The organism is Psychrosphaera algicola, from assembly GCF_028401425.1.
GTDB classification, from domain to species: Bacteria; Pseudomonadota; Gammaproteobacteria; order Enterobacterales; family Alteromonadaceae; genus Psychrosphaera; species Psychrosphaera algicola.
Window position 1 is genome coordinate 2,998,918 of sequence record NZ_JAQOMS010000002.1, and the last position, 57,671, is coordinate 3,056,588.

A 57,671-nucleotide genomic window follows, 5' to 3' on the forward strand; every position below is an offset into this window, starting at 1 on the left:
AGACACGGTCCAGACTCCTACGGGAGGCAGCAGTGGGGAATATTGCACAATGGGCGCAAGCCTGATGCAGCCATGCCGCGTGTGTGAAGAAGGCCTTCGGGTTGTAAAGCACTTTCAGCGAGGAGGAAGGTTTAGTAGTTAATACCTGCTAGATTTGACGTTACTCGCAGAAGAAGCACCGGCTAACTCCGTGCCAGCAGCCGCGGTAATACGGAGGGTGCGAGCGTTAATCGGAATTACTGGGCGTAAAGCGTACGCAGGCGGCCATTTAAGTCAGATGTGAAAGCCCCGGGCTCAACCTGAGAACTGCATTTGAAACTGGATGGCTAGAGTGTGAGAGAGGGTGGTAGAATTTCAGGTGTAGCGGTGAAATGCGTAGAGATCTGAAGGAATACCAATGGCGAAGGCAACCACCTTGGATCAACACTGACGCTCATGTACGAAAGCGTGGGTAGCAAACAGGATTAGATACCCTGGTAGTCCACGCCGTAAACGATGTCTACTAGCAGTTCGTCTCTTAAGAGATGTCTTGCGCAGCTAACGCATTAAGTAGACCGCCTGGGAGTACGGCCGCAAGGTTAAAACTCAAATGAATTGACGGGGGCCCGCACAAGCGGTGGAGCATGTGGTTTAATTCGATGCAACGCGAAGAACCTTACCATCCCTTGACATCCAGAGAATTTTCTAGAGATAGATTAGTGCCTTCGGGAACTCTGAGACAGGTGCTGCATGGCTGTCGTCAGCTCGTGTTGTGAAATGTTGGGTTAAGTCCCGCAACGAGCGCAACCCCTATCCTTAGTTGCTAGCAGGTAATGCTGAGAACTCTAAGGAGACTGCCGGTGACAAACCGGAGGAAGGTGGGGACGACGTCAAGTCATCATGGCCCTTACGGGATGGGCTACACACGTGCTACAATGGCAAGTACAGAGGGTTGCGAACTCGCGAGAGTAAGCGGATCCCATAAAGCTTGTCGTAGTCCGGATTGGAGTCTGCAACTCGACTCCATGAAGTCGGAATCGCTAGTAATCGTGGATCAGAATGCCACGGTGAATACGTTCCCGGGCCTTGTACACACCGCCCGTCACACCATGGGAGTGGGCTGCAAAAGAAGTGGGTAGTTTAACCTTCGGGAGGACGCTCACCACTTTGTGGTTCATGACTGGGGTGAAGTCGTAACAAGGTAGCCCTAGGGGAACCTGGGGCTGGATCACCTCCTTAACGAAAAGTCGCACATGCGAAGTGTCCACACAGATAATTAATTACATATTGTGAGCAAGAAGTAAGCTACAAGTCATCTACAAGTGAGAGCTTGTAGTGTGTAACCTTAGGGTTGCGCAGTGGATTTTGTGCTTAGGCAACGCCGCGAAGAAACGAGTCGAAGGGCGCTATCGTCTGATAGTAACCGAGCGAGTTTCGAGCAAGGCAGCATAAGGGCAAAAGACCAAGCAAGAGGCCTGTAGCTCAGCTGGTTAGAGCGCACCCCTGATAAGGGTGAGGTCGGCAGTTCAAGTCTGCCTGAGCCTACCAATACGCTCCTACTCTGCGTTAAACGCTTCGTCGTTTAGCAGGCTAAACGTCCTCAGCGTTTGCCTTGATTAGAAACGTCTTGGTATTTAACTTGGGGCTATAGCTCAGCTGGGAGAGCGCTTGATTTGCATTCAAGAGGTCCGCGGTTCGATCCCGCGTAGCTCCACCACTTCTTCTGCTAGGAAGCACGCTAAAGAATGAATATTGTTTCAGTATTTATTGTTTAGCGTTTTTTATAAACGCATTGCTCTTTAACAATTTGGAAAGCTGATAAATAAGGTAAACATTATTGTTTATTTAATTTGTTATTCAACAATTAAAAAAATAATTTTGATTATCACTGTAAGAAGAAAACTCAAGCGTTATTTATGTCGATTGTACTTTTAGCGAGTGCAATCAAAATGGCATAACCTACGACTGACAGTATGAGAATACTTAAGGTTGTATGGTTAAGTGAATAAGCGTATACGGTGGATGCCTTGGCAATTGGAGGCGATGAAAGACGTGTTAATCTGCGATAAGTCTGGTTAAGGTGATAAAAACCGTTATAGACCAGAATTTCTGAATGGGGAAACCCACCCTTTTAGGGTATCGCATAGTGAATACATAGCTATGCGAGGCAAACCTGGAGAACTGAAACATCTAAGTACCCAGAGGAAAAGAAATCAACCGAGATTTCCTGAGTAGCGGCGAGCGAAAGGGAAACAGCCGAATCAGTATAGTTTAGTGGAAGCATCTGGAAAGTTGCACAGTAAAGGGTGATAGTCCCGTACACGACAAGCTATATTGGACATATTAAGTAGGTCGGGGCACGAGAAACCTTGACTGAAGATAGGGGGACCATCCTCTAAGGCTAAATACTCCCAATTGACCGATAGTGAACCAGTACCGTGAGGGAAAGGCGAAAAGAACCCCTGTGAGGGGAGTGAAATAGAACCTGAAACCGTATACGTACAAGCAGTAGGAGCAGACTTGTTCTGTGACTGCGTACCTTTGTATAATGGGTCAACGACTTATATTTTGTAGCAAGGTTAACCGAATAGGGGAGCCGTAGTGAAAGCGAGGGTTAACTGCCCGTCTAGTTGCAAGGTATAGACCCGAAACCCGGTGATCTAGCCATGAGCAGGTTGAAGGTTGAGTAACATCAACTGGAGGACCGAACCCACTAACGTTGAAAAGTTAGGGGATGACTTGTGGCTAGGAGTGAAAGGCTAATCAAACCGGGAGATAGCTGGTTCTCCCCGAAATCTATTTAGGTAGAGCCTCGGACGAATACTTACGGGGGTAGAGCACTGTTTGGGCTAGGGGGCCATCCCGGCTTACCAACCCCATGCAAACTCCGAATACCGTAAAGTACTATCCGGGAGACACACGGCGGGTGCTAACGTTCGTCGTGGAGAGGGAAACAACCCAGACCGCCAGCTAAGGTCCCAAAGTTATTGCTAAGTGGGAAACGATGTGGGAAGGCTTAGACAGCTAGGAGGTTGGCTTAGAAGCAGCCACCCTTTAAAGAAAGCGTAATAGCTCACTAGTCGAGTCGGCCTGCGCGGAAGATGTAACGGGGCTAAGCAATACACCGAAGCTGCGGTAGCGTAATTTATTACGCTAGGTAGGGGAGCGTTCTGTAAGTGGCTGAAGGTGACTCGAGAGGGTTGCTGGACATATCAGAAGTGCGAATGTTGACATGAGTAACGATAATGGGAGTGAAAAACTCCCACGCCGAAAGACCAAGGGTTCCTATCCCATGCTAATCAGGGTAGGGTAAGTCGGCCCCTAAGGCGAGGCAGAAATGCGTAGTCGATGGGAAACAGATTAATATTTCTGTACTTTTAATCATTGCGATGGGGGGACGGAGAAGGCTAGGTGAGCACGGCGTTGGTTGTCCGTGTGAAAGTATGTAGGTTGGCTGCTTAGGTAAATCCGGGCGGCTAGAACTGAGATACGAGACGATACTCTACGGAGTAGAAGTCATTGATGCCATACTTCAGGAAAAGCCTCTAAGCTTCAGATGATTGAAAACCGTACCCTAAACCGACACAGGTGGTCAGGTAGAGAATACTAAGGCGCTTGAGAGAACTCGGGTGAAGGAACTAGGCAAAATGGTACCGTAACTTCGGGAGAAGGTACGCCGGTTTTGGTGATAGGACATGCTCCTTAAGCTGAAGCCGGTCGCAGTGACCATAGTGGCTGCAACTGTTTATTAAAAACACAGCACTCTGCTAAATCGAAAGATGACGTATAGGGTGTGACACCTGCCCGGTGCCGGAAGGTTAATTGATTGGGTTATCGCAAGAGAAGCTCATGATCGAAGCCCCGGTAAACGGCGGCCGTAACTATAACGGTCCTAAGGTAGCGAAATTCCTTGTCGGGTAAGTTCCGACCTGCACGAATGGTGTAATGATGGCCACGCTGTCTCCACCCGAGACTCAGTGAAATTGAAATCGCAGTGAAGATGCTGTGTACCCGCGGCTAGACGGAAAGACCCCGTGAACCTTTACTACAGCTTGACACTGAACATTGAGCCTACATGTGTAGGATAGGTGGGAGGCTATGAAACTTGGACGCCAGTTCAGGTGGAGCCAACCTTGAAATACCACCCTTGTATGTTTGATGTTCTAACGTTGGTCCCTTATCGGGATTGCGGACAGTGTCTGGTGGGTAGTTTGACTGGGGCGGTCTCCTCCCAAAGAGTAACGGAGGAGCACGAAGGTTTGCTAAGTACGGTCGGACATCGTACGGTTAGTGTAATGGTAGAAGCAAGCTTAACTGCGAGACAGACACGTCGAGCAGGTACGAAAGTAGGTCATAGTGATCCGGTGGCTCTGTATGGAAGGGCCATCGCTCAACGGATAAAAGGTACTCCGGGGATAACAGGCTGATACCGCCCAAGAGTTCATATCGACGGCGGTGTTTGGCACCTCGATGTCGGCTCATCACATCCTGGGGCTGAAGTCGGTCCCAAGGGTATGGCTGTTCGCCATTTAAAGTGGTACGCGAGCTGGGTTTAGAACGTCGTGAGACAGTTCGGTCCCTATCTGCCGTGGGCGTTGGATGATTGAGAGGAGCTGCTCCTAGTACGAGAGGACCGGAGTGGACGAACCGCTGGTGTTCGGGTTGTCATGCCAATGGCATTGCCCGGTAGCTACGTTCGGAATCGATAACCGCTGAAAGCATCTAAGCGGGAAGCGAGCCTCGAGATGAGTCATCCCTGACAGTTTAACTGTCCTAAAGGGTCGTTGAAGACTACAACGTTGATAGGTAAGGTGTGGAAGTGCTGTGAGGCATTAAGCTAACTTATACTAATTGCCCGTGAGGCTTAACCATACAACGCTTAAGTGTTCTTAAGACATTGATGGTCAAAATTATTGAATGTGTGAATACAAATCTTATTTATAACGTATTGCCTTAAGGCGGTACGAGCTTTCTGAATGTTAAATCAATTATGTAAACGATGTTCGTAGAACATTGATTACAAAACAGCTTTTGCCTATGGTGGCAATAGCGCTGTGGAACCACCTGACTCCATTTCGAACTCAGAAGTGAAACGCAGCTGCGGCGATGGTAGTGTGGCATTTGTCATGCGAGAGTAGCTCACCGCCAGGCTCCCAATAAACGAACCCGTTAATCGAAAGATTGACGGGTTTTTTACGTCTGGGATTTAAAGATTTGAGCTGTCTGCAAGGTGAAACATGCTATTCCTCTGCACTCGGTTGGAGGTTCCAAATATCGCTGTGGCTCTTTTGGAATGACGTTTTTTATTCCGAACTTATGAGCTGCCTGCAAGGTGAAACATGCTATTCCTCTGCACTTGGTTGGAGGTTCCAAATATCGCTGTGGCTCTTTTGGAATGACTTTTTCAGCAAAATTACAGTGTTGTTTTGAAAAAGCTGTTTCTTTTGTCTTTTAAATGGTGGTGATTTATGGGGTTTTTATGCATAAATATATGCACGAGATTTGCTATGCCGTCATTAAATTTTTTCAATGGTATTCGAGTAGACTGTGTTTAACATGATTTGTATAGGTAAGGACTAGAATCAGTAGGTGGTTTTTCGTAGTTAATGTTTACTAGGCTTTTGTTTACAAAGCTAATATTTACAAAGCTTTGTAAACAAAAGCTATGCTTATAAAAAGCTGAGGTTTAAGTATTGGTGTTTTACGTTAAACGTTAGTTAAGAAATTTAGGCACTTTTTAGCACAAGTAGAAGACACCGCCTTTGTTAATTAGGGTTTGTTAGTCAGAATTATTAAGCTGTTCAAACGAATAAAGTATTTTGACTTTTTATGCAAAATTGAATAAACGGACTAAGATTAGTGCGGTAGTAAAAGTGCGATTAGTTTGCCGTGATTATTAAAACAATAAATTCGACATTATTCCAAAGATTTACAATAGTACTAAAAATACTCTTATTGCTTATTATATTAGATAGTTGCGTCTTACCAGAAAGTTGGTAAATTGAGCATCTTGAATTACAGATAGAAGTATTTTTGCCGACTTCTAACGTGTAAGAGTTTAAATTTCATTTATGGCGAACTAGGTTATTTGGCTCTAAAATGAGAGAGACCGAAAATTTTGGAAGATGTAAGGGATAGATGTTTCATTTTTTAAAGCTGAGTTGGATTATTGCAGTTTTGCTATTTGCCAGTTGCGGCGCGACGGCTGATACGTATTCAAAAGATAAACTAATTTCGGAACTCGATAATTTAAAAATCAGCAAGATCGCTGTACTTGGTGTCGCCCTTGATAAATCAAAAGATCTGTTGGCTTCAGCCCAACTACATGCTGATAAACAATCGATAGTAAAAGCCGTATTAATACAAGCTGAGATTCTTAAAAACTAGAAAGGTATCAAGAGGCGCAAGAATTACTTGATACCTACAGTAACAGAATTGAATCGCTAGATGATCCAACCTTTAACCTTAGAGCAGACTTGCTCCGCCTTGCTTTATTAGACAATGCAGCAGAGTTTGACAAGTCTAAGCAGTTAACTCAAAAAATTATCTCTAAAATTCAGAGAGCTTCACAAAATGAGCTTGTAGCTAGGTCTTACCTTGAAGTTGGTTATAGTTATTATCTAGATACTGGAATGGACAAGGCGATAGAATTTTATAATAAAGCCTATGAGATATATTTTAGACTTAATGAAGAATCGGGCTTGGCTGACGTTTTTAATTCCTTATCATTGGTTTATGGAGAGCAAGGCGATAAAAATTTAGCGGTTAATTATTTGAAAAAAGCCCTCGCTATATACAGCAAGCTTGGTTACCGCCATGCAGCATCGTTAGCGCATTATAATTTAGGGTTTACCTACGTAGACATGGGGCTTCTAGAGGAAGCAAAGTCGCAGTTTAGTGCTTCAATTGAAATTAGCCTAGACATCGATGACAAGTTAAATTTGGCGTATTCGAAATCGGCACTAGCACGGATTTTTATTAAGCAATCACAATTTGTTAATGCGGCAAATCTTTACAAAGAATCCATAGCTATTTTCAAATATTTTGACGATGAAGTCACTTCATTCCGTATGAAGGTTGGCCTGCTAGAGTCGTATATCGGAAGCAAAGATAAAATTGCTGCCGGTAAGTTATTTAATAAGCTTCAAATAGATTACGCCAAATATGGGCAACCGGGTTACCCAAGTAAGTTCCTGTTAATCTCTGCGCGATATCACGAACTAATGATGGACTATAAACGCGCCTTTGAAACACAATTGGATTATAGCCAGCGACTACTAAAAAACTTTGACCGGGTTCAAGAACAGGACGTAGAGAAGCTAATGGTTGAGTTTGATAGTAAAATTAAGGAATCTGAAAACTTATTACTACTCAAAGACAATGAAGTAAAAAAACTTAGGTTAGAGCAACAAAATAGTCGGCTTTTCTTTTTAATCTTAGTGTCAGTTATGGCGATTTTAATAATGGTTGTTATTGGCTTCTTGTTATATCGACAAACTCTACACCGGACTCGGTTTCAGAAAATGGCATTGCGTGATCATTTAACTAACGCTCCAAATCGACGTGCGGTTCTACAATATGCAAAAGAACGTTTCTCTGAAGCACGACAAACAAATATGAACTTTACCATTGCTTTAGTAGACTTAGATCACTTCAAAACCTTTAACGACCAATATGGCCACGACGTTGGCGACGAAGTTTTAAAATCTTTCTCTAATGCCTGTGCATCTGCGCTAAGAAAGCAAGACCGATATGGACGTTATGGTGGAGAAGAGTGGTTATTAGTGTTGGGTGATACGGATAAAAACGAAGTAACCCAGATATTTAACAGACTAAAAGCTAACTTAGAGAAAATAAGCATCAACGGTGTTGAAAAGCCTCTTACGGTTTTGTTTAGTATGGGTGTCGCTCAATATGATCCTGACACCGATAAAAACGTCCAAGACATGATCCGTCGCGCTGATAGTAACCTTTATGAAGCAAAAGGCTTGGGAAGAGACCGAGTAATTCAATAACTGTCTTTTTGCTAAGGCTCCTTTTTGCTTTAGGGCCAAATGTCTGCCTTTAATACTCATATAAGAAGTTAACTACACTATGTTTAAACTAAATCATCGATTCGAAGAAGACTCTATTTTTGTCACTAAACTCGAACTTTGCCAAGTTCGATTGCAAAACGATGCTCGCTTTCCCTGGTTTATTTTAATCCCCGAGGTTGAGGGGGTTGAAGAAGTTGATGCGTTGAGCGTTTCTCAACAGCACGTACTAATTGATGAAAGTTCTAAAGTGTCAGCTGCACTTAGGTCCGTAGTTTCTGCTGATAAAATAAATGTCGCTAATCTTGGGAACATTGTTCGTCAACTACATTGGCATGTGGTAGCGAGAACAGAAAATGACGTTGCTTATAGTAAGGCCCTATATGGGGTGTTGGTACAGCAGAAAAATATGAAGACAAAAAAAGAGTCGAATTAATCGACTCTTTTCTAACTGTATTAAACAAGTAAATGTTAAACGTTTTCGTTTAAAAACTCGACTAATTGCGTTTTGCTTAGTGCGCCAACTTTAGTCGCTGCAACTTCACCATTTTTAAACAACAATAGTGTTGGAATACCACGAACGCCAAATTTAGGTGGCGTGTTAGGGTTTTGGTCAATGTTCAATTTTGCAATTGTAACGCTGTCCATTTCTTCAGCTACTTCGTTCAAAATCGGAGCAATCATCTTACAAGGCCCGCACCATTCTGCCCAAAAATCTACTAATACAGGTTTGTCGCCGTTTACGACAGAGTCAAAGCTGTCATCGGTTACTGCAACTATTTTATCGCTCATTTTAAACTCCGAAATTATATAAAATTTATACGTCTATTTTGAATAATATGTTTCTTATTGCAAGTGTTAAGGTTATGCTTATCAGCTATGACTAAGACACATTTAACTGAAACAAAATTTACCGACTTTGATGTACATGAAAATGTACTAAAAGCCCTTTCTAAACTTGGCTTCGAGAATTGTACGCCTATCCAGGCTATGTGTATGCCGCTTATCGAAAAAGGTTCCGATATAGCAGGGCAAGCACAAACTGGTACGGGTAAAACGATAGCGTTTTTAACCGCTACATTTAACCGTCTTCTCAAGTCTGACACTAAACCTTAGCCAGCCGAAAGCTATTATTTTGGCACCTACTCGCGAATTAGCAATACAAATTCATAAAGACGCTGTGGTATTCGCTGAGACAACTGGGTTATCTCTTGGACTTGTTTATGGGGGCGAAGGTTATGAATCTCAACGCCAACTTTTACAATCAGGAGTTGATGTAGTAATTGGCACGACTGGACGTGTAATTGATTACTTAAAACAAGACGTATATTCGCTTGAAAATATTCAAGCCGTGGTACTAGATGAAGCAGACAGAATGTTTGATTTAGGCTTTATTAAAGACATCCGTTATTTATTTAACAAGATGCCACCTAGTGACCAACGTCTAAACCTAATATTTTCTGCGACAATGAGCTTTAAAGTAAAAGAACTCGCTTTTGAACACATGAATGAACCAACTCATGTTCAAACTGAGCCTGAACAAATGACAGGCCACCGCATAGTAGAAGAGTTATTTTATCCTCAATCTGACCAGAAATTTTTATTGCTACTTTCACTAATCGAAGACGATTGGCCAGATAAAGCAATTATTTTTGCCAATACTAAACACGTTTGTGAAAAAATATATAACTGGATGAAAGCGGATAAACACCGTGTAGGTCTACTAACGGGTGACGTGAATCAGCGTAAACGCTTAAGTATTTTAGATGCGTTTGCAAAAGGTGATTTAGATTTCCTCGTTGCGACTGACGTAGCCGCTCGTGGACTTCATATCCCTGCTGTAACACATGTTTATAACTTTGATTTACCAGATGACCGTGAAGATTACGTGCATCGTATTGGTCGTACCGGCCGAGCGGGTGCTAGCGGGCATGCAATTAGTTTTGCATGTGAATCATATGTTTATAATCTACCAGCTATTGAAGAATATACTGGCCATGCGATACCTGTTTCGCATTATGACGAATCTGCGTTGTTGGACGATGTCCAAAAACCTCGTTATCAGAAACGACGTCATCATCAAAGACGCCGGAGTTAATTGGTAAGGTCAGATGTAAATGGAAAAAAACAGTAGTTATGCCGTAATTGACTTAGGGTCAAATAGCTTTCATATGATGATAGCTCAGGTGGTTGCTGGTAGTGTTCAGATTATTGGCCGGGTGAAACGTAAAGTTCGCCTAGCCTCTGGTCTTGACGAAAATCTCATTTTGTCTGACGAAGCAATGCTAAGAGGTTGGGAATGTCTCGACCTTTTTGCTGAGCGACTTCAAGATATCCCCATTAATAATATCCGCATTGCCGGAACTGCTACACTTAGACTCGCTACAAATGTTTCTGTTTTTTAGATAAAGCCGAACAAATTTTAGGTTTGCCAATAGAAATTATATCTGGTGAACGCGAAGCGCAAATTATTTACAAAGGTGTTGCTTACACATCAAGTCGAAAAATACGCCGTTTGGTTATTGATATTGGTGGTGCTAGCACTGAGTTAATCGCAGGCGATGGAGATACTCCTGTAATATGTAAAAGTTTGAATGTCGGGTGTGTCACCTATTTAGAGCGTTACTTCCCGGGTGGTTACCTTTCAGAAACGAATTACACTAATGCTATTGCAGCGGCTGAGTTAGAAATTTCGACGATTCGCGACCTCTATAAAGATTTTAACTGGAACGAAGAAGTTGGCGCGTCGGGTACGGTGCAAGCCATTCAAGAAATTCTAATCCATCAGGGGCACGACGAAATCATTACGCTGGAAAGGCTTGTCGCTATCATGCAGCAGTCTATCACCTACGGTATTATTGATAATCTGACTATCCCCGGTTTAGTTAAAGACCGTCGCATGGTATTTCCAAGTGGTGTATCGATATTGATCGCAATCTTTAGACAACTTAACTTGACCGGAATGACACTGGCCGGTGGGGCGTTGCGCGAAGGTCAATTGTATTCGATGTTACCTGAACTGACAAAAATGAATGTTCGCAATAGGACAATCGAAAGTGTCATGACACGTTATCATGTCGATAAAGAGCATGCTAAACGAGTTGCAGAGTTGTCGATAAATTTGGCTAAACAAACCGAACCCAGTTGGGATCTGCAACAATTCGAAGCGCTAGACATATTGCGAGCAGCAGCTATGGTCCATGAAGTGGGATTACAAGTCGCCTATAAAGGTCAGCAACTGCACTCAAGTTACATACTGGCAAACACCAATTTACTAGGTTTTACCGAAGCGCAGAAAAAATTACTCACTTCTTTGGTGTTAAACCATAGGGAAGACATAGATAAAGACTCGCTTTATAAGCAAAGTTCAACGTCAGTGTTACTTGCATGTCGTTTAGCTCGTATATTGAGGTTAGCGGTTATTTTGGCGCTCAGACGAGCAGACGAAGTTTTACCTGCAGTTGAAATTGTTGTAACCAATGAAGATATCGCGCTCAAATTGCCTAAAAACTGGTTGGATAACAATCCACTTAGTAAAGCAGAACTGAACCAAGAAGCGGGTTCACAAGCTGAACTAGGATGGAAATTATTTCTGGATTAAAGACATATACATAAATGAGTACAAAAAACCGAAATCAAATTTCTGACTTCGGTTTTTTAGGTTTTTAATTTGTTGTTAATAAACAGGATAAGCCCTAAATCGCACGTCCTTTTTGTTTAAGTGCATTAATTGAAGGCTAATCAATCAAGAATTAGGCTTATTGCCGAACTTATTCGTTTAACCAAATCGCGGCTCTTTTGGCAAAGTAGGTTAATATCCCGTCTGCACCAGCGCGTTTAAATGCTAGTAAGGATTCCATCACAGTTTCTCGTTCAGACAACCAGCCATTTTGAATTGCCGCCATGTGCATGGCATATTCACCACTGACTTGATAAGCATAAGTTGGTACTTGGTACGTGTCTTTTACGGCTTTTACGATATCAAGATAAGGCATGCCCGGTTTAACCATAACCATATCAGCACCTTCTTCAAGGTCTTGGGCGACTTCACGCAAAGCTTCATTACAATTAGCAGGGTCCATTTGATAGGTCTTTTTATCTGCACCTTTGAGATTACCAGCAGAACCTACGGCGTCTCTAAAGGGCCCGTAATAATTAGATGCGTATTTTGCCGAATACGCCAAAATAGAGGTGTTGTGATATCCGGCAATTTCTAATGCGTCTCTTATTTCCCTATTCGACCATCCATCATATCGCTTGGTGCAACTACATCCGCTCCAGCTTCAGCATGCGACAGTGCTTGTTTGACTAAAATTTCAGTAGTAATGTCGTTAAGGACATAACCGTTGTCGTCGATGATGCCGTCTTGGCCATGGATTGTGAATGGATCTAATGCAACGTCGGTAATAACGCCTAGTTCAGGGCAGGCTGATTTGACAGCGCGAACCGCTTTTTGAGCCAAACCCTCTGGATTATATGCCTCTTCAGCCATAACTGATTTTATAGATTGCGGTGTTACCGGAAAAATCGCAATGGCCGGTATGCCCAACGAAACTAATTCTTTTGCTTCATTAACGAGATGATCAATGGTCATGCGTTCTATGCTAAGGCATCGAATCGATAGTTTCTTTTTGTCTGTCCCATCCAATATAAACATCGGATATATTAAGTCATTTGTAGTTAATACGTGTTCACGCATAAGTCGACGTGAAAAATCATTTTTACGCATTCTGCGCATTCGCGTAAATGGAAATGCACCTAAATCATTGTGTGGCATTAATATTTTCCTCTGAATTAAATATGATAACTCGATTTCGCCCCGTTTCTTTGGCCTGATATAAGGCGTCATCGGCTTGACCAATAATATCCTTTGGGCTCATCGAATGAGTTGCATCGGTAAAACCTACGCCAAAACTTGCATTACAACTTACGGGGCCTTTTTCACTATTAATCGCAAGTTGAGAAATCTTTATTCTGATTTTTTCTGCAAGGGCAAATGCTCCCAGCTTTTCAGTATTTGGCAAAATGAGTGCAAACTCTTCGCCACCGTAGCGGAATACTTCGTCGGTTGAGCGCTGCAAGGTTTCTGCGGCGGTGAGCGCAACGCTTCTAATAACTTCATCGCCGATCAAATGCCCGTAGGTGTCGTTAACTTTTTTAAAGTGGTCTATGTCAAACATAACTAAAGATAGCGGCAGTTGTTCACGTCTGGAACGGCGTAGTTCCGCTAAAATGCGTTTATCAAAATGCCTGCGATTATGGATACCGGATAAAGCATCTAATGTATTTAGTTTTTCTAATTCGTGATTTTTCTCTTTCAGTTCACGTAGGGTAACTTGCATCTCAAAATTTTGATCGGCTAGTGTTTTATTTAGTTGATCAACCGTTTCTTCATCCGGACCAGAGCCGTTTGAGGTTGTTTGCTGCCAGTAGTTTTCAACTACATAATAAATGATGGCAAACATCCAAAGAGTTTGCGGCGTTAAATTCGATTGCAGGTTTGCAGCGAGAAAAATAACCGTATAAAGCACAGAAACAATGAGTAAAGAAAGTGGAATGTAATGTGTTTTTGGTGTTTCAAAATGGATGTTGGCATTTTCAAAAGCAAATAAAAGATAGCTTAATAGAGACGTTAAAAAGACAAAGGTTAGTATCAACAGAAATACGCTTGGCGGCGCAATAAAAGTAGTAAGCGGAGTTAATATGGTAAAACTACAGGAAAGCTTGAGAAGCAAAGTTATGCGGGGGAAATGTCCTGACCTAAAGATAAGTAGCAATACAAAGTAATTAAGTTAAATGCGAATAACGCCAAGGATGCATAAATAGTAATGACTTGAGAAATGGTATCAGACCCTAAACTCAGGGAATTATCGAGGTTCAAACTTAAAGTCATCAGCATTAGAGAAAGTAAAAAGCCGCTTTGTAAGCCATTTACTATTGATTTTTTTGGATGGCGATGATGCCGTTAAATAACATGGAGCCGATGATAAGCCCCATCCAAATATACGCTAAAGGAGATAACTGATAAATTTCAAATATCGGGTTATTGAACATAAATTAAATTTGGTTCATTAAATTAGCTGAATTCCCTATGGATCCAAGTTGAGTCTACAGCGCAAAATATAAATATAACGCTAAACCGAATAACTTCCATCCCAATATTTTTGTTATCTTTTAACCTAACGCAAATTTTAACGATACGTCGACGCCACCAAGCATTTTATTTAATACTATTTTAGGCGTTTTATCTTGTATTGATTATTTGAATTTGCTTTTTTAAGGGTGAATGAGCCCAATATTGCACGTTCTATAACAATGACTTCGTTTGCCTTTAGTTTAAGCCTGTCCGTTGTGGTCTGTTTCCAAATTTGACCATTATCTAAATAAATCTTTAAATGGCCATATGCCGTTTTTTTGACTTTAGTTACGGTAGCGGTAATTTGTTCTGCAGATTGTTCGTCCAAATATTGCTTGTGTTCGAGGCCAAATTTACTGTTAGCTGACTTTTTAGGCGCTTGTTTTACTGCCTCGTCGCTGTGAGCTACTTTGCCTTTGCTAGAAAAAACACGATCTGCCAATTTGTCGTAACAATTGAGTCGTTTGATATCTGCTTTGATGCTGTTGCATGCGGCATAGTCTTTATTAGAAATACCCGCAGCATTAGCAGAAAATACTGAAGTTACTGCTATTAATGTGAGTAGGAAAATAGAAAACTGCGTTTTACTTGTTGTCATCTTGTTCTCGCTTTTTATTTACAATCGTCGCCATAATTAGCCCAAGCTCGAATAACATCCACATTGGAATTGCCAGTAATGTTTGGCTAATAACATCCGGAGGAGTGAGCAACATTCCAAGTATAAAGGCACCTACGACAACATAAGGTCGTTTTGTTTTTAGTGTTTCTACATCGGTGATCCCAGCCCAACAAAGGACAAAAACAACGATTGGAACTTCAAATGCGAAACCAAATGCGATAAATATTTTAAGAATAAAATCCAAGTAACTGCTTATATCGGTCGCTATCGTAATACCTTCTGGGGCTACGCTGGTAAAGAAAGCAAAGGCGAGCGGAAAGACAATAAAATAGGCAAATGCAATACCACTGTAAAAAAGAAAAACAGAGGAAAATAAGATAGGCGCAGCGAGTTTTTTCGTGACTATATAAACCCGGCGCAATAAATCCCCACATTTGATGCAGCAAATACGGGAACGCCGCAACGATGGATAACATGAAAGCAAGTTTAAATGGCGTTAAAAATGGTGCAGCAACATCGGTTGCAATCATACTTGCACCCTCAGGCAAAACATCAATTAAAGGCGCCGCAATTTGGGTATATATCTCGTTTGCAAACACAGCCAACACGGCAAAACACAAAGAACGGCAACAACGCTACGAATTAACCGTTGTCGAATTTCTATTAAGTGCTCAATGATTGGGGGTTTTTCAGTCTTTTCTGTTGTCATCAGACTTATCTTTTTGGTGCTCAACATTAAGCGGTTGGTTTACGCTTTCTGCCGCTTTGGTAAGCTCATCTACAGATTTCTGTAGTTCGGGGAAAGGCTATCCAATCCTTGCTGTTCAGCCTTTTTGAGGTTTTCATGGAGCTCGTGCACTCGTAATTGCTCGTTTACTTCCGCACTAAAGCTCTGTGTCATTTGTGACAACTGCCGTTTGAACTGCACTACTTTACGCATAGCAGCTGGCAAGCGATCAGGCCCTAACACAATTGTGCCAACAACCGCGATGAGAATCAGCTCCCAGAATCCCACTAGTCTTTTTCACTTTTTCTTTGTTGGTTTCAACAAACTCAGCATCTTTCTTTTCGTCAGTTTTATCTTCAACTACGGGTTCGTCAGAAACAGAATTTTTAAATCCTTTAACGGCAGAGCCAAGATCGCTTCCTAATGATTTCAATCTCTTAGTGCCAAATAATAAAATTACAATTACCAAAACGATCAGTAATTGCCAAATGCTAATTCCACCAAACATGTAACGCCCCTTTTAAACAATTACTGCTATTATAAAGTCATAAGTGCTCAAATTCATACCCTTATATCACATTAAAACGATGCAATCGGTCGAGGAACAGGATGCCTACAAAATGTACGGGAAATTAATCACTAATATTTTAATATTTGTGAGTTTGATATTCGAAGTTATGGCTACGGAATTGCCTTCAAGTCCACAACAAGATATCTGCAAAGGCAGTGATGATACGGTCTCGTCGGTAAAAACTGAATCGAAAGAAAATACTAACGCTCCCAGTCCTCAATGCGTCAATCAATCACTACCTCCGCCGGTCGAAAATAAAACAGATAAAGATATAACCGAATTAGAAAAAGAGCTCGAAGAAAAACGACTAAAAGTATTGTTTGTCGATGTTAATACGGTGATGGAAACTGTCGGCGATACTATGGATTGGACGGCAAACTGGGTTGATGGTTATTTTGCAAATGGTAAGCCCGGAAGCGACAAAGCAAAAGCCTGGGGCCATGTTGTTATGGGTTGGGAACCACGCGATGGTGAGTGGGGAAATTTTCCCGTTAAATTTAAAGTAAGAGCCAAACTTCCTAATCTAAAGGATCGTGTCGAATTAATTTTAACTGACGATGAGCAAGATGATTTTAAAAATTTACCCTACGAATCTGTTCGTCCCGATGCGTACAAATCGAGTGAGCGTTCTTTAGGTGCCGCGATTCGTTTTCTACATTCAGTATCGGAGGATATCAGTACATCTTCTAGATTAGGGTGGGGTGACAACCAACTTTACGCCCGTTCGCAAATGTCCTATCGTAAGAAGTTTTTTAAGGACAAAGTGTCGTTAACGCTTCAACCCTCTTTAGAATATTATGTGAGTGACGGTTGGGGTAGTCGCTTTCTAATCGACACTGGATTAGAAGTCAGTCCCATTAATGAACTTCGTTTAAACTATTCTATTCGTGACTTACAAACCTATGAAAGCCCAGAATGGCGTTCGGGTTTGTATTCAATTACGGCAGTGAGTGACAAGTCTGTCGTGATCGTTGGCTTATCTTCGGTTGGTGTTGTAAAGCCGAAATACGCTCCGGAGTTTTACAAATTTAGTGTTCGTTACCGCAGAAAAGCTATCCGGAGTTGGATATTTTTTGAAGTCGAACCGTTCCTAGAGTTTAGTCGTGAACCGGATGTTGATAGTTTAGTCTCTAAGCATGGTTATACCGAATTCCAACGAGACATCGGCATAACCCTTAGATTTGAAGTGCATTATGGATTTTTGTAATGAATGATCTGCAATGACTAGCGGTTTTTAATGAAAACCCGATAAGCAAAGTAGATAACTGCAAGGCCCAAAAATCCACTTAACCCAAACCACAGTTGATTGTCGAATTTGGCAAACAACGCTGTGAGTAACAAAGATAAACTCGATAGTGAAAATAACGTGAGGTCTTTCACAAATTGTTTGTGTCCATTTTGCGCTATCTGATATTCGCTAATGAGTTGTTGCTGTAATGTGGGTAACTGCTTAATGCTAGTTAAACTTGCGTGTACTAAATCTGGTAAACCTGGGGCCTTTTCAATCCAATAAGGCGCATTTGATTTAATTTGTTTCCACGCTGATTTAAAGCCAATTTGCTGATTAACCCAGTCTTCTAAAAATGGTTTTGCGGTTTGCCACAAATCAAGTTGCGGATAAAGTTGTCTTCCTAGCCCTTCAACATACAACAGTGTTTTTTGCAGCAAAACGAGTTGTGGTTGTACTTCCATTTCAAACTGTCTTGCGGTGTCGAATAAACCGATTAACACTTGAGCAAAAGATATTTGGTCCAGAGGTTTATTAAAGATAGGTTCGCAAACCGTGCGTATTGCCATCTCAAATTGTTCGACATTCACATGCGCTGGAACCCAGCCAGATTCAACATGCAATTGAGCAACTTTTAGATAATCACGGTTAAAAAATGCGACAAAATTTTCAGCAAGATAGCGTTTGTCACCAGAATTTAAGGTGCCCATGATCCCAAAGTCGATTCCGATGTATTGTGGATTTTCAGGAGTTGTCTCAGCAACAAAAATATTACTAGGGTGCATATCGGCATGGAAAAAACTGTCCCGAAACACCTGAGTAAAAAATACGCTCACGCCTTTTTCTGCAAGTCGTTTTAAATCTGTATTTTGGCTTTTTAGTCGCTCAACATCAGAGACCGGGATGCCATAAATACGCTCCATAACCAGCATGTTTTTACGGCAATGTTCACTGTAAATTTCTGGAATATAGAGGTCATCAGATTGTTCAAAATTTCGTTTTAACTGCTGACCATTTGCGGCTTCTTGCGCGAGGTTTAATTCACTATGTATGGTTTTTTCGTATTCTTCTATGACTTCTAAAGGGCGTAAACGAACGCCGTCTTTTAAATAACGTTTAACAAGACCCGCAGCGAGTTTCATCAAGCTAATATCGGCTTCAATTTGCTGCGTAATACCGGGTCTAATGACCTTTATTACAATATCTTTTGGCTGTTGGTCAACGAGTAGTGTTGCGGCATGAACCTGAGCAATAGACGCTGTTGCTAACGGTGTGGTTTCAAAGGTTTCAAAGCGTTGGTGGATATCGTCGATGCCAAGTGCCTGACAAATGATGTGTTTTGCTTGTTCGCCGTCAAAGGGAGCGATTTGATCCTGCAGTTTTGATAACTCAACACTAAATTCGTCAGACAATAAATCTTTGCGAGTGGATAACATTTGCCCAAGCTTAATCCAAACTGGGCCAAGAGATTCAAGGGCCAGTCTAATATTGTATGCGTTGGCTGATTTTTGTTTGGTTTTTGGATACCAGAAAAACACCAAAAGAATTAGCTTGATATACCAAGGACGGAGATGCTTTGGAATGCCGCTAAACAAGCGATAGTACAAAGCGGTATGGAATATAAATGCCAAGCGGCTTAAGTTCGAGAGTTTCAAACTGACTTCCTAAATTGAGTGAACATTGAGAATAAACGCTCAGTTTGAGCATGCAAGTTGTCGACGTCTTCAATAAATTGGTTTATTTCAATGTTATCTGGCGTGACTTTGAGTTCGTCGGTCAAGGCGGAAGCAACTGTGTAATCAATATCGGCAAGCTTGCGGGCAAGTAATTGGTTTAATTTGATGATGACACTTGCAACACGGTGTGCAAGGGCATCACCTAAATATGTCGACAACCACTCTTGCCAATCTATGTTGCTTTCAATTAATAAATTTGAATAGGCCTGTGCAATTCCAAGGTCACCCTCAAGTTCGAGTTCATCCGATTTGATGAGTTTGGTCAGCACCGAGGCATCGGATAACGATTTTAATTTATCGAATTTTGTACGGACGGTGCAGTCGCTACCTTCAGCATTGGTCATTAACTTAATTTGGTTATTAATGACCAACAAACTCAGTGACAGTTTTAAATCGGTTAACGTAACAGTGAATTTTTTGTTTTCTAACTTAGCCAGTTTTTGCTTTGCATTGTAGTCGTAACCGAGTGCTTCGTTCAGCGCCGGTTCAATAATCATAAAGGCAGCATTTAACAGCATAGTTAGAATTTAAATCCTTTGTGTAACGCGACAATACCGCCGGTTAGGTTTGAATAATTGACTTGGTCAAAGCCCGCGCTCTGCATCATCGTTTTAAGTGTTTCTTGATCCGGGTGCATTCGAATCGACTCAGATAGGTACAAATAGCTTTCTTTGTCATTGGCAATTAATTGGCCAACGTTAGGTAAAATGTTAAACGAATAAAAGTCATATACCTTGCTTAACCACTCTTGGTTTGGCTTAGAGAACTCAAGTACTAATAATCGTCCACTAAGGCTTTAATACGCGATAAATCGATTTAAGCGCTGCGTCTTTGTCAGTTACGTTACGTAAACCAAATGCAATAGTAACAATGTCGAATGTATTGTCGGCGAATGGTAATGCCTCTGCATTTGCTTGAATGTATTCTACGTTGCCAACAACGCCTAAGTTTTCGAGCTTTTCACGACCTACTTTAATCATTGAGTCGTTTATGTCGGCTAAAACGACTTGGCCGTTTTCACCAACGATTTCGCTAAATTTACGTGTTAAGTCACCAGTACCACCGGCTAGATCGAGTACCTTGTTTGCGGGCGCACTGCACTAGCATCAATTGTAAAGCGCTTCCAAACCCGATGAATTCCCATCGACATTAAATCGTTCATAATGTCGTATTTCGCCGCGACAGAATGAAAAACATTTGCGACTAGGTTTTGCTTGTCATTTTTGTCTACAGTTTGGTAACCAAAATGGGTTTTTTCTTCGGATTTAAATTCTGAGGTCATTGATTTTTGCGTACTGTTTTAATTGAATGAAGCTAGTTTACTGAATTGTGTAGGCGAAACCAAAGAAAAAATCAGAATATCGAATTGTAGAATACTTAACCAAATCTAATTTCTTTGCTAGACTGACAAAATAATAACAATAAAAAAAGCACCTTATGCGCATACTTATTTTTATCGTGTCATTGATTTACACCATGAACCTTGCCGATGCCAGTCAGCAAGCGCTTTTGCGTGTTCAGTGGCAACAATTAGAATTGCAAAAACACACTTTAGATAAAAATCAAAAACTCAGTCGAGTTCAGGCGCTGACTGCTCAAATTCAATCCAATAACTTAAATGCTACTCATGTTTCGCAACTCTATAACGATGTTTTTGAAACGGGAACGGCGAATGACGCTGAATTAGCATTTATGAAATGGTCGATGTTATCTCAACTAGGCTTTGACTCATCTGCTTTTCGGTTGGTCTATTTAAATCAAAATAATCATAATCAAGTAGCCTTATTATTTAACAGTAGTGATGGCGCTCGTATTTTGCTTCGTGACCAAGTATTAGATAAAGCTGAATTTAATGAACATTTAAATTTACAACACTTGTCGGTGGTATCTGTAATCGACCCTGCGTCGGTGCATTTTAGTCGTGCTGGAACTCGAATTTAATAGTGAATTGTCGCTGAATTGTTATTTGTGATCTTTTGAGGTGTTGAATTGAAACTTTCCCGTCAGCTGTTTGTAATCCACAGTTTAATTATTACCCTCTTAGTCGCCGGATACGCGTGGCTTTCTTTGTTAAACGTAAGGCAACTTACGGTGCAAGAGTTAGTGAATCAATCGAATACTGCTGCCCAATATTTATCTGACCCCCTCCATTTGGCGTTAATGTCTGCAAACCAAGAACTCTATCAAGCCAAAATAGACAGTTTTTATGATGCGGGAATTATTCACGTATTAGTTTGTTTGCAGCGGATGCCACTAAATCCGTTTTATATCAACGTACTGATCTCAGCGCTACCGCGGGGTGCCGCTTTGGTTCCAAACGATATTGCCACTAGAAGTTATAATGGGAAGCCAAGAACTGTATCGCGGTATTGATAAAATTGGCGAGTTGGAAGTTGAAATACATCCATATGCGTTTTATCAGTTTATTTGGCGACAGTTTACCGACATGTTATCTATTACTATTTTTGTCGGACTTATCGCATGGGCTTTAGGGCTCGCTCTTTTTAATATTGTATTGCGCCCCATTAGCGCGGTTCAACGCTAAGGCGGCAGCTGTTGCTAATAAACATTATCCACAAATAGAAACTCGGTCAGGTATTGCTGAGTTTGAGCAGTTGATTCAAGCCCACAATGATATGACCAAACAAATTAAAATTTTGTTTGATACGCAACAGGAACGGATGGATGAACTCAAACATAGCGTTTATCACGATACCGTGTCGGGATTACCTAACCGCGAATACTTTAACGCCGCCATAACCGATGTGATTAACACAGAAAATGACAAGGTTCATTGCGGCTTGGTGGTCGTGCATTTAACTAATTTGGGTAAGTTGAAACTCGAACAGGGTTTTCCTACCTATAAAACGGTACTTGAATTTGTAAAAAACAGCGTCGAACGAACCCATGGTTTAGGTAAAAACATTCAATTATTTCAATTGAACGAACAAGAAATGGGCGTTTTGTTATTGCATTTTGGGGCGCAGGAAATTGTTGATTTTACCAAAGACATTGCAAAGCAGATGGTCGATTGCACGCCTTTAAAAATATACGGCGGTGCCGTTTTAGGTGCAGTTGAGCTCTTAGAAACGGATACCAACAAATCACTGTTAAAACGAGTTGATACTGCGCTTAAACATGCGATTACCCAAGGTAAACGGTTTTATGTTGATAGCTCCGTTGTTAATGAGGCGGGCTCAACGGTTTATGGTTCTAAAGGTGAGTTATTAGCAGCGATGGAAACAGCACGAGTTGAGTTCTTTCTTCAACCTGTAGTTTCCACCAGTCAAAATACCTTGTTGTTTACCGAGCTATATACGAAGTTGACGGTCAACGATCAGGCTGTTTCACTTGGTACTGTTATTACAATGGCTGAAAAATTTGATGTAACTGCAGTGCTTGACCAACGGATCTTAGAAGAACTTCATAAACATTTTTATTTGGCGCTGTCGCGGGCAAAATTTCTATCAATGTATCGGCATTTTCACTTAAGTCCGAAGAGTTTATGAAATGGTTAGTGGAAATGTTAGAAAGCTCACCGGGGTTGGCTAATAATTTGATCATGGAATTTGATGAAATAGATTTGTCTCACTGCCAAACTGCGCGCGAAGCCAGTTTTAGAATCGCCAATATGGGGGTGCAAATTGCAATCGACCACTTTGGTCGTGGCTCAAGTAGTTTGGCGAGATTTTCTGATATGAAAGTTCATTGGCTAAAACTCGATAGCCGGTATATTAACCATGAAGACTCGTCGGCAAACAAAGACTACTTAAGCATGATTTGTGATCTCGTTGATAAACTAGGTGTTAATGCGGTTATCCCTAATATAGAAACTCATACACAGCTAGACTTAGCAAAAGAAGTAGGTGCATACGGCGTTCAAGGATTCCTAATAGCAAAACCCCTGTCAATTTATGAGCAAATCTAATTTGCAAGGTTTAGTAACCTGTATCCCATTTTGAGAAGGGAGACAATAATTTAGTGCAGCAGTACTCGTAGGGCTATAGAACCGCTATGCCGTTTACTAGCTGTCGGTAAATACTCGATTTCGTCCGGTTGCCTTAGCCATTCTCATTGCCGATGTGGCTTTTTGTAACGTACCTTCAATTCCGATTTTAGAATTATATGATGTTACACCGAGGAAACGGTAACTTTGGGTAATCGTTGACGGTTTTTAGCATTAACAAATTGTAATTTTTCTACGCCTTGGCGCACTTTTTCGGCAATCTCACCCGCAGTATGTACATCAGCCTCAGGGATCATGATCAAAAATTCTTCACCACCGGTGCGAACCGGCAAGCCGCTATCCGCTACGTAACTTTTAACTTTCTGAGCAACTTTAGATAAAATTACGTTTCCTATCGTGACACCGTAGTTATCATTAAATTGTTTAAAGTGATCGAGGTTTATGGCAATGGCCGCGATGTTTTGAACATCGTTACTGACCCACATGTCGACAGTTTGGTTTAAAACCGAGCGATTAAATAGTCCAGTAAGTTGGTCGATTTGTTTACTTTCTTCATACTCATCTATTTGTTGTTGAAGTTCCGCTGTTTTCGCCTGTGCTTGGCGTAACGCTTTCAACAATACGGTCTGAGAATTTTTCATCGAGGAAGAAATCTTAATGAGTCGGTCGATGACCTGTTTCGACAACGTTGTGTCTTCACGGTCTAACATCGACATGCCTTCATCTAATATAGAGATATAGTTCGACGTGTCTTTATGTGCTTTTGTTGCATGTTTTTGCGTGGTGGATACGACATTGTGAACATCATCAACAATGGCTTCTTGCTTGGCGTCTTGTTGTAAAATGAAGTCTTTGTACAATGACTCCATCAAAAATGAATCTATGGTTTTGCCGGCCTTTAAATCACGGTCTAATGTTTTTGAAATGTCCTTATTTGTTTCAGCCATATACTCATATACAACACCATAATTTATGGGATTGGCTGGCAAACGATGTTGTTTCAAAAAACCTAACGTTTTTTGTAACATGCCGTCAGCTTGCTCTATGGTATCAAGGTATTTCATGCCGCACAGACCTCAGGGCGATTTTCAACGCAAATAAAACTTGGACACATTGTACTGCTGCGCTACGGATAAGCAACAAGAACAAAATGTGATTATCGTGTTGTAAATTCACAACAGGGTTAATGAACATTCCCTTATATTCATGTTATAAACTAAGATTCTTTTATTTTAAGGTCAAGAAAATACTGTAATATTTACTGATGGACAGCAAAAGTGAACGATTACAGTAAGTAAATTTAGGTCATACGAATGGAAATGAAAAAAGCAAAAAGCCAGCAGCAAAAACTTGATCGAACAAATAGCATCATTGATGCCGCCGAGCAGTTATTTAAAACTAATAAAGGTGAACTGCCTTCTGCCAGTCAAATCGCTACCGCTGCAGGCATTGCCAAAGGTACGGTCTATATCTATTTTACGAGTAAAGAAGCTATCTTTTAACGCTTCTTGAGCGCCACATTCAAAAGTGGTTACAGGATATTGCTCGTAAAATGCAACAATTTGAAGAAAACAACTTAGATGATATTTGTCAATTTATGTTGGAGTACTGGCAGCAAGAACCGACCCTAGGTCAGTTGTATCGAATTAGTGACGCTATGTTAGAGCCAAAGGTTGATGACAAATTTCATTTTGGATTTCAAACTCGTAAGGTAAATGAATTTAAACGCTTAGTCCCTACTTTTAAAGAACTCAATCCGGATGTCACGGCAAAAGAATGGAATGCCTTGTTGCAACGTAGCTTGGCATTAATTGCTACCGCTTGGGTTTTATCAAAACCTCATAGTGATCTTGGGGCTGATAAACATGACTTCACAAAACTCGCGACGAGTCTACTAACACCGTTTTGGGAAGCGACATTAAGTAAAGTAGTGACTCTGGAAAAACCAAAATCCGGATGGCGTAAACTATTAGGGAATTAAGTGAAATGAAATTACTTCTGTTGGTTTTACCAATTTGTCTGCTGGCTGGTTGTGCCGCCACTCCGGATGCATCTAAAAACTTTAATCGTGTGTCGGACACTATTTGGGAATACCGCCAAGCTCAGTCACCTTTTTCTGCGGATCCCAATAGTGATGATCCGCGGGCTGGGCAATTGCCAGATCTTTCTGCAGAAAAGCTTCACGAAGAGTACGAACAAACATTAAAACAGTTACAACTATTAGCGGATATTGATGTTGCTTCCCTATCGGAACAAGAACAAATAAACCACGTTGTACTGACCCATAGATTACAAAACATTGCTGATGAATATCGATTTAAAAGCCATCAAATGCCATTAACCGCAGAAGGCGGTTTTCATACCTCATTGGCTTTTTTACCAAGTGGTGTGAACGTTAAATCTAAACAAAGTTTACTCAACTATATTGCTCGATTAAAAGCCTTTCCAAAATACTTTGACCAGCAAATAAAGTGGATGAACGAAGGGCTAAAAAAGGGGAATAGTCAACCCAAAGCAGTGTTAGCTGGATACGATGGCACCATAAAAGCCTTTATTACAAAAGTGCCAACAGAAAGTGTCTATTACCGTCCGTTTACTCAGATAGGCGATTTATATTCAGAGCCTGAAATAGCAGAGCTACAAAATGCCGCTCAACTTGCGATTAGCGATTTTGTTGTACCTTCTTATAAGCGTTACCTAAACTTCTTCAATCAACAGTATTTTCCGCAAGCTCGTGACACCATCGGGGTTAAGTACACACCAAATGGTAGCGAGTTTTATCAAAACCGAGCGCTGCATTACACAACGACAAATATGTCTGTGGAAGAAATTCATCAGAAAGGATTGCAGGAGGTGGCTCGAATAAGAGCAGAAATGCAGTCGATTATTGAGCAGGTAAATTTTTCTGGTTCATTTAGTGAGTTTTTAGCGTTTCTGCGAACCGACCCGCAGTTTTATGCCAAGACACCAGAAGAGCTATTGATGCGAGCGGCTTATCTATCTAAAAAATGGATGCCAAACTGCCTCAGTTATTTAAGCATTTACCAAGAACACCTTATGGGGTTGCGCCGGTGCCAGATCATATTGCGCCAAAGTACACAACTGGGCGATATGTGGGCGCGTCTAAAGATACAGACGCCGGCTATTATTGGGTTAATACCTATGCACTTGAACGTCGACCTTTGTACGAATTAGAAGCACTAACGTTACACGAAGCAGTTCCGGGTCATCATTTGCAAATTTCGTTGTCCCGTGAAATGACTGATACGCCAGCTTATCGCTCAAATTATTATATGTCGGCCTTTGGTGAAGGGTGGGGCCTGTATGCCGAAAAACTGGGACTAGAAGCAGGGTTTTATGAAGACCCATACTCTAATTTTGGACGTTTAACCTATGAAATGTGGCGCGCTTGTCGATTAGTCGTCGATACCGGTATGCACATGAAGGATTGGACAAGGCAACAATCTATCGATTATATGAAAGCTAATACCGCGCTTTCAGAGCATAATATTGAAACTGAAATAGATCGTTATATTTCATGGCCTGCTCAGGCGTTGTCTTATAAAATAGGTGAACTTACGATATCGCGATTACGACAAGAAGCTGAGCGACAACTTGGCGATAAATTTGATATCCGTGAATTCCATTATACTGTGCTTAAGAATGGTTCTGTGCCGCTGTTGGTACTAGAAAAACAAATTCAAAAGTACATTTCAAATACTAAACAAAAGGAGAGTCTCTAGTTGGTCGTTAATCAATTAATACGATTCCTGAAAATACAATTTAGTCAGGTTACTTGGAATACTATCTTCCTGCTATTTATTGCCCACGCGGCGATAAGTTGGTTAGCGCTGGTGGGTGCTGGAGAGACGGCACTAACTCGTTGGGATGCGTTTGTCTATTACTACGTCGTGACAACAAGTACGGTTGGTTTTGGCGATATGAGTCCAACTACAGAGGCGGGTAAATGGATAGTCGCGCTGGTGCAAATCCCATTAGGATTGGCAATTTTTGGGGCACTATTAGGTAAATTAGGACAATCAGTAACAAAAGTATTAAGGCAAGTTATGACAGGCGAAAAAGATTTTAGTCACTTAGATACGCACATTTTAATTTTTGGCTGGCATGAAACTCGTACCGCAAAAATTATCGAACACATACTTGGCGACAAACGCCGCATGCAACGCACAATATTATTGTGTGTTTTTGAAGATATGGAGCATCCATTTTTAGATAATCCAATGGTTGAATTCGCTCGTCTTTCTTCGTTTACTGATGACGATGAATTGAAGCGGGTCAACGTGGCGGAAGCCGATCGGATAATAGTGGATTGCATTACCGACGACATGACATTTACGTGCGCTTTAAAACTCAGTCCTTTAGTGGCGGATGATTGCCATATAAGTGCTTACTTTGACGACGAGACGAAAGTTGAAATGTTAAATAAGTATACTGATAATGTTGAATGCAATAGCTCTAAAACGGCTGAGATACTTGTACGTTCAATGCAAGACCCAGGTAGCAGCCGATTACATGACGAATTGATGTCTACACTTCAAGGTAATACTCAGTTTTCTACGCAAGTACCAGAAGATATTGGTAACGTTCAGTTTGGTCAATTATTTTACTATTTTAAACAACATCATAATGCGATTTTACTTGCTGTCGCCAAAGATCGTATCGGTTTGGACATGACACTAAACCCGGCTAGTGACTCGCTAATCACAACAGGTGATGTGCTGCATTATGTTGCGCTTGACCGTATTTTACACGAAGAAATTGACTGGACGCTTGTCCGTAAAGGAAAGGACGTATAATGAGTGAAGTACTCGACCAGCTATTAACGCACCTTAGTTTAGAAAAAATAGAAGAAGGTCTTTACCGTGGACAAAGCCAAAACTTAGGTTTTGGTCATGTATTTGGTGGACAAGTTATTGGTCAGGCGTTAAGTGCGGCCAAAGAGACTGTGGATGAACGTTTTGTGCATTCCTTTCATAGCTACTTCCTGCGTCCAGGGGATGACCGTAAACCGATCATTTATGACGTTGAAAATATTCGTGACGGTGGTTCCTTTAGCACACGTCGGATTAAAGCAATTCAATTTGGTAAGCCGATCTTTTATATGACAGCGTCATTTCAAAGTGAAGAACTTGGTTATGAGCATCAGGCTGCTAAACCTGACGTGCTAAGGTCCGGACGGTTTACTTTCTGAATACGAGTTTTATCAGGAAAACATTGATAAAATTCCACCGCATTTACATGATATCGTTAGTTGTGAAAAGCCGATTGAAATTAGGCATGTACAGGTTAACAACCCATTTAATCCGAAGGTGATGAATTCACGTCGCCAAGTTTGGATTAAAGCCAACGGCATTTTACCTAGTGACCCGCGGGTTCATCGCTATTTACTCTCTTATGCATCGGACTTTAATTTTTTACCTACGGCTTTGTTTCCGCATGGAAAAAGCTTTTTACAACGAGACATGCAAGTTGCCACAATAGACCACTCTATGTGGTTCCATCGTCCGTTTCGGATGGATGAATGGATTTTATATGACATGGAAAGTACCAGTGCGAGTGGCGGCCGAGGGTTTGTTAAAGGGCAATTTTTTGACCAAGCAGGTAATTTAATTGCGTCGGCAACTCAAGAAGGTGTTATTCGCGACCGACAAAAGTTTCCTCGAAAATAAATTTGTCGCAAACACAAAATTATCTAAAAGTTAGATAACAGATAAGTAAAAGGTCGACGTGTAAAGAGTCGACCTTTTTTATTGCGTTATTTTTTGTCTAGCCTAATGACTTTAACGATTGCAAAACTTCAGTACTTAACAAGCTGTTAATGTAGTTTGCGGTTTGTTCGCCTTCAGTTGATAGGTGCATTAAGCCCGCTTCATCTATTTTCACCAGCTTTTGCTCTCGAATACATGTTACTAATCCTGAGATGACTTTTTATCAAAATACTCAGGTGCTTTTAGGTCGTGTAATTTGAGTAAACGTTTTGCTAGCTTCAAACAATCTCGTTCCAATTCGCCACGTTGTACGCCGTCAAGTTGCGCTACGCGATTAAACGTGAGTGCATATCGTTGTAGGGTATCTTTCATTATACGGGCCAATAGGTTCAGCTGAGAGTAACCATCACTTTGACGGTCAACCAAAAATTCGCCATCACTATTTAGTTGAATAACGTCATGGGACTCGAAGTATTCAATAGTATTATCGATATATAATTCCAAGTCGGTGATCGTCATGAAAAACTCGTCACGTAGAAGAGGAATAAGCAAAGATACAATTTCGACTACGTCTCGTTTTGTTGAGTTTCGGCGGGTTAATATGATCCCTGCGATTACAGACGGTACCGCAAAAAGGTGAACGACATTATTGCGGTAGTAGCTCATTAATATTGCATTGGTATCGTCAAGACGAATAATCGTGCCGTATTCGTCGTTCTCAGATTCCACTTTCTCTAAACGGATGGCTTCATCAATGACTTCGCTACTGGTTAAACTAGGTAGTTTCACCTTGTCTGAATATGGAACCGCTTGCTGTAATTGTAAATAGAACTCAATTAATTCATCCATTTCGTCACGCGGCAAAGCGTGATTTTCTGACGTTAACAACGCCATCGCACAAAGGTTTACGGTATTGATAACAGCGGCGTCATTGATGTTTTCCATTACTAAATTTGCCGTGTGGTTTACAACAGGTGTTAACCATTTTGGTTTGACAACGTCGTCAACTGTTATGAGTGACCGCCAGTCAGGTTCTGTTTGGTTTAGGATCTCGTTTAAATTAATTGGCTTACCGAAGTTGACATCACCGTGGCCATAATTTTTAAGGTTACGAAGAGCCTTAAAGATCGCAAATACCGATTCTTTTTCTTTATTTTTACCCTGCAATTCTTTTAGGTAAGTATTTACTTCCATTACATGTTCATAGCCAATGTAAACAGGGACAAGCGTAATAGGTCGGTCTATACCACGTAACATGGCTTGTATTGTCATCGCCAACATACCTGTTTTGGGGGTAACAAACGACCCGTACGAGAACGCCCACCTTCAGTGTAATATTTGACTGGGTAACCTTTAATAAACAGCTGGCTAAGGTACTCACGAAATACGGCCGAATATAACTTGTTGCCCTTAAAGCTGCGTCTTAAAAAGAATGCGCCGGCTTTTCTAAATATAGGCCCTGCAGGCCAAAAGTTGAGGTTAATACCCGCCGCAATGTGAGGCGGAACAAGCCCTTGATGATAGATTACATAGGTTAACAATAAGTAATCCATATGACTGCGGTGGCAAGGAACATAAACAATCTCGTGGCCTTTTTGCGCCAACTCACGTAACTCGTCAGAATTATGGACACGTATGCCGTTATAAATCTTGTTCCAAACCCAAGTTAATATTCGTGAGAAGAATCGGACGTAAGTCTCGTTATAATCACCTGCGATTTCGTGTAGCAGTTTGTTTGCGTTCTTTTTCGCTTCAACCAAAGAGATGTCTTTGGTTTTCATTTCATCTTGCAGCGCTCTTTTCAACGCAGGACTTGCCAGCATACTGTTAAAAAATGCCTGACGAGCCATGATTTTAGGTCCTGTCGCAACTAAACGCTGACGTTCGAAATGAATACGCGCAACACGCATTAGTTTATGAGCTGCATCCACAGAAGTACCGTGATTGGCGACCATTTTTTGCAGGGATACTGGCTTACTAATTCGCACAAAATTGTGGCGGCCTGAAAATAATACGATAAAAAACTTTCGAAGTGGCGTGGCTTGAATCGTTGCAGCTACCAGATCCCAAATACCAATTTTGTTTTGGTCATCGGTTGCTTTGCGTTCAACCCCTGGCGAGCGACCCCAACAAATCATTACTGGCACAAAAAGGACATCTTGTTGGCTTAATTCAACTTGCTGCAGAATTTTTTGACCTTCTGCTAGCGTATCCCGCATATGTGTTTTTTCATTTTTGAATATCGACTTAATTGGTTTAACGCCAAAAGTACGGTTAAAACTCTTAAACTGAATTTTAAGTTTCGAAAACGGCGAGGCTAAGTTATGTTCACGACATGCCTGCTCAAACGCAAGTTTGTCAGTAAATGAATCGGTGGTTAACACATAACTTATCTGTTGATTCTGACTCAACGTCGATAAATCGAGTGAATCATCGATAACAACTTTGGTACGAATAAATGGTCGAGTTAACCAATAAAATACAGATGCAATAATAGACATTTTTTCGCTTAATTAATGATTTTCAAAAAGACGAGGTTGATTTTAGCAAATCGGTTCGTAAATCCTACAAATGAATTTAGTTTTTCTATTTGCAGTTTATAAATGACTGTATATACTGACAGTTATCATTACTGTATGGAAAAACAGACTTATGCGCCCGTTAACAGAACGACAAGCTCAAATATTAGACTTAATTAAACAAAGCATCGTGAATACTGGTATGCCACCAACACGAGCCGAAATTGCCACAAGACTAGGATTTCGTTCTGCCAATGCGGCGGAAGACCATTTAAAAGCGCTAGCTAAAAGGGCTTTATTGAAATATTGCCAGGTACATCCCGCGGTATTCGTTTGACTGAAGATATTTCGCAGATGGAAACTGGCCTACCGGTTATAGGTAAAGTTGCTGCGGGTTCGCCAATACTGGCGATGGAACACGTGGACAGCCACATAAATGTCGATCCAACTATGTTTAACCCTGCCGCTGACTTTTTATTGAAGGTTGAGGGTGAAAGTATGCGCGATATCGGCATAATGGATGGTGACTTTTTGGCGGTCCATAAAACTCAAACTGCTCGCGACGGACAGGTCGTTGTTGCTCGCGTAGAAGAAGATGTGACAGTTAAAAGGTTAGAACGCAACGGTAGCCAAGTTATCTTGCATGCAGAAAACAAAGAGTTTTCGCCTATTAAAGTGGATTTGAACTACCAAGACTTTGCAATTGAAGGGTTAGCCGTAGGCGTCATAAGAAATTCGTCGTTGATGTAATTTTCTGACGACAAGCTAGGAGACTATTAGCGCCGAAATTCTCACTGTACTCCGTTAGTCTTTTTTGGTGGATACGGGTGATATTAGGTTTAATTACTCTGTGAAAGATCGCTGAATACAAGATGTTCAGCGATTTTTTGTTTGTGCAGACTCGTGATCACAATACCTACACTAATGATTAAATTAGGCTACGCTGGAGTTTAGTCTAAGCAGCTGTCCAGTTTGCTTAGTCATTTACATCTTTATAAATCGTCATCGTCTATATCCGGATCGTCTTCCACATCTTCCGCTTTTGCCGTTAACGTATATTTGGGTTTACCCGTAGTGATAATATTTTCATACTTGGCCCAAACACGCTCAACAACACTTTCTGGTAGCAAGTTGTGTTCACACATTTCCAAAAAGTGCTTTTCTGCGTCGGTTTCTGCTGCAACTTTTTTCTGTTTAAGTTGCGCTAACCTAGAACCTAAAGATGACAATATCTCGGATTCCGCTATTGTAAAATCTCCAGATCGCTTAAACCCTTTTGGAAAGTTTTTGTCGTCGTAAAACTCACTAGACTGCATAAAACCATGAAATTCTGACATAGATGTTTTTACCTCAAAACCAATTTTACTAAATAATAATTTGCACTCCATTTAGTCAGAATATTAGCCGAGAAATTATCTGATGCAAGCCCCTAAATCAATTTATTTTAGTTTGTTTATTGTGTGACTAGCTTTGCTTTTTTAGGTCTTTGATTGTCTGTGAATTTTGTTCAATATAATGGGAATGTAACCGTTAAGTTTTGTGGCAATTTCAATTTAACTAACGATGTATGACTTTAAGATACTGCAGACACTATGCACTAATTAAGGTTATTAAAAAATGAGTGCTTGTCGACTAGGATCTTAGCATTAAGCCGGCGCAAATCTGCAGAGCAATAATGGCTATTAAATCGCTACGACAATGATGAAATTGGTTGTGTAGTGATGTGGTGACTATGAGGTCACTTGCGTAAATGACTTTAGGTCATATAATGACCGTTGGGGTTCAATTATTGTTGAGCCTTTTTTAGTTCAGGTGTTCGGTGTTTGATGTGTGCTCAGAAAAAAGCTAGTTGTTGTCATTTCTAGAAGAGTTTTAAGTGAGATAAAATCAACGTGCGCTAATAATTAAACGCACGTTGTAGGTTAGGTAAAGTAAACAGATTTTAAATAAACGATGAGTTTACGTATTTATTGCTCTAGTACTTTAGCTACGCCTCGATTAAATTTGTTAGTTTCAGAAGCTGCTTGCAGTTTATTACCTTGCTTAATCACAATTTGTAGATCGCCAAATGCGCCTTCTACCAAGTTGTAACCCATTTTTTCGAGTTTGTTTAATACATCATGGTCTATTCCAGAAAAATGCTTGATCTCATTTATTGGCCATAACTGATGGTGGAATCGCGGTGTATCAACAGCGGATTGTGCAGTTATTTTGATGATATAAACATAAACTCGGTAATGGGAACGGATAATTGAAAAATCAAAAAATAGTATTTTTTGATTTTTCAAAGATAGCTCAAGAGAGATTAATTATCCTTTGTCGGTCGGATTAAGATCCTCTTCTTGTCGCAAATACCCCGCGGCTTCTTCATCTTGTTCTAACGCTGCCGTAGATGTTGGATTTGCTCTAGTTTGCTGGTTTAGCTGATAAAGTTGTGATGCATTCCCCAAATCTCGTTCACTGGTAATTGAAGCTATAGATTCACGGTCTTTTAAGAACGAAATGACATCCGCTTTAATGGCGGCTAATTGCTCATTATCTTTGTGTAGCTCCATGATATGTCTTGGATGCTCCAGGTTTTTCATACCAGTCGCCGCAAATGTAGTAGAGACGATGCGGGAAACGATAATCCATGGCGTAATACTGCTTCGAACCAAAGTATTTTCAGAGCGAGTGCTATCGTGGATACCAGTACCAGTAGAAATTTTAGATTCAGTAAAGGTCCCTTCGCACTTGAAGTAGACCAACAGAGACTCGAATTGCATTTCAGCATAGAACAAATGAGCACAATTGGTCAGTAGCCTTGCAAATGCACGCAGTAAAAAGCCAATAAGCAAGATGTGAAAACTTGCGATTAATAACGTACTAAATTCCAATAGATGGTCAGAATTTATTATTTGCTCAATGTTGCCAATATTAACCGTGTCGATAAAGTGAATGATATCGATTGCGGAATAAGCAAATAGCACAGTAAAAGCAATGGCTAATAAATAAAGTGCATTGCCACAAATAAGTGAAACTAGACGGGCAGTTTGAAAGGTTTTACCTAATGATAAAGGCTTAAATTTCGGCTGTATCTCTTGGATCATTTCGCCTTTAAAGCCACCTTTACCATCAACTTGTTCCTGCAGTTGTGGTTCAAGTTCCTTGTAAACTCGGTTTGGCACTTCTTTATAACGGCGGTTCGCCATGACTAAGTTATCGAGGTTAATAAAAATTTCCTCAGGGTGTACCGATTCCTGCCAATTTTCACGAAGTTCTGATACTTCGGCTACCGGATTAGAGTTACCTAGACGAGCTTTGATCATAATAAAAATTAAGGCACTGCAAATAAGTGCTAAAACGATAGTCGCAACAAGATAAAGCGCAGCATTAAAGTCAGGCAATTGAGTCAGTGCATTATCTATATCCACTTTGTTTAGGTTACCTTGCGCCATTAACCAAGAAACAAGAAGGCCAATGATGATAGGAAAGACAAATGACAACGAAATGATTTTGGCTAGTGTACCTGAGCCTAATGCTTCAATCTGAGTTTCTGCATCACGTTGGATTGGTTTACCAGCAGAACGCCATGAAAATAGGATATAAAACATTAATAGGGTGCTATAAATAGGGAATGCCAATTCACCTGCTTCACCGGCAAACCCGGCTAAAGAAACAAATGCGATTAGACCATAGGATAGTAATGCTACTAAGGTACTTACCCACGAACCAAATAAACGCTGGGCCATATTTCGTATAGGAAAAGGTAAAAATAATAATTTTGGAATTAAGCTATGTAAAAGACGAGATAGAAAACCGACGGGTTCAACGAAGGTGCTGTTTTTTCGACCAACCAGCATTTCTTCTAATGTTTTAGCATTATATGCAACATCATTTTTTCTTCTTGTGCTGTAGATGTTTCTGACTTACTAAAATTATATGCAAGAGATGTAGGGTGATTTCTGCCGACAAAATAGCGTAATGTACTATAAATACCAGATGCTAATATTTTGATACCTAGTCCAAGCGAGATCATACCAAATATCATTAATATCCAGCCGATACGAGGGTCTTCTTTAACTGAGCCCGACGCGATGACAAGTAAACTTATCCCAACGATTGTTTGAATAATTCCTCTTAGAGCAGTGATTTTGCCCTCTAATTTAAAGGGGTTTTTAGACCGAGATCTATAGAGCCATAATCAAAAGCCACGGAATTCTCCTTGTTGTCTTATTCCATATAAGATGATGTTTTACAGTGTGTTATATCACTTCGCGGTAAATATTTCACGTCGCCGCTACTTTGCCTATATGGCACCTTTTTACAATGAATTTTTGAGAATGACTGACAAAAAGGCCAATATGTAGAACCACTCCAATTAAAAAATGATGTGCTAGCACGAGGGCGATGAGACGAAAATCGTTCGCGATTATTCATAAAGAGCGGTACGGCACAATATATTGAAAGTGAAGGTTCAGTACATTATAAATGTAATAAAATAGACGATTGATCTTTTTAGCCATTTTATTTACGACGAGCATAAAAGAGTTATCTATCAATCGTTCTATTTCGCCTTTTGGAATGGGGTCTTCAAAATAAATAGAAATCCAATGTTTTTTATTCATGTGGTAGCCCGGTTTAATTGTTGGAAAGATTTCTCGAAGCATTATCGATTCGTCCGGATCACACTTTAGATTTAACATTAATTGGTCGTCACGCCATGCGAGCAATGCAAACATTTTGTTTTTGACCTTATAGACAGAAACGTCGTCTCCAAATGGAAATGTCTCTAATGTTTCAGGCTTATTGATTAGGTAGGTTTTGAGCTGGTCAAGTTCCATTAATTCCACAGTATTGAGCTTATTAAGTTGCATAGATAAGGCCACAGACTCAACTTTAATTCAAACATTGAATTAAAGTTGAGTCTTTTAACTAAAGCTAAACTAGATTAAAACGACTCAAAATACCCATTAGGGTCTATTGTTAATTAATAATTTTTATTCTTTATTATTTTTTAAGACAAAACATCAGTCTAACTAGCTGGAAAACAATATGTTTTTGGGATATATGTTTTTGTTCGTTATTTATACAAAAAAGATATAATAAAAAATGTTAACTAATGGGGGTTATGGCCGATAACAATCTTGGGTAGATATAGGTAGAAATTTATATGATTAGATTAGACACAAATTTGATGAGTAACTTAGGGCCGAGTTCGTCAAATAACAAAACAAGGTCAATGGAAGAATCTAGTTCGACAGGTGTGAAAGCACACGAACAAATTACATTCTATCAATACAATAGTAGCGATAAAAAAGCTTTTCGATGTTTCAGCAAACGGTTCATCGTCGACTTGAAGACTCGCTGCAGGCAAAATTTCCTTCGGCAAATTCATCTTTAGAAGAACTCGAAGTTAAAGAACGCGAAGAACGAGCTAATCTTGCGGCAAACAATATCTTAAAGTTTGTTGAATTGCGGTTGAAACATGATGTGGCCGATGGCGCAACTTCTGAGCAACTCGAGTCAAGATTAAAAGCTGCTTTAGAAGGTTTTGAGAAGGGATACGACGAAGCCAACGATGTTCTAAAAGATATGAACTTGTTAAGCCCCGAAGTTGATGAAGATATATCGTTAACCAAAGAAAAGGTGCTTGCAGGATTAGAACTTTTAAAAGAAAAGTATCTACCAGAAACAGCAGTTGAAAATTCTGACAACGACGTAAATGACTTGGCCAATAGCGCTGTTAGCAGTAATGACGTTGTTGCTAAAGCTTCTAAGTCTGAAGTAAGACAAAATATTGGTAAGACGCTCGCTGAGTACAGCGCTGTTCAAGTGGGTGAAGCTCGAGATTTTAGTTTTGAATTGCAAACAAAAGATGGAGATGTCGTTACGATCAACGCATCTTCATTAATGGCCTATCAGGCAGAGTCAGCGAGTGGCTCAACAAAAACACAGTTCGGCGAATCTCAGCTTAATTATTTGTCAGCGGATAGTTTAGAAGAAAACAACTTTGCGTTTTCAGTAACCGGTGAACTCGACGATAATGAGTTAAAAGCGATAAACGATATTCTAAATAGCGTTAATGATTTAGCGACTGACTTTTATGGTGGTGATGTAAACAAGGCATTTGAGAAAGCGATGAATATGGGATTTGATTCAAACGAGATCAGTTCCTTTGCATTCTCTATGACTCGCGTAAGAAGTGTTAAAGCAATACAGGCTTATCAACCAGAACAAGAAATACTTAAACCGAGTGTGTTAAGCGAGTTAAAACCGATTGGTAAATTTGCGTCTGAGTTAGCTCGTAGCCTGACCATTGCCAAAGAGCATTTTACTCATCCGCAACAATTGATAAGCTCAATACTTGAACAGGTCGACTTACCAGAATCTTCGGGTAATGAAGCCTCTAATAGTGATGGTAAAGGCAAAATAAGCTTTTTCGAATTTGCTCAATCGCTATTGGAAAAGTTTGACGAATTAGATGCAATGACGGCAATGCCAGACGCTAAGGGTAAAGAAACTGGGTTATAACCTCAGTACTTTCATTTTGTTTGGGTTGAATTTCAAAATACATAGTTGAAACGGGCATTGCTTTAAAATCTAACAATGCCCAATAACGAATGCTCTGGTCGTTCATTCTATTTCGAGCTATTTCGAAGTGTGAGTAAACGAGCCATCCCAATCACTTGCTAAGTCTTCATGCCTGAGCTGTTCAATGCGTTCCAAATACATTTTGTAAAGGTATCGTTCTGGGAACTGCTCTAGCAAAGTGGTGTACTTTTGATCCGCACTGTCCCAGTTTTGCTCAAGGTAGTCTTGATAAGCCGATTCTAAATCGGTGATTTCCACTTTAGTGACATCGTCCAAATCGTCTAACATGCAAACGGGCTCAAAGATGGCGACGGCCAAATCTTTACCTTTTACTTTTACTTTGTCCACGGGCCTAAATGCGATATTAGGGCATTGCGCTCGGGTGAATTCACTAACAAGAAACTCCAAACCATAAAACTTTGTTAACCCTTCAAGACGAGCACCTAAATTCACTGCGTCGCCAAGCACCGTATATGCCCGACGATATTCTGATCCCATGTCACCGACGTTCATTTCACCGGTATTTATCCCAATACCAACGCGCACAGCCGGCCAGTCCTTTTTCGCAAACTCTTCCCGTAAGTAGGCGGTGATTTTTAACATGTCAAAGCCACCTATGACCGATAACTCAGCATGTCTAGGGTTGTCGATAGGGGCCCCCAAAAGGCCATAACCATGTCACCAACGTATTTGTCGATTGTACCTTCATGCTCAAATATGCTCTTGGTAATTGGAGAAAAGTATTCATTTAACATGTCTTTTAAATCATTAGCGGAGAGTTTTTCAGAGATGCTGGTAAAGCTGCGGATATCTGAAAACAGCACCGACATTTCTTTTCTTTCACCTTTTAATGATGCGCTTGATGGATCACTTAACATTTGGTCTATATGCGCTGGTGGTACATATTGGTCAAACATCGATTTGATCCGTTGTTTGTTTGCATTTTCACTAAAGAAGCCCTTTGCAATATTAAATATTGAAATCCCGATTGACACTATTAATGCATGGATTATGGGGAGGTCCATTTGTTCAACTTGCCAGAGATAGAAATTAAACCCAACGATGCTTGCGATGGAAACAAGTCCCCAAACCGCCATCGACATAGGCCCGACGAAGGGTAAGACGAATGATAAAATCAGCCCCCAAATAACAATTTGCGCTGCTACGGCACCTTCCCAAAATACCGGACGGTACTTAAACAACTCGGGATTAAGCAAACCCTCAACCACATTGGCGTGTACTTCAACCCCTGGGTATTGAATACCGACTGAGGTTTCCGTAAATCGGCAATGCCAACAGCCGATGTGCCCACTAACGCAACGCCACCTTCGAGTAATTCAGGGGCGATGCGTCCATGTAATATGTCAGTAGCAGAATAATATGGGAAAGATTTTTGTCCCCCACGATAAGGAATTAATACACGACCAAATGAGTCTGTTTTTATCCGTCGTTTAGTGCCAAATTTGATGGCTGAAATATCATGAGCTCCTTCAAATCCCTCAGATGGTTTAGTCTCAACAAAGACTTCATCGGCGAGCTCATATACGCGAGCTATTTCTATAGATAAGGAAGGGTATAACACGCCATTATGTTCAAACACTAAAGCGGCTCGGCGAATTGCTCCGTCGACATCTGGGACAGAATTGAAAAAGCCCTGCGAGATTGCCGCTTCTTGGAGGACCTCAACATTCGCAACTTTTCCGGCAAAGTGCATACTAGATATTCGAACGGCTTTAGGGTCCAACATGACAATAGGAGACGGTTTAAGCGTACCAACGTCAACTGACTTGTCATGTTGTAGCAGACCACCTAAAACAACGTCATAGTCCGCTATGGTTTGTGCAAACTGCGTATCGGCGTCGAGTTTAAGCCTTAATTCAGCGAGTTTAGATTTTGAGAGGTGATTTAAAGCGTCAGCGTCGATTAAGGTATCCACGGGATTTATTTCTGGTTCAGAAAATACGACGTCGAATCCGACAACAACGACCCCAGCTTCTTTGAGTTGTTCAACCATTCGGCTTATAGTGGCACGGCTCCATGGCCAGCGACCAACTTCTTCTAACGCCTTTTCGTCAATGTCGACAATAAAGATATTGTGGCTACTTTTTCTTGGGGTATCCGGTAGAGTGGCGTTGAGCCTTAGGTCATAAATAATGCCTTCGATTTTTGAAATGTTTTCCTGCAGTAGTTTGTTTTGCGGGTTTATTAGTCCTATAGCCAAAAAGGTGATGATTAACCCAATCGCAATCGCATTTTTTGTTTTCTTAAGCGCTTCATTTATCTGCAGATCCCTTGAAGTCAAAGTCGTAGATATAATGGCACGGCGAATGCGAGATAAAATCACATGGTTCGAATATGCCTATCTTTTATTGACCTAAGAGTACTTAACGATGAGGAAAATTGAAAGCTGACACTGAATTTGTTTAGGTTTTAATTTGAGATGTGTATTTTTTAACAATGTTGCGGTGGCATTGTGATTGTTTAGGAATAGGAATAGGAATAGGAATAGGAATAGGAATAGGAATAGGAATAGGAATAGGAATAGGAATAGGAATAGGAATAGCAAAATCCAAAACGCCCAACAGGGTCGGGCGTTTTGCAGCTGAATTAATGGGAACGGCGGCGTTTGCTAATTTGAGCATCAAGCCAACGGGCACTCTTACTCAACATCTTTTGACATCGTTTTAGCCAAACCTTTGCCGCTGGGTATTCAAAGCTAAGTAGATACAAGCCTCGGATCAGTAGCAACAGCGACGGCCCAGGGACAATGACAAATATCAAACCTAAGAACACCAACAAACCACCTGTGATTGTATAAAGAAGCTTTTTCATTTTATACCCCATTAGTCGTCAATTGAGACGTTCCCTTTGATACCAGAAATAGCCAATCCGCCAGAACCCGATTCGATAATCGTTAAGCCGCCAGCGGTATTTATTGAGATGTCGCCAGAACCATCGTCAATTGTCACCAAACCAGATATTTGAGTTACTGTTAGGTCGCCAGAGCCGTCTTCAATGTCCACATTACCTTTAATATTGGCGATATAGAGTTCACCTGAGCCGTCGTCAATCCAAACATTTCCGTCTGCGTTTTTAACGACGATGTCACCAGAACCATCATCGATAACAATGTCTTTGGCAACTTGGTTGAGCAAAATGTTTCCAGATCCGTCGTCAATCGCAATACCGTTGGTGACGTTTGATATAGAAATATCCCCAGAACCATCATCGATAGTTAAAGCGAGTTCAAGTGGCATGGTTATTTGTAAATGTATACGCGGTGAAGAGCCAATCCAGTAGCCAGAACTACCGTCATGTTTTGCAACTAGCTCAGCGGATTTACCGTTTTTTCTTAGTGTGAGTTGATAATCTTTTTGTTTTGTTGTGAAGATTGAAGCTTCAACAATAATGTTGGTTTGTCCCTCAATACCTCTAATTGTAAGGTCGCCGGCACCCGCTTCGATTTCAAAATTACGTAATCCTGTGGCATCAAGCTCGAGTTTTTCAGTTAATTGCACGTTGGCTTTTTGGCCTTTGTTGCCCCCAACATGAATGACACAGGCTGAGATCGCAGTAGTAAACAGTGCAAGGATAGTGAATTTAACGAATAGCTTTTTCATATTTTTAAACGGTCCTAATTTTAACGTTATTAAGCTATAACAATCAAAATCGAGGCCATGTTTTAACTATATGATTTTAAAGGTTTAAAATATATTTTTATAAAAAAGAAACGTTGCGTTTGGTTTAATAAACCACTATCTGGCAAAAATGCCAATATTAGTGGTTTATTTAAGCCAATATTTGTATGGTTTAGTCGGCTGTTTTGGATGAGCCCTGCACTGCGTTATTTATTGTCGCCATTTCATTTTTGGTCAATTCTCGCCATTGTCCTACAGCTAACCCTTTTAACGATACATTCATTATTCGTGTGCGTTTTAATTTCGTAACGTCATATCCCAAATATTCACACATGCGGCGAATTTGTCGATTGAGTCCTTGAGTTAAAATAATTGAAAATTGCTTTGGCCCAATAAGCTTAACTTTACAAGGTTTAGTTACGGTACCTAAGATTGGGATACCTTTTTCCATTCGAGATTTAAATCGGTCGTTTAATGGGGTGCTAACAGTAACTACATATTCTTTTTCATGGGCGTTTTCGGCACGAAGAATTTTATTAACAATATCGCCATCAGAGGTTAAAAATATGAGCCCTTCGGAAGGTTTATCGAGGCGACCGATTGGGAAAATACGTTGCTTGTGATTGATCGCGTCTACGATATTGCCCCTAACATGTTTTTCAGTCGTACAGGTAATGCCAATTGGTTTATTGTAGGCAATATAGATCCTATCCGACTTATTTTCGGCACTCGCTTTAATCAACTTACCATCAACTGTTACAGTATCTCCTAGCAAAACTTTTGTGCCAAGCTCGGGAATTTGTTCGTTAATTTTTACGCGATTTTGCTCGATTAACTTGTCGGCTTCACGTCTAGAACAAAAGCCAGATTCGCTTATATATTTGTTTAGACGTTTGGATATGACTTCGCTCAAAATCAGGGCCTCTTTAATTAGAAATGTGGTACGGGGCGGAGTGTACCACAAAGCAAATCAGAGCATTAAATGATAGTTTTAGACCAATCCAGCGCAAACGCATAAGCGGCGTCAACTTTTTCCATTGGTGCGTCTAATTGTTCGGCGTATTTGACCACAAGTTCTTCGTTATTTTGCTCTTTTGCTATAGCGATTTGGAGCGCAATTGAGCGGCGACATTCTATTTTTACCAATGCCGCTTTTATTTCTGGGTGCAATGGAATGAGTTGTAAAACGTCATCGAGTGGGTATCCTAAGATTAAATCTATCTGCGACAACATACCCGCTAAGAACGCTTTGTCATCAAATTTATTATCCGTTGCATTAGTCAGAACTATTTCACAAAATTTAGCTCGTTGAAGCGACTTTAGTACTAAATCGCTATTTTTCTCCGACGCTAAATTTGCGATTAACAGCAATGATAAATATTTTTTAACTTCGTGCTCACCTAAATATATAAGGGCGTGTCGGACACTTTCTATTTCTTTCTCAAGTTGCTTGTTTGCATTGTTTAAAAAGCGCAGTAATTTATACGTTAGCGTTATGTCTTTTAAGAATAGTTGTTCTAGTGTGTTGTAATTTAATTTAGGTTCGCTCACTAGGCTAATCAACTCGACAACTAGGTTTTGCGATAGGCTTACTTTGTTTTTCTTGATCATCTCAGGAGGAGAAAAATAGTATCCTTGAAAATAGGTGAAGCCGAGTGACAAATATTGAGCAAACTGTTTTTCTGTCTCAACCTTTTCCGCTAACCAAATAACATGTTTATATTCTTGACGCCTAATTTGCTTCATACATTGTAGAAGGCTTACCAGCTGAATGTCGACTTTGACTATTTGGGCAAATGGCACAATAGGTAACCATTTTTCATCAAAGTCAAAGTCGTCTAGTGCAAAAACATAACCTTTTTTACTGAGTGTTTCTAACGCTGAGATTAATTTGTCGGAGACTTCTACATCCTCAAGGATTTCTATAATAACCGTACTTGGGTCGATAAAATCTGGAAAGTTATTAATTAGCGTATCGGTGGGGAAATTTACAAAGGCTAATTTATTGTCTGTTACTTTCTGCAAACCCATAGTGAGTTCATTTTCTGCAATAAGTGTTGTTGTCGCCGTGTCGGGGTGTATTTTTGGAAATGTGTTGTTTTCAGTATCTCGAAACAATAATTCATAGGCATATAAATTATTATGTTTATCAACGATAGGTTGGCGGGCAACGTAGGAATACATGCTGATAATAGGGTCTTCTAATTTTCATACAATAAGTATTGGTAACAATAGTAGTAATGTCGGACTTTCACAATAGGGGAATGTCTTATATTAGAAAAATTTAATATTGTGAACTTAAGGCTGAGGCTGCTTTGTTATTCCTTCTAGACGTATTTTGTTGATTTACAGGCATAAAAAAACCGCTGAATAATCAGCGGTTTTTACAATAAATTTAGTTAAAAACTTATTTAGATTTTTTAGCTTCTTTAGCGGCAGCAATAACTTCTTCTGCAACACTGCTAGGACAAGGCATGTAGTTTTTGAATTCCATAGAGAATTGACCACGGCCTGAAGTCATAGTACGTAATGACCCGATATAACCAAACATTTCTGAAAGTGGTACATCAGCTTTAATACGTACGCCAGTCGCGCCCGCTTCTTGACCAGCGATCATGCCACGACGACGACTAAGGTCACCGATAACATCACCAACGTGATCTTCAGGAGTGAACACGTCTACTAACATTACTGGTTCAAGTAGTTGTGCACCTGCTTTTGGAATTGACTGACGGAATGCGCCACGTGCTGCTAATTCAAATGCTACAGCAGATGAATCGACTGCGTGGAAGCCACCATCGTATAGTTCGATTTCAACGTCAAGTACAGGGAATCCAGCAAGAACACCATTTTCCATCATACCAGCAAAACCTTTCTCGATAGCCGGGAAGAATTCTTTTGGTACGTTACCACCAACAACAGTTGATGCAAACGTGAAGCCAGAACCAGGTTCGCTAAGGCTTGATACGGTAATCAATTTTACCGAATTGACCAGAACCACCAGATTGTTTCTTATGCGTGTATGAATCTTCAACTGCTTGCGTGATAGTTTCACGGTATGCAACTTGTGGTTCACCAACTTCTAATTCAACACCGTAAGTACGTTTTAAGATATCAACTTTGATGTCTAAGTGAAGCTCACCCATACCAGATAGGATTGTTTCGCCAGAATCTTGGTCAGTTTCAACGCGGAATGTTGGATCTTCAGCAACCATTTTACCGATGGCAATACCCATTTTCTCAGTTGAACCTTTATCTTTAGGCTTAACAGAGATTGAGATTACTGGCTCAGGGAATACCATTGCTTCTAGGATGATTGGGTCTTTAGGATCACATAATGTGTGACCAGTTTGAACGTTACTTTTCATACCAACGATAGCGATGATGTCGCCCGCTTGTGCTGAAGTAAGTTCTTTACGGTCATCTGCTTGCATCTCAACCATACGGCCAACACGCTCAGTTTTACCTGTAGCAGCATTCATGATCGTATCACCTTTGTTCAGTTTACCTGAATAGATACGTACGAACGTAAGGGCACCAAAACGGTCATCCATGATTTTGAATGCTAACGCTTTGAAAGATTCATCAGCAGAAACGATAGCGTGACGACCAGTAGGTTCGCCTTCTTCGTCAGTTAGTGGCTGAGGATCAACTTCTGTAGGTGAAGGCAAGTAATCAACAACAGCGTCAAGAACTAATTGAACACCTTTGTTTTTAAATGCAGAACCACAGTATGTTGGGAAGAAATCCATTGTACGAGTACCTTTACGGATACAACGCTTGATGTCTTCCATTGAAGGCTCTGTGCCTTCTTCTAAGTATGCTTCGAAAAGGTCATCGTCTTGCTCTAAAGCAGTTTCGATTAACGCTTCACGGTACTCTTCTACTTTGTCAACCATGTCCGCAGGAACATCAGTTACTTCGTAGTTTTCAGGAAGACCAGTGTCATCCCATACGTAAGCTTTGCGTGTAAGCAAGTCAACAACACCAGTGAAATCGTCTTCGATACCGATTGGAAGTACCATAACTAGTGGGTTAGCACCAAGTACGTCTTTAGTTTGTTTAACGACGCGGTAAAAGTCAGCACCTAAACGGTCTAATTTGTTTACGAAGATAATACGTGCAACTTCTGAGTCATTCGCGTAGCGCCAGTTAGTTTCTGATTGTGGTTCAACACCACCAGAACCACAGAATACACCAATACCGCCGTCCAATACTTTAAGAGAACGATATACTTCAACTGTGAAGTCAACGTGTCCTGGAGTATCGATAACGTTAAAACGGTGGTCTTTCCAAAAACAACTTACTGCTGCTGATTGGATAGTAATACCGCGCTCAGCTTCCTGTTCCATGAAGTCAGTCGTAGACTCACCGTCATGTACTTCACCGGTCTTATGAATTTGACCAGTTAATTTTAAAATACGCTCAGTTGTTGTGGTTTTACCAGCATCAACGTGAGCGAAGATACCTATGTTTCTGTATTTAGATAAGTCAGCCATATCGTACTCTATCTTCTCAAAATGGATTGGTTAAAAAAGCCGCGGGATTCTACCATTAAAAGCATAAAACAGCACACTTTTAATCCAAAAAAGTTGGATTTGTTTATCGACTTAGTTCAATCTAGCTGGAATATAAGGTTGAAAAACGAACAAAAGTTCGTCGGAATGATTTTGAAAACCTGTTACTTTTATTTTTTACGGCATGGTGAATTAACCGGCAAAGGCCAGTTGGCAGGGCATACAGACATTCCGCTGTCAGTAGTGGGATTGCAACAAATGCGTACTTCCACTTATGGACTTGATATAAATCGCTGTATTTCTTCGCCATTAAAACGTTGCAAAGTATTTTCAAAAGAATTTTCAATTAATCAAAATTTGCCCCTAGATTTCTCTTCCGCAATCCAAGAAATGAACTTTGGCGACTGGGATGGCGAAGCGTTTGATCAGCTTTGGCAGATGCCTAAGCCAAATATTGGCGACTTTTGGGAAACACCTGATACGGTAACGCCGCCGCGGGGGAAACATTTGCTGATTTTTCGATTCGAGTCAAAGCATGGTGGGAACATCAAGTTGCACAGCATACAGAAGAAAACGTCTTGGTTGTAACCCACGCTGGTGTTATCAAACAAATCATTGGTTTGGTCACTGGGGTGTCGCCGTTGAGCAGTATTCACAGTCGATTAGAGGTTAAATATGGCGGTGTTATTTGCGTTAAAGTTTATTCCGACGACAATCATCCTCCTTGGGTAAGCCTTGTTTTTTAGCCTTGTTTTAAATCATGTTTTTTAAGTCAGGAGGCAAGTTTGACCTTGCTATTTATGTAGTCTTTTGGATAATAGCCATCCAGATGTCTGATTGTTCTTCATACTAATTGCTATTTTGCTGTATGATGGCGCTCAGAGACAACTTATTAAAACTGGGAATGTGGTTCGAATCCACAACTGTACCCGCAACTGTATTCAGAGCAATGTTTGAAACCACTGGCCAAAATTAAATTATGGTTGGGAAGGCAAACATCGAGTAGCTGAAAGTCAGGATACCAGAGTATTTTAATAAGAACATAATTGACCTAAACGAGCGGGCATACTCGTATTAGGGGAAACATCAGTTTACCTTTAAATTGATCTACCTCTTTACGCCCGCATTATTAGAGCTAAGCAAACGGCGTGACTTTGATATCTACACAGCAGCAAACTATTTTAGACGTTGACCAACTTTGTTGGCACGTTCAATCACGCGTTATTCTCGACAATATTTCTTGCTCCATTAATAAAGGAAGTTTTACCGGCGTATTAGGGCCTAATGGCGCTGGTAAGTCGACATTACTTCGTTGCTTTTATCGTTATATGAAACCAACTTCAGGTGTTGTGCGTTATATAGGTGATGACATTCAAACGTTGTTGCCAACAGAATACGCCAAACAAGTGGCTGTTGTATTGCAGCACACACCGCAAGACTTTCAGCTCAAAGTGGCCGATGTCGTCGCATTGGGGCTGACGCCTCATAAGTCGTGGTTAAGTCGCTTAGATGCAAACGATCATGCAGCAGTGCAAGCGGCAATGACACAGGTTGGTGTTAGCGACAAACAAGCGGATAACTTTGAAACTTTATCTGGTGGTGAAAAACAGCGAGTGATGATCGCCAGAGCCATTGTACAAAAACCGCAAGTTCTCATCATGGACGAACCAACAAGTCATCTTGATGTCAAATATCAAATTCAAATTATGGAATTGGCTAAGTCTTTAGGTATTACCGTTATAGCGTCATTTCACGACCTCAATCTAGCGGCTTCGATGTGTGACAACTTATTGCTATTAAAAGGGGTAAGTTGGTGGCCAGTGGTTCACCTAAATCGGTTATTACAGAACATCAATTGTCTAAGGTATTTGATGTTTGCACAAAAGTGTCTGAGCATCCTCAGCATAGTGCACCATTAGTTACTTATTATTATGGCTATGTTGCGGGAACCGACCATGAAGAATAACGCAACTCAACAAATGGTCTATTTTTCAGTAATCCTTTTGCTCATTTTAATCTTCAGTTTTGCATCAGCGTTATCTATTGGTGCCGCACAGTTGTCGTTTAGCCAAGTATTTGATTCAGTGTTTGGGCTATCGAATGATCAGTCTAGCTATATTAGTAGCATTGTATGGGACTTACGGATGCCACGCAGCTTATTGGCATTTGTCGCTGGATGTGGTTTGGCTTTAGCGGGTTTGATATTACAAAAAGTGACGAGAAATCCACTTGCAGATCCCTATTTATTTGGCATTTCCTCAGGCGCTTCTTTAGGTGTTGTTACCCTTATGTCTGTTACGTCGTTGGGATTTGGTTTTTATTTGTCGATAGGCGCATTTGTCGGTAGCTTGCTTGCCGTTGTGATGTTGTTAGTTATTGCAGGGCATTATGGCCCTAGACAAGTTGAAAATATGCTGTTGGCTGGCGTGGCGTTATCGTTTTTATTTAGCGCTTTTACCAGTTTAATGCTGTATTGGAGTGATCCACAAGCGGTCACCTCGATTATGTTTTGGACCTTAGGTAGTTTTGCCCGAGCGGATTGGCAAACCCTATGGATCCCCACCACAGTGGTTTCCATCTGTTTAGTTTTTATGTTTTTACATCAACGCCAACTCACCGCGTTGTTATTAGGCGATGAAAGCGCCACCACATTAGGGATTAATGTATCGCGACTACGTATCAATATGTTGCTGTTGAGTTCGTTATTGACGGCATCGATAGTTGCCCTATGCGGCGGGATAGGTTTTGTGGGGTTAATGATCCCGCATATTGTTCGTTATTTTGTGACTAACGGCAGTCGGTTTAGCTTTTTTGTCACCGCCTTTGTTGGCGGGATTTTTATGCTGTGGGTAGACATAGGCTCACGAATAATCTTGACCAATCAAGAACTACCTATTGGAATTATTACCTCAGCCATTGGCAGCGTATTTTTTCTGTCTCTCCTTTATTTACGAAAACGTAAGGCGCTTGATTAATATGTTTGAAATAGCCCCATTGTCGACTTCTTTTAGCGCTTTAATTACCAATAAAATTAACAATAAAACGAAACCACTTGGTGCCCTCGGTAAGCTTGAATTTCTTGCTGTAACATTGGCTGAAATTTATTCAGACAACGCAGGCGCATGGCAACAAACCTTAGAAATTACTCAGCCTAACCTAATTGTGTTTGCCGCTGATCACGGTATCGCAGCGCATGGGGTATCCATAGCGCCCAGTGAAGTGACACAACAAATGGTGATGAATTTTGCCAACGGCGGAGCGGCCATTAACGTGTTTACTCGTCAGTGCCATTGGCAACTCACCGTCGTTGACGCGGGTATACTTGTTCCTGTTGCTGAATCCCTTGGAGTTTTAAACCAAAGATTAGGCGCGGGGACACAGGCCATTCATTTGCAAGATGCGATGACAACGGCGGAAGTTATCAAAGGTTTTGAGCTGGCTAAATCTCTTGTCGCTGAGAAACATCAACAAGGCTGTAACTTAATTGCATTTGGTGAAATGGGCATAGGCAATACGAGTAGTGCGTCGGCTTTGATGGCGGTTATATTAAATTTATCGGCGGCCGACGCCGTAGGTCGAGGTACCGGCATTAGCGATAATGTATTTAAGCATAAAATCAAACTAGTCCAACAGGCTGTCGACAGAATAAAGGTGTCACAACCGACTCCTAATGAGCCAATCACATTGTTAGCCCAATTAGGGGGCTTCGAAATTGTGCAAATTTGCGGTGCTATGTTAGCGGCGGCAGAGTTAAAAATACCCATTGTGGTCGATGGCTTTATTTGCAGCGCCGCGGCCATGGTAGCGAAACTCATCAATACACATGTCAGTGATTACTTAATTTTCTCCCATGCGTCCGGCGAGCAGGGTCATGCGGCTATGTTAGATTGGTTTGACGCGGAGCCACTACTGGATCTTGATTTGCGGTTAGGCGAAGGTACTGGCGCAGCATTAAGTTTGCCGCTCATTATGGCCGCTTGTGGCTTTTATAATGACATGGCCAGTTTTGAGTCAGCGCAGGTTGACGATGTTGTGACGAACCAATGAATTCAACATCAAACTCACAAATGAGCAAGCGACAAAACCTTCAACAACATTGGTTTTACTTCCGTTTGTCTCTGGTGTTTTTAACTCGTATTCCTATCGTGATTAAAGAGCAGGTCAATGACAATGACATAAACCACACATCCGCTTATTTTGGATTTGTCGGTTTTGTTCTTGCCGCGATTTTAGCCATTGTTAGTTGGCCACTGTTATTGATACTTCCTCCGGAAATTGTTGTCGCGCTAAGTATGGCCGTTAGCTTAATGTTAACCGGTGCTTTTCACGAAGATGGTTTGGCTGATACCGCCGATGGTCTCGGTGGTGGTTGGACTCAAGAACAAAAGCTCAACATTATGAAGGATAGTCGTATTGGAACGTATGGCAGTTCGGCGTTGATTATTGTTTTGTTATTAAAATACCAACTGCTTGTTAGTCTTATTAATGTCGGCTTTATTGAGTTTGTTGTCGCTTTGTTCACAAGTCATAGCGTGAGTCGAGTTATCGCGGTGAGCCTAATTGGTGCGTTGCCCTACGTGCAACTTGATCAACAAAGCAAAACCAAGCCGATTGCACAGGAGTTACCTAGCGGTGCATGGCGACTATTAATGTGCTCTTTAGCTATTGTTGGCTTGATATTGTTATTCGTATTGGAGGTTGCCATAACCCATGTTTTATTGAGTATTGGCGTTATATTGGCATTACGGTTGGCATTTAAGAAATACATGAAATCACAACTTGGCGGGTACACCGGCGATATATTAGGCGCCACACAACAAGTGTTTGAAATACTGGTTTACGTCCTCTTAGTTGTTTGGCTGGTGGGATAATGATGGGACCCAACAGCATTCACTTTATTTTAGGGGGCGCACGGTCTGGCAAAAGCCGTTTTGCCGAAAACGCTGCTGCAAGATCAGGAAAAAACGTCATTTACATTGCGACTGCCGAAGGTCTCGATGATGAAATGATTGATCGCATCGCACATCATAAAAACCATCGCCCAGCAAGTTGGGCAGTAATAGAATCGCCACTTCAGTTAGCCGATACGATAGAGCAAAATGCAACTGAACACACCTGCATTATTGTTGATTGTTTAACTCTGTATTTAACTAATTGGCTTTGTAAAGACAATGACGCGGCGTGGCAAAATGAAAAGCAGCGGCTGCTCAGCGTGCTGGAAAACGCGGCACACAATAAATTTCTGGTTGTATTGGTCAGTAACGAAGTGGGTCAGGGCATAGTCCCTTTGGGTGAATTGTCTCGTACTTTTGTCGACCAAGCTGGGTGGCTACATCAGGATATCGCAAGACTTGCTGGTACGGTTGATTTTATTGTCGCCGGTTTAAATATGAGGCTAAAACCGCAAAAGGGCGAACAATGAAAGTATTAATGGTGCAGGGTACTACGTCCGATGCAGGAAAAAGCACGTTAGTCGCTGGACTGTGTCGAGTCTTCTCAGATTTAAACGTAAAAACAGCCCCGTTTAAACCACAAAATATGGCACTTAATAGTGCCGTTACCGACGATGGTGGTGAAATTGGCCGGGCCCAAGCACTACAAGCCGTTGCGGCAAGACAAAAAACGCGAGTCGATTTTAATCCCATTTTATTAAAGCCAAACTCAGATACAGGCGCGCAGGTCATTATTCATGGAAAAGCCTTGAGTAACATGGAAGCGGATACTTACCACGACTACAAAAAAGTGGCGATGGACGCGGTACTGGTTTCGCATCAACGATTAGCCACTGAGTTTGACCTATTGTTAGTGGAAGGGGCGGGCAGTCCTGCTGAGATTAACCTTAGGGAAAATGATATTGCAAATATGGGGTATGCCGAAGCTGTCGACTGCCCGGTTATTATTATTGCCGATATCGATAAAGGTGGTGTATTCGCGCACCTAGTCGGTACATTGGCGCTGCTATCTGAAACAGAGCAGGCGCGGGTAAAAGGGTTTGTGATAAATCGGTTCCGTGGCGATATTGCATTATTACAATCGGGACTTGATTGGCTGGAAGATAAAACAAATAAGCCGGTTTTGGGGGTTTTGCCTTATATTCACGATTTAGCGTTAGATGCTGAAGATGCGATAAGCATTGAAAATAAGACCGGAACTGTGCAATTAAAAATTGCCGTAATTGTGCTTCCGCACATTAGCAATCATACGGACTTTGACGCACTTCGGTTACACCCAAATGTTGATTTACAATATGTTGGTATATTTGAATCTTTGCCTAATTGTGATCTGGTTATTTTACCCGGCAGTAAAAATGTCATTGGCGATTTGACTCACTTAAAAGACAACAAATGGCCGGCGCAAATTAATCGGCATTTGCGTTATGGCGGCAAATTACTGGGTATTTGTGGCGGATTTCAGATGTTAGGCCATACCATTTTTGATCCTAATGGTGTTGAGTCCAGTACGCCTAAAACCAAAGGGTTAGCATTAGCTGACTTTGAAACTGAGTTAACAGAATCGAAGATCTTAACTCAAATTGCTGGTACGAGTGCTCTGCACGCTGTTTCGTTTAACGGTTATGAAATTCATTGTGGCCATTCCACAGGCGCCGCATTACGTCAGCCAGCTTTTTATATTGACGACTATGATAAAGACAAGGGCATTGTGAAAAAACCTGACGGTTTTGTTTCAGACGATAATCAAATTATGGGAACTTACATCCACGGATTATTTGATAGCCCACAGATAAGCCATTTATTGTTTGACTGGATAAACCCTGCACACGGTATTAAAGCAGGATTTGACTTAAACCGTCATAGAGAAGAACAACTGGATCAATTAGCCGATTCATTACGCGCTAATTTAGATATGCAAAAAATACAACAAATAATAGGAATGACTCATGAGTCAAGATGAACTAAAAGCCCGCCGCGACGAGAAACACGCAGAACGTCAAAAACGGATAAAAAAGAAGTCGACGAACGAGTCGCTAAAGCACAAATCGAACAAGGTGTATTCCAAGTGATAACCGGAAACGGTAAAGGAAAATCTACGTCTGGTTTTGGCACTGTTGCACGTTGTGTTGGGCACGGTATGAGTGCCGCAGTGGTGCAATTCATTAAAGGCGGCTGGGAGTGTGGTGAACGCAATTTATTGCAAAAAGTTGGTGTTCCATTTACGTTTATGGAAACCGGCTTTACTTGGGAAACGCAAAATCGTGACTCAGATACGGCCGCAGCTCAGGAAGCTTGGGTTGTCGCTAAGCAGTACTTGGCAGATGAGAGTATCGATTTGGTTTTACTCGACGAATTAACGTATATGATCACCTACGATTACATCGAACTTGGAGATGTGCTCGAAGCGATAAAAAATAGACCAAAAATGCAATCAGTGATCTTAACCGGTCGCGGCGCGCACCGTGAATTAACTGAATTGGCCGACACGGTTAGTGAAGTTAGAAACGTCAAACACGCCTTTGATTCGGGTGTGAAAGCACAAAAAGGATTTGATTTCTAACCCATGAAAAATCTGATAACCGCGAGTATTTTAACGTGTCTAATTAGCTTCGGCCTAACGGTTTCGAGCTCTGGCATGGCTGCGTCCAAAGCGAACATAAAACCAGCGACGCGAATTATTGCGCTCGCACCGCATATCGTTGAGTCGTTATTTGATATTGGTGCGGGTGATAAAATTGTCGCCACTGTCGATTATGCCGATTACCCCGTGGAAGCGTTAGATATTCCAAGGGTTGGAGGCTATTACGGCATTCAAATGGAAAAGATTTTGGCCCTTAAACCTGATCTCATCATTGTCTGGAAAGGCGGGAATCAAGATGCTGATATTGCTCAATTAGAAAAGTTGGGGTTACCTGTGATTTACAGCGAGCCTACTTCATTGAGTGGCGTTACGGCGGAACTTAGAATGTTTGGCGAGTTAACCGGCTTATCACATAATGCAGAGGTACTCGCGGATCAGTTTGAAGATGACTTGGAGATTATTCAACGACGTTACGGTAATCGCCATCCTGTTGACGTGTTTTATCAATTGTGGTCGGAACCGATGATGACAGTAAACAAAAATACATGGATCAATCAACTTATTGAAACGTGTGGTGGGGTCAATGTTTTTGCCAACAACCCAACTGAGTATCCCCAGATCAGTATAGAGAATGTCATTGTCGCTCAGCCTTCAATTATTATTATGCCGCAGGAAAAGTCAGATAAGCCTCAACCTAAAATCGATTGGCAAAAATGGACTGTTGTACCGGCGGTTAAAAACAATCAATTTATGGAAGTAGATGCTGATCTTATTCATCGCTTTAGTCGTCGAATGCTTATTGGCCTAGGTGACATGTGTAAAAAGATAGATGGGTTTCGTTAATTATTATTTGACGCTTTGAGAGGGGCAAGTGCTTAGCAAAGGGTTAACTATCAACGAACGCACAAATAAAAAGATAGGCAATAAAAAGGGCGTTTTAACTATCCGCCCTTTTTAAATTTTGAAAACTAAGTGTTTATGGTTTCTCGAACGCGCTCATTCAAGCGCATTAAAAACCTAGTCTTCTAAGATTGCGATAACCGCAGGGTTTAAGTCTGTAAGTAATCGCTCACCATATAATTCGCCAGTTTCTAAGTCGAGAATGTCTAAACCTGGCGTGGTGTTTGAGCCTACTGCAATCCAAAGATATCCATTGGCATCATAAGCAATAGCATTGATTGCTTCTTCTCCAGAACCCGCAACAGTTTGAGTGTTAATTTCACCGGTTGTTGGGTTAAATTGGTATAAAGCAGAAACTTCGTGGTATGACGGTTCATAAACACTTTGGCTTACGAAGAAAAACCCAGTGTCAGCGTCTACAACCACTGAAGCTTTGATATTAGCCGCTGTATTGTCCGTAATATCCGACGCAGTTAATACTTCACGTAGTGCAAACGTGTCTGTATCAATTGCTTCAATCATGCTGCCACTTAAGTCAAAGCTAGAGTAGCTATCGCGTGATGTAATAAATACTTCATCGCCAAATGCAACTAAGCTATTTTCAAGCGGATTAACGCCGTTAACTGGAATACCCATAACGCTATCGGTTGACGATGCATTGGTTTCAATTTCAGCGTCAGTTGCAGTATCAAACACGGCAACATAAGCTGATTGAGCGTTCCAACTATCGTCTATACGTTGCATGGCGATAAATAATTTACCGTCGGTGATTACTGCAGATGAAGGTGATGGGGTTTGAGCACTGTTATTTTCAGCATAAGCACTTAGGTCCAATTCACCAATTTTAAAGTCTTCAGCTTGAGTTGCTTGTGGATTAACAATCCAAACCGTTGGTGAGCCATAACGCAATAAATACGCTTTTTGATCAGAAGCAAATGCAATGGCATAAGGGTTACGAGATGTCGTGTCTAAGTCATCTTGAGTAGAGTAAGACCAAGTCGCCACATCGAGATTGTCAGAGGCAAACTTTTCAATAGTATCAATCCCAAAACGACCAATATGGAACACTTCGTTGTTATAGGCAGATACCGTAAAGTCTGACTTGTCTTTGACTTGATAACCTGTGCTGACTTGCGCGTCGTCGCCGGTAACCATAACTAATTCTGATGATGTATAATCAGGTGCAATCGTTTGAACAACGGCATTGCTAGGTGTGGTTTCAACAATGATTTCGACATCAGTGTTGTCATCTTTATTGTCGTCATCGCTACTACAGGCAGAGATAAAAGTGACGGCGAATAGGGCCGCGAGAGTAAGTTTGTACTGTTGTTTCATTAGAACTCCTTCAAAGTAAATTTAAAATTGATGTTTCGACCGGCCGCTGGGCGATTGGCTAAGTCGTAATAGGATTGGTTAAAAATGTTGTTTATCGCCAACGAGGCACTGTACTTGGCGTGATGCCAAGACAATTGCAGCTGCGTGGTATTGTTGTCCGTTGGAAAACCAGAATGAGACGAGACTTTATTTGCTCGGTCAAAGTACAAGTCGTTTTCGATTCGAGTTTGGAGGCTTAGATACCAAGTTTGGTTAAACGAATATTGGGCCTGAACTTGATATTGTTGGTGGTAAATACCATAAGCAGCTTTTTATTATCAAACACATGAATGTCAGATTGTGTATTTGAGTCAATGAGGTCGATGGTTGCGATAAGTTTAAAATTCGGCGTTACGGCGATATCCAATTGCGTCGATAGACCAAATAACGTTGATGACGCGACATTAGTGTAACTACCGATGCCACTTGAATTAAATATAGCGACGATTGAATTATCAATTTGTTGGGCATACAGCGTATTTTGAATATTGATATTTTGCCAACGGGCGAGCCAGTTAAGTGAAATTGAATTGGCAAGTTCAGCCTTTAAGTCTTCATTTCCTTTGAAAGAACCTCGGTCACCAAATAATTCGCTTAGCGTTGGGGTTCTTATCCCTTTAGCGATATGGGCTGAAATGCGATGATGGTTAAACCGATAACTCACATCAAATTCAGCTGAGTGGTGAGAATAACTGCTGTTTAAGCTCTTTGTATCTGGCTGGTAACGGGCGTCATTGGTGTTTTTAGCGTTCAAAAAATTCCACAGTAATGAATACTGTATAGCCGACTTTCCTAGCCAATTCAGTCGCGAGCCGAGGTTCATTAAACGTTGAGTTGCCTCAACATCACAGCTTTGAAAATTATTGCAAGCTGGGCGCTGTTGATTAACCCAACTATCTGAAACAAATGTTTGGTTATTGATATTAATGTAGGGCGTTACTTTTAGGGTGTTGAATTTTGTCGGAGCCGAAAACTGCACATAAAATTGATCTGTATCGTATTGGTAAATGTCGTTTTTACTTGCCTTTGGTCGGTCTGTATATGTTTCTTGTTGATTAAACCAATAGGCTTCCAAATTAACGGCGTAGTCGAGTTGCCACAAATCAAATGGTTGTATAGTCGCGTGTTCAAAACCAACTCTGTAGTTGGTATTTTCTAGCGTTGATGCCATTTCTGGAGAGTTATTTTGATAATTAGGAATGGCTTTGAGTTGCTCGTTATATTGAGCATTGATTGACGTTGTTGTGTTACTTGATGAAAACTCGTCACTTAAAAAATAAGTAGTTTTTCTAAAGTGATTATTCCGCAGAGGTTCGGTTATTGACTCTTGACTATTGTTAAAGCTTTGCGGTACTAAGTACTCATAATCATTGTCTGTTTGCTGGTGGTTTACACTCATCGACAACTGATGCTGTTTATAAAGCAAATTCCCTTTCAAGTTAATTTCTTGGGTTTGCCAACTGCCTAACGTGGCAGACAAACTTGCATTGCTGCCATCGCCTTTGATTGTATTAATTCGAATTTCGCCACCAATAGGTGTGACTCCTGTAGATGTCGATTGATATTGACTGACTTCAATTGACTCTATTAGTGCCAACGGGATCTGGTCTAAATCGAACCCGCCAAATTGACCGGTATTAATGAGTTGACCATCGATGCGTAGATTAACTTGTTGACTGGTTGAACCTCGGATTGAAATTGCAATTGGGTTACCCAACCCTGCCACCTGTCGTATTTGCACCGAAGGTAAGCTGGCTAAAACAGAAGATAAGCTATTGGCTGTTTCTAATAAGGCTTGTTGGTCAATTAAATAGGTATTAAGTGAGGTATCCTCGCTATTATTTAGGACTTCTATTCGCTCTATTTTTTCTACAGTCTGATCTGATTTTTCA

At 40.9% G+C, this 57,671-nt stretch carries 44 protein-coding genes, 2 tRNA genes, 3 rRNA genes, 13 pseudogenes and 1 riboswitch (2 of these 63 only partly in view); of the genes and pseudogenes, 33 read left to right on the top strand and 29 right to left on the bottom strand.

Annotated elements, in window-relative coordinates; all coding sequences use genetic code 11:
* From PN838_RS16465 to PN838_RS16500, 8 genes are all read left to right on the top strand, one after another.
* Nucleotides 1–1,218 (top strand): 16S ribosomal RNA (locus PN838_RS16465); it begins 318 nt to the left of the window's first position.
* 232 nt (nucleotides 1,219–1,450) lie between these two features.
* A tRNA-Ile gene (locus PN838_RS16470) sits at nucleotides 1,451–1,527 on the top strand.
* 93 nt (nucleotides 1,528–1,620) lie between these two features.
* Nucleotides 1,621–1,696: transfer RNA gene (locus PN838_RS16475), tRNA-Ala, on the top strand.
* Nucleotides 1,697–1,974: 278 nt separating this feature from the next.
* Nucleotides 1,975–4,851, top strand: a 23S ribosomal RNA gene (locus PN838_RS16480).
* Between the two features lie 164 nt (nucleotides 4,852–5,015).
* Nucleotides 5,016–5,130, top strand: a 5S ribosomal RNA gene (gene rrf, locus PN838_RS16485).
* Together the 16S, 23S and 5S rRNA genes with 2 tRNA genes alongside form the textbook arrangement of a ribosomal RNA operon.
* A 987-nt stretch (nucleotides 5,131–6,117) precedes the next feature.
* A complete protein-coding gene (locus PN838_RS16490; protein ID WP_272181368.1) occupies nucleotides 6,118–6,366 on the top strand; it encodes a hypothetical protein in 249 nt (82 codons plus the stop codon).
* A gap of 89 nt (nucleotides 6,367–6,455) precedes the next feature.
* Nucleotides 6,456–7,994, top strand: a complete 1,539-nt coding sequence (locus PN838_RS16495) for a tetratricopeptide repeat-containing diguanylate cyclase (RefSeq protein WP_272181369.1) — start codon at nucleotides 6,456–6,458, stop codon at nucleotides 7,992–7,994.
* A gap of 79 nt (nucleotides 7,995–8,073) precedes the next feature.
* On the top strand, nucleotides 8,074–8,448 hold the full coding sequence (locus tag PN838_RS16500; protein ID WP_272181370.1) for an HIT domain-containing protein: 375 nt from the start codon (nucleotides 8,074–8,076) through the stop codon (nucleotides 8,446–8,448).
* Nucleotides 8,449–8,483: 35 nt separating this feature from the next.
* Here PN838_RS16500 and trxA read toward each other — a convergent pair whose 3' ends face one another.
* On the bottom strand, nucleotides 8,484–8,804 hold the full coding sequence (gene trxA / locus PN838_RS16505) for a thioredoxin TrxA (RefSeq protein ID WP_215964632.1): 321 nt from the start codon (nucleotides 8,802–8,804) through the stop codon (nucleotides 8,484–8,486).
* 87 nt (nucleotides 8,805–8,891) lie between these two features.
* On the opposite strand from trxA, the pseudogene rhlB reads away from it, so the two are divergent.
* From rhlB to PN838_RS26555, 3 genes and pseudogenes are all read left to right on the top strand, one after another.
* A pseudogene (rhlB, locus tag PN838_RS16510) lies at nucleotides 8,892–10,110 on the top strand (ATP-dependent RNA helicase RhlB).
* A gap of 76 nt (nucleotides 10,111–10,186) precedes the next feature.
* Nucleotides 10,187–10,971: pseudogene (locus PN838_RS26550) on the top strand (Ppx/GppA phosphatase family protein); the annotation flags it as partial.
* 102 nt (nucleotides 10,972–11,073) lie between these two features.
* Nucleotides 11,074–11,613 (top strand): hypothetical protein, encoded by a 540-nt coding sequence (locus PN838_RS26555; protein ID WP_334313531.1) that lies wholly within the window; start codon nucleotides 11,074–11,076, stop codon nucleotides 11,611–11,613.
* A 169-nt stretch (nucleotides 11,614–11,782) separates the two neighbouring features.
* Here the strand turns inward: PN838_RS26555 and hemB are convergent.
* The 7 genes and pseudogenes from hemB to tatA form a co-directional block, all read right to left on the bottom strand.
* Nucleotides 11,783–12,789 (bottom strand): annotated as a pseudogene (gene hemB, locus PN838_RS16520) (porphobilinogen synthase).
* The gene (locus tag PN838_RS16525) at nucleotides 12,776–13,669 is read right to left on the bottom strand and encodes a GGDEF domain-containing protein (protein WP_272181371.1); all 894 of its coding nucleotides are present in this window, start codon (nucleotides 13,667–13,669) and stop codon (nucleotides 12,776–12,778) included. The pseudogene hemB and the gene PN838_RS16525 overlap by 14 nt, the downstream one beginning before the upstream one ends.
* Before the next feature lie 573 nt (nucleotides 13,670–14,242).
* On the bottom strand, nucleotides 14,243–14,746 hold the full coding sequence (locus PN838_RS16530) for a hypothetical protein (protein ID WP_272181372.1): 504 nt from the start codon (nucleotides 14,744–14,746) through the stop codon (nucleotides 14,243–14,245).
* Nucleotides 14,733–15,188: a twin-arginine translocase subunit TatC gene (gene tatC / locus PN838_RS27495; protein ID WP_502592190.1), complete on the bottom strand. Its 456-nt coding sequence runs from the start codon at nucleotides 15,186–15,188 to the stop codon at nucleotides 14,733–14,735. Before tatC ends, PN838_RS16530 begins: the two co-directional genes overlap by 14 nt.
* A pseudogene (locus PN838_RS27955) lies at nucleotides 15,121–15,339 on the bottom strand (twin-arginine translocase subunit TatC); the annotation flags it as partial. The gene tatC and the pseudogene PN838_RS27955, both read right to left, overlap by 68 nt.
* Nucleotides 15,340–15,545: 206 nt before the next feature.
* Nucleotides 15,546–15,782 carry a Sec-independent protein translocase protein TatB gene (gene tatB, locus PN838_RS16540; RefSeq protein ID WP_334313392.1) on the bottom strand — a complete coding sequence of 79 codons (237 nt, stop codon included), beginning with the start codon at nucleotides 15,780–15,782 and terminating at the stop codon, nucleotides 15,546–15,548.
* Nucleotides 15,724–16,002, bottom strand: a complete 279-nt coding sequence (tatA, locus tag PN838_RS16545) for a twin-arginine translocase TatA/TatE family subunit (protein WP_272181374.1) — start codon at nucleotides 16,000–16,002, stop codon at nucleotides 15,724–15,726. Before tatA ends, tatB begins: the two co-directional genes overlap by 59 nt.
* Before the next feature lie 112 nt (nucleotides 16,003–16,114).
* On the opposite strand from tatA, the gene PN838_RS16550 reads away from it, so the two are divergent.
* Nucleotides 16,115–17,272, top strand: coding sequence for a hypothetical protein (locus PN838_RS16550; RefSeq protein WP_272181375.1), 1,158 nt, complete (start codon nucleotides 16,115–16,117; stop codon nucleotides 17,270–17,272).
* Nucleotides 17,273–17,289: 17 nt separating this feature from the next.
* On the opposite strand, the gene ubiB is transcribed toward PN838_RS16550, so the two are convergent.
* The 3 genes and pseudogenes from ubiB to ubiE all read right to left on the bottom strand — a co-directional run bounded on the left by ubiB (nucleotide 17,290) and on the right by ubiE (nucleotide 20,311).
* On the bottom strand, nucleotides 17,290–18,948 hold the full coding sequence (gene ubiB, locus PN838_RS16555; RefSeq protein ID WP_272181376.1) for a ubiquinone biosynthesis regulatory protein kinase UbiB: 1,659 nt from the start codon (nucleotides 18,946–18,948) through the stop codon (nucleotides 17,290–17,292).
* Nucleotides 18,945–19,547: a ubiquinone biosynthesis accessory factor UbiJ gene (locus PN838_RS16560; RefSeq protein ID WP_272181377.1), complete on the bottom strand. Its 603-nt coding sequence runs from the start codon at nucleotides 19,545–19,547 to the stop codon at nucleotides 18,945–18,947. The genes ubiB and PN838_RS16560 overlap by 4 nt, the downstream gene beginning before the upstream one ends.
* Before the next feature lie 2 nt (nucleotides 19,548–19,549).
* Nucleotides 19,550–20,311 (bottom strand): annotated as a pseudogene (ubiE, locus tag PN838_RS16565) (bifunctional demethylmenaquinone methyltransferase/2-methoxy-6-polyprenyl-1,4-benzoquinol methylase UbiE).
* 155 nt (nucleotides 20,312–20,466) lie between these two features.
* On the opposite strand from ubiE, the gene PN838_RS16570 reads away from it, so the two are divergent.
* Genes PN838_RS16570 through PN838_RS16590 form a run of 5 tightly spaced genes read left to right on the top strand, consistent with a single transcriptional unit; the run spans nucleotide 20,467 to nucleotide 22,957 of the window.
* The gene (locus tag PN838_RS16570; RefSeq protein WP_215964644.1) at nucleotides 20,467–20,970 is read left to right on the top strand and encodes a hypothetical protein; all 504 of its coding nucleotides are present in this window, start codon (nucleotides 20,467–20,469) and stop codon (nucleotides 20,968–20,970) included.
* Between the two features lie 48 nt (nucleotides 20,971–21,018).
* A complete protein-coding gene (locus PN838_RS16575; RefSeq protein ID WP_272181378.1) occupies nucleotides 21,019–21,402 on the top strand; it encodes a hypothetical protein in 384 nt (127 codons plus the stop codon).
* Nucleotides 21,371–21,574, top strand: coding sequence for a hypothetical protein (locus tag PN838_RS16580; RefSeq protein ID WP_272181379.1), 204 nt, complete (start codon nucleotides 21,371–21,373; stop codon nucleotides 21,572–21,574). Before PN838_RS16575 ends, PN838_RS16580 begins: the two co-directional genes overlap by 32 nt.
* On the top strand, nucleotides 21,540–22,538 hold the full coding sequence (locus PN838_RS16585; RefSeq protein ID WP_272181380.1) for a diguanylate cyclase domain-containing protein: 999 nt from the start codon (nucleotides 21,540–21,542) through the stop codon (nucleotides 22,536–22,538). Before PN838_RS16580 ends, PN838_RS16585 begins: the two co-directional genes overlap by 35 nt.
* The gene (locus PN838_RS16590; protein ID WP_272181381.1) at nucleotides 22,535–22,957 is read left to right on the top strand and encodes an EAL domain-containing protein; all 423 of its coding nucleotides are present in this window, start codon (nucleotides 22,535–22,537) and stop codon (nucleotides 22,955–22,957) included. Before PN838_RS16585 ends, PN838_RS16590 begins: the two co-directional genes overlap by 4 nt.
* Before the next feature lie 203 nt (nucleotides 22,958–23,160).
* Here PN838_RS16590 and PN838_RS16595 read toward each other — a convergent pair whose 3' ends face one another.
* Nucleotides 23,161–24,060, bottom strand: coding sequence for a GGDEF domain-containing protein (locus PN838_RS16595; RefSeq protein ID WP_272181382.1), 900 nt, complete (start codon nucleotides 24,058–24,060; stop codon nucleotides 23,161–23,163).
* A gap of 249 nt (nucleotides 24,061–24,309) precedes the next feature.
* Here PN838_RS16595 and PN838_RS16600 point away from each other — a divergent pair, with 249 nt between their 5' ends.
* The 5 genes and pseudogenes from PN838_RS16600 to tesB all read left to right on the top strand — a co-directional run bounded on the left by PN838_RS16600 (nucleotide 24,310) and on the right by tesB (nucleotide 28,686).
* Nucleotides 24,310–24,498 carry a TetR/AcrR family transcriptional regulator gene (locus PN838_RS16600; RefSeq protein WP_272181383.1) on the top strand — a complete coding sequence of 63 codons (189 nt, stop codon included), beginning with the start codon at nucleotides 24,310–24,312 and terminating at the stop codon, nucleotides 24,496–24,498.
* Between the two features lie 17 nt (nucleotides 24,499–24,515).
* Nucleotides 24,516–24,977: a hypothetical protein gene (locus PN838_RS16605; protein ID WP_502592202.1), complete on the top strand. Its 462-nt coding sequence runs from the start codon at nucleotides 24,516–24,518 to the stop codon at nucleotides 24,975–24,977.
* 5 nt (nucleotides 24,978–24,982) lie between these two features.
* Nucleotides 24,983–26,739, top strand: a pseudogene (locus PN838_RS16610) (DUF885 domain-containing protein).
* Nucleotides 26,740–27,813 (top strand): potassium channel family protein, encoded by a 1,074-nt coding sequence (locus PN838_RS16615; protein ID WP_272181385.1) that lies wholly within the window; start codon nucleotides 26,740–26,742, stop codon nucleotides 27,811–27,813. It begins immediately after the preceding pseudogene.
* Nucleotides 27,813–28,686: pseudogene (gene tesB / locus PN838_RS16620) on the top strand (acyl-CoA thioesterase II). The gene PN838_RS16615 and the pseudogene tesB overlap by 1 nt, the downstream one beginning before the upstream one ends.
* Before the next feature lie 240 nt (nucleotides 28,687–28,926).
* On the opposite strand, the gene PN838_RS16625 reads toward tesB, so the two are convergent.
* Both PN838_RS16625 and PN838_RS16630 read right to left on the bottom strand, forming a co-directional pair.
* Nucleotides 28,927–29,997, bottom strand: a complete 1,071-nt coding sequence (locus tag PN838_RS16625) for a lysophospholipid acyltransferase family protein (protein WP_272181386.1) — start codon at nucleotides 29,995–29,997, stop codon at nucleotides 28,927–28,929.
* Nucleotides 29,994–31,226 (bottom strand): 1-acyl-sn-glycerol-3-phosphate acyltransferase, encoded by a 1,233-nt coding sequence (locus tag PN838_RS16630; protein WP_272181387.1) that lies wholly within the window; start codon nucleotides 31,224–31,226, stop codon nucleotides 29,994–29,996. The genes PN838_RS16625 and PN838_RS16630 overlap by 4 nt, the downstream gene beginning before the upstream one ends.
* 151 nt (nucleotides 31,227–31,377) lie before the next feature.
* Here PN838_RS16630 and lexA point away from each other — a divergent pair.
* A pseudogene (gene lexA, locus PN838_RS16635) lies at nucleotides 31,378–31,994 on the top strand (transcriptional repressor LexA).
* 242 nt (nucleotides 31,995–32,236) lie between these two features.
* Here lexA and maoP read toward each other — a convergent pair.
* From maoP to PN838_RS16655, 4 genes and pseudogenes are all read right to left on the bottom strand, one after another.
* Nucleotides 32,237–32,632 (bottom strand): DUF413 domain-containing protein, encoded by a 396-nt coding sequence (maoP, locus tag PN838_RS16640; protein ID WP_272181388.1) that lies wholly within the window; start codon nucleotides 32,630–32,632, stop codon nucleotides 32,237–32,239.
* A gap of 579 nt (nucleotides 32,633–33,211) precedes the next feature.
* Nucleotides 33,212–33,532 (bottom strand): gamma-glutamyltransferase, encoded by a 321-nt coding sequence (locus PN838_RS16645; protein WP_272181389.1) that lies wholly within the window; start codon nucleotides 33,530–33,532, stop codon nucleotides 33,212–33,214.
* 21 nt (nucleotides 33,533–33,553) lie between these two features.
* Nucleotides 33,554–35,438: pseudogene (locus tag PN838_RS16650) on the bottom strand (hypothetical protein).
* A 221-nt stretch (nucleotides 35,439–35,659) separates the two neighbouring features.
* Entirely contained in the window at nucleotides 35,660–36,112 is a 453-nt protein-coding gene (locus tag PN838_RS16655) for an MmcQ/YjbR family DNA-binding protein (protein ID WP_272181390.1), read from the bottom strand.
* Nucleotides 36,113–36,551: 439 nt separating this feature from the next.
* On the opposite strand from PN838_RS16655, the gene PN838_RS16660 reads away from it, so the two are divergent.
* Nucleotides 36,552–37,757 (top strand): DUF5610 domain-containing protein, encoded by a 1,206-nt coding sequence (locus PN838_RS16660; protein WP_272181391.1) that lies wholly within the window; start codon nucleotides 36,552–36,554, stop codon nucleotides 37,755–37,757.
* A 117-nt stretch (nucleotides 37,758–37,874) separates the two neighbouring features.
* Here the strand turns inward: PN838_RS16660 and PN838_RS27880 are convergent, their stop codons facing one another.
* The 9 genes and pseudogenes from PN838_RS27880 to fusA form a co-directional block, all read right to left on the bottom strand.
* Entirely contained in the window at nucleotides 37,875–38,480 is a 606-nt protein-coding gene (locus PN838_RS27880; RefSeq protein ID WP_334313393.1) for an adenylate/guanylate cyclase domain-containing protein, read from the bottom strand.
* The gene (locus PN838_RS27885) at nucleotides 38,432–39,046 is read right to left on the bottom strand and encodes an adenylate/guanylate cyclase domain-containing protein (protein WP_334313394.1); all 615 of its coding nucleotides are present in this window, start codon (nucleotides 39,044–39,046) and stop codon (nucleotides 38,432–38,434) included. The genes PN838_RS27880 and PN838_RS27885 overlap by 49 nt, the downstream gene beginning before the upstream one ends.
* Entirely contained in the window at nucleotides 38,980–40,161 is a 1,182-nt protein-coding gene (locus tag PN838_RS16670) for a CHASE2 domain-containing protein (RefSeq protein ID WP_272181392.1), read from the bottom strand. Before PN838_RS16670 ends, PN838_RS27885 begins: the two co-directional genes overlap by 67 nt.
* A 79-nt stretch (nucleotides 40,162–40,240) precedes the next feature.
* The gene (locus tag PN838_RS16675; protein WP_272181393.1) at nucleotides 40,241–40,462 is read right to left on the bottom strand and encodes a hypothetical protein; all 222 of its coding nucleotides are present in this window, start codon (nucleotides 40,460–40,462) and stop codon (nucleotides 40,241–40,243) included.
* Nucleotides 40,425–40,661 (bottom strand): PGPGW domain-containing protein, encoded by a 237-nt coding sequence (locus tag PN838_RS16680; RefSeq protein WP_334313395.1) that lies wholly within the window; start codon nucleotides 40,659–40,661, stop codon nucleotides 40,425–40,427. Before PN838_RS16680 ends, PN838_RS16675 begins: the two co-directional genes overlap by 38 nt.
* Nucleotides 40,661–41,437, bottom strand: coding sequence for a DUF4097 family beta strand repeat-containing protein (locus PN838_RS16685; RefSeq protein ID WP_215964659.1), 777 nt, complete (start codon nucleotides 41,435–41,437; stop codon nucleotides 40,661–40,663). The genes PN838_RS16680 and PN838_RS16685 overlap by 1 nt, the downstream gene beginning before the upstream one ends.
* A 190-nt stretch (nucleotides 41,438–41,627) precedes the next feature.
* The gene (gene rluF, locus PN838_RS16690; RefSeq protein ID WP_272181395.1) at nucleotides 41,628–42,368 is read right to left on the bottom strand and encodes a 23S rRNA pseudouridine(2604) synthase RluF; all 741 of its coding nucleotides are present in this window, start codon (nucleotides 42,366–42,368) and stop codon (nucleotides 41,628–41,630) included.
* 65 nt (nucleotides 42,369–42,433) lie between these two features.
* On the bottom strand, nucleotides 42,434–43,639 hold the full coding sequence (locus tag PN838_RS16695) for an EAL and HDOD domain-containing protein (protein WP_272181396.1): 1,206 nt from the start codon (nucleotides 43,637–43,639) through the stop codon (nucleotides 42,434–42,436).
* A gap of 223 nt (nucleotides 43,640–43,862) precedes the next feature.
* Nucleotides 43,863–45,954: pseudogene (gene fusA / locus PN838_RS16700) on the bottom strand (elongation factor G).
* A 165-nt stretch (nucleotides 45,955–46,119) separates the two neighbouring features.
* Between fusA and PN838_RS16705 the strand changes: the two are divergent.
* From PN838_RS16705 to PN838_RS16745, 9 genes and pseudogenes are all read left to right on the top strand, one after another.
* Nucleotides 46,120–46,718: pseudogene (locus PN838_RS16705) on the top strand (histidine phosphatase family protein).
* Between the two features lie 103 nt (nucleotides 46,719–46,821).
* A riboswitch (cobalamin riboswitch) is annotated at nucleotides 46,822–47,016 on the top strand.
* Between the two features lie 104 nt (nucleotides 47,017–47,120).
* A pseudogene (locus tag PN838_RS16710) lies at nucleotides 47,121–47,938 on the top strand (ABC transporter ATP-binding protein).
* The gene (locus PN838_RS16715) at nucleotides 47,928–48,947 is read left to right on the top strand and encodes a FecCD family ABC transporter permease (protein WP_370661050.1); all 1,020 of its coding nucleotides are present in this window, start codon (nucleotides 47,928–47,930) and stop codon (nucleotides 48,945–48,947) included. Before PN838_RS16710 ends, PN838_RS16715 begins: the two are co-directional and overlap by 11 nt.
* A gap of 1 nt (nucleotide 48,948) precedes the next feature.
* Complete coding sequence (cobT, locus tag PN838_RS16720) at nucleotides 48,949–50,019, top strand: nicotinate-nucleotide--dimethylbenzimidazole phosphoribosyltransferase (protein WP_272181397.1); 1,071 nt, start codon at nucleotides 48,949–48,951, stop codon at nucleotides 50,017–50,019.
* Entirely contained in the window at nucleotides 50,016–50,843 is an 828-nt protein-coding gene (locus PN838_RS16725) for an adenosylcobinamide-GDP ribazoletransferase (protein ID WP_272181398.1), read from the top strand. Before cobT ends, PN838_RS16725 begins: the two co-directional genes overlap by 4 nt.
* A complete protein-coding gene (gene cobU / locus PN838_RS16730) occupies nucleotides 50,843–51,394 on the top strand; it encodes a bifunctional adenosylcobinamide kinase/adenosylcobinamide-phosphate guanylyltransferase (protein WP_272181399.1) in 552 nt (183 codons plus the stop codon). Before PN838_RS16725 ends, cobU begins: the two co-directional genes overlap by 1 nt.
* A complete protein-coding gene (locus tag PN838_RS16735; protein ID WP_272181400.1) occupies nucleotides 51,391–52,884 on the top strand; it encodes a cobyric acid synthase in 1,494 nt (497 codons plus the stop codon). Before cobU ends, PN838_RS16735 begins: the two co-directional genes overlap by 4 nt.
* Nucleotides 52,871–53,484, top strand: a pseudogene (gene cobO / locus PN838_RS16740) (cob(I)yrinic acid a,c-diamide adenosyltransferase). The gene PN838_RS16735 and the pseudogene cobO overlap by 14 nt, the downstream one beginning before the upstream one ends.
* A gap of 75 nt (nucleotides 53,485–53,559) precedes the next feature.
* On the top strand, nucleotides 53,560–54,348 hold the full coding sequence (locus tag PN838_RS16745; RefSeq protein WP_370661118.1) for a cobalamin-binding protein: 789 nt from the start codon (nucleotides 53,560–53,562) through the stop codon (nucleotides 54,346–54,348).
* A gap of 174 nt (nucleotides 54,349–54,522) precedes the next feature.
* On the opposite strand, the gene PN838_RS16750 is transcribed toward PN838_RS16745, so the two are convergent.
* Nucleotides 54,523–55,740, bottom strand: a complete 1,218-nt coding sequence (locus PN838_RS16750) for a cadherin repeat domain-containing protein (RefSeq protein ID WP_272181402.1) — start codon at nucleotides 55,738–55,740, stop codon at nucleotides 54,523–54,525.
* 235 nt (nucleotides 55,741–55,975) lie between these two features.
* Nucleotides 55,976–57,671, bottom strand: partial view of a TonB-dependent receptor plug domain-containing protein gene (locus tag PN838_RS16755; protein WP_272181403.1) — the 3' portion only. Its footprint extends 68 nt past the window's final position; 1,696 of the gene's 1,764 nt are visible here — the last part of the coding sequence; its start codon lies beyond the right edge, outside the window; the stop codon is at nucleotides 55,976–55,978.

Coding starts and splice junctions, on each gene's coding strand:
- PN838_RS16490 (WP_272181368.1), top strand. CDS start 6,118: ATGTTTCATTTTTTAAAGCTGAGTTGGATTATTGCAGTTTTGCTATTT.
- PN838_RS16500 (WP_272181370.1), top strand. CDS start 8,074: ATGTTTAAACTAAATCATCGATTCGAAGAAGACTCTATTTTTGTCACT.
- trxA (WP_215964632.1), bottom strand. CDS start 8,804: ATGAGCGATAAAATAGTTGCAGTAACCGATGACAGCTTTGACTCTGTC.
- PN838_RS26555 (WP_334313531.1), top strand. CDS start 11,074: ATGACACGTTATCATGTCGATAAAGAGCATGCTAAACGAGTTGCAGAG.
- PN838_RS16530 (WP_272181372.1), bottom strand. CDS start 14,746: ATGACAACAAGTAAAACGCAGTTTTCTATTTTCCTACTCACATTAATA.
- tatA (WP_272181374.1), bottom strand. CDS start 16,002: ATGTTTGGTGGAATTAGCATTTGGCAATTACTGATCGTTTTGGTAATT.
- PN838_RS16550 (WP_272181375.1), top strand. CDS start 16,115: ATGTACGGGAAATTAATCACTAATATTTTAATATTTGTGAGTTTGATA.
- PN838_RS16560 (WP_272181377.1), bottom strand. CDS start 19,547: ATGCTGTTAAATGCTGCCTTTATGATTATTGAACCGGCGCTGAACGAA.
- PN838_RS16570 (WP_215964644.1), top strand. CDS start 20,467: ATGCGCATACTTATTTTTATCGTGTCATTGATTTACACCATGAACCTT.
- PN838_RS16580 (WP_272181379.1), top strand. CDS start 21,371: ATGGGAAGCCAAGAACTGTATCGCGGTATTGATAAAATTGGCGAGTTG.
- PN838_RS16590 (WP_272181381.1), top strand. CDS start 22,535: ATGAAATGGTTAGTGGAAATGTTAGAAAGCTCACCGGGGTTGGCTAAT.
- PN838_RS16595 (WP_272181382.1), bottom strand. CDS start 24,060: ATGAAATACCTTGATACCATAGAGCAAGCTGACGGCATGTTACAAAAA.
- PN838_RS16600 (WP_272181383.1), top strand. CDS start 24,310: ATGGAAATGAAAAAAGCAAAAAGCCAGCAGCAAAAACTTGATCGAACA.
- PN838_RS16625 (WP_272181386.1), bottom strand. CDS start 29,997: ATGACAATACAAGCCATGTTACGTGGTATAGACCGACCTATTACGCTT.
- PN838_RS16630 (WP_272181387.1), bottom strand. CDS start 31,226: ATGTCTATTATTGCATCTGTATTTTATTGGTTAACTCGACCATTTATT.
- maoP (WP_272181388.1), bottom strand. CDS start 32,632: ATGGAGTGCAAATTATTATTTAGTAAAATTGGTTTTGAGGTAAAAACA.
- PN838_RS16660 (WP_272181391.1), top strand. CDS start 36,552: ATGTTTCAGCAAACGGTTCATCGTCGACTTGAAGACTCGCTGCAGGCA.
- PN838_RS16680 (WP_334313395.1), bottom strand. CDS start 40,661: ATGGGGTATAAAATGAAAAAGCTTCTTTATACAATCACAGGTGGTTTG.
- PN838_RS16685 (WP_215964659.1), bottom strand. CDS start 41,437: ATGAAAAAGCTATTCGTTAAATTCACTATCCTTGCACTGTTTACTACT.
- PN838_RS16695 (WP_272181396.1), bottom strand. CDS start 43,639: ATGTATTCCTACGTTGCCCGCCAACCTATCGTTGATAAACATAATAAT.
- PN838_RS16715 (WP_370661050.1), top strand. CDS start 47,928: ATGAAGAATAACGCAACTCAACAAATGGTCTATTTTTCAGTAATCCTT.
- cobT (WP_272181397.1), top strand. CDS start 48,949: ATGTTTGAAATAGCCCCATTGTCGACTTCTTTTAGCGCTTTAATTACC.
- PN838_RS16725 (WP_272181398.1), top strand. CDS start 50,016: ATGAATTCAACATCAAACTCACAAATGAGCAAGCGACAAAACCTTCAA.
- cobU (WP_272181399.1), top strand. CDS start 50,843: ATGATGGGACCCAACAGCATTCACTTTATTTTAGGGGGCGCACGGTCT.
- PN838_RS16735 (WP_272181400.1), top strand. CDS start 51,391: ATGAAAGTATTAATGGTGCAGGGTACTACGTCCGATGCAGGAAAAAGC.
- PN838_RS16745 (WP_370661118.1), top strand. CDS start 53,560: ATGGCTGCGTCCAAAGCGAACATAAAACCAGCGACGCGAATTATTGCG.
- PN838_RS16750 (WP_272181402.1), bottom strand. CDS start 55,740: ATGAAACAACAGTACAAACTTACTCTCGCGGCCCTATTCGCCGTCACT.